This is a genomic window from Amycolatopsis palatopharyngis, assembly GCF_003385185.1.
Classification (GTDB): domain Bacteria; phylum Actinomycetota; class Actinomycetes; order Mycobacteriales; family Pseudonocardiaceae; genus Amycolatopsis; species Amycolatopsis palatopharyngis.
The window spans coordinates 1-45,192 of sequence record NZ_PQHZ01000049.1 but is presented as its reverse complement, the minus strand read 5'-3'; the positions used below and the strand labels follow the sequence as shown (position 1 = coordinate 45,192).

The following is a 45,192-nucleotide window of genomic DNA, read 5'->3' as shown; positions in this document are numbered from 1 at the left end:
CGCTCCCACGACAACCGCCCAGCCTGCTCCGCCCAAAACCCCTCACGATCCACCCCAGCCCGCTCATACCACTCCCCAGACACATTCGCCCCCGCAACGAACTCAGCAGAGGGCGCAAAAGAACGGGTTTCGGTCGACAGGTTGTCCAGAGCCGGGGACTGCTCGGTCATGGTGCTTGGCCTCCTGAAGTCGTGGGTCCACGGATGATGCCCGGGGCACGATAGCGACGTTAGTACGCCACGAAGGAGGTTGCAGCCGCGTTGCGCGCGGGATTTCCGACTTCAGTGATGCCGGTTCAGCCTCGATGTGAGCCGGTCACGTACATCCGGCCATTCGGTGATCGTCACGGCGTAGACCACCGTATCGCGGAGGCTGCCGTCCTTGCGGACGCGATGTGCTCGCAGCACACCCTCGCGGACGGCGCCGAGCCGCTCGATGGCTCGCTGTGATCTCCCGTTCTCGATGTCGGTCTCCCATCCGACGCGGACCGCACCCAACTCGTCGAAGGCGTGGCACAGCAACAGCAGCTTCGCCTCGGTGTTCAGGCCGGTGCGCTGCCACTCGGCGCCGATCCAGGTGGAGCCGATCAGCAGGTTCCGGTCCCGGGGGTTCAGCTGGTAGTAGGAGGTCGTTCCCGCCACCTTGCCGGTCACGGTGTCGATCTGCGCCCACGCCTTGCGGCCCGGTTGCGCGAGAATCGACTCGACCTGTCTGCGCGTCCCGGGAACATCCACCGGTTGATGCTGGCTCAACCAGGTCCATACCCGCGGATCGCGTCCGGCGGCGTGCAGTCCCTCGGTGTGGCGGTCGTTCAGCGGTTCGAGGCGCACGTGGTTTCCGGAGAGGACGGGGTGACGGTCCCAGGGTGTGCTCACGAGGACCCACGGTAGAAGCGAAGAGTGGACCTGCCAAAGGTCCACTGATGGACTGACCTGACAGGCCACTCGCGGTGAAGGCCGCGGCTCATATGCTCATACGCCAGCGGTACCCCGGCTCGCGGCGATCGTGGGGCGGAATGGAAAGGTGCGGTCGATGACGGCGGAGCGCGAAGAACTGACCTGGGAGCTGTTCGGCACGGCGAGCAGGGAACTGGCACAGCAGGTCGCCGACGACGGGTTCGAGCCCGATCTGGTGCTGTCCATCGCCAGGGGCGGGCTGTTCGTGGCCGGAGCGCTCGGTTACGCGCTGGATGTGAAGAACCTGCATGTCATGAACGTGGAGTTCTACACCGGGGTGGACCAGCGGCTGGACCTTCCGGTCATGCTGCCGCCGGTGCCCAACGCGGTGGACCTGACCGGATCGACCGTGCTGGTGGCCGACGACGTTGCGGACACCGGGGCCACGCTCAAGCTGGTGCGCGATTTCTGCGCTGACCACGTCGCCGACGTGCGTTGCGCGGTGGTCTACGAGAAGCCGACCTCGGCGGTGTCGTGTGAGTACGTGTGGCGCCGGACCGACAGGTGGATCAACTTCCCGTGGTCCACCCAACCGCCTGTTGTCGCCCGGGAAGGGCAGGTACTGGACGCATGAGCGCGAACGAGAACGGCAGTCACGGCGCGGGTGACCCATTACAGCCGCTGCTGGCACTGGAGGGCGTCGCGGAGGCGGCGAAGGCTGCGCAGGACGCGGTGTTCGCCGTGCACTGGATGGGCGCCAACCTGCGTGGCGGCTCGGCGACGGCCGCGGAGGCATCCGTGCGCGCGGCGCGGGCCTCGGCGGGTATCGACGGCGCCGACCCGGAGATCCCGGCTGAGGGCGCGGTGAGCGATCCCGTCCTCGCGGGGGCGCTGCGGGTCGCCGAGGCGACGGAGTCGATGCTGCCCACCTGGCGCAGGGCCCCGCTGCAGGCACTTGCCAAGATCCACGTACTGGCCGCGGCGGACCTGGTCGCCGATCCCGACCAGCTGGGCAGGCCACGCTCCGAGCCAGGGGTCGCCCACCGGCTCGAGCTGCTCGCTCAGCTGACCACGGGTAAGACGGCAGTGCCCGGTCCAATTCTGACCGCCGTCGTCCACGGTGAACTGCTGACCCTGCGCGCATTCGGTTCCGCGGACGGCGTGCTCGCCAGGGCCGCGGCCCGGCTGACGATGATCGCGACCGGGCTGGACCCGAAGGCGCTCACCGTGCCGGAGGTCGCCTGCTTCCGCAGGGACCGCAAGTACCGCGCGGCCGCGGAGGCGTTCGCGACCGGCGAGCCCGACGGTGTCCGTGAGTGGTTGCTCTTCTGCTGTGAAAGCTTCGAAGCGGGTGCGCGCGAAGCCAAGAGCATCTCGGACGCCGCGGGCTGAGGACGGGTGACGCGGTCAGCCCGCGTGGACGCGGACCGAGTCCAGCGCCGCGCGCACGTGGCCGTCGTTGGCCTCCAGCGCCCGTGCAGCCACAGCGGTGTCTACATCGGACAGTAACTGCACGAGGGCGGTCTTGAGGTCGCCCTCGGCCTCGCTGAGCGCGTCGGCGCAGACCTGAGCGCTCATGCCGGTCGCCTCGCGCAGGATGCGCAGGGTGCGTCCCCGCAGCTTGGCGTTGGTGGCACGCATGCTGACCATCAGATTGGAGTAGGTCCGGCCGAGCTTGATCATGGTCGCGGTGGAGAAGGCCGTCAGGATGATCTTCTGCGCCGTGCCTGCCTTCATCCTGGTCGAACCCGCAATGGCCTCGGGGCCGGTGTCGACGGCGATCAGCACATCCAGTTCGGCGGGGCGTATGGCGTTCGGGTTGCCGGACACCAGCCCGGTTCCTGCGCCCTTACGCTTGGCGGCCTGCAGCGCACCGAGCACGAACGGAGTCCTGCCCGAGGCGGTGAGACCGAGTACGAAGTCCCCGGGCGCCACCGAGGTCGCGACCTCGGCCGCGCCCGCCTTGGCGTCGTCCTCTGCGTTCTCCACCGCCTGCCGCAGCGCGCGCTCGCCACCGGCGTGATGGGCGACGAACCAGTCCGGGGGCACATTGAACGTGGGAACGAGTTCGGCCGCGTCCAGTGTGGCCAGCCGGCCAGAGGTACCCGCGCCCACGTAGTGCACCCGGTGCCCGCCGCGCAGTGCCTCGGTGGCCAGGTCGACGGCTTCGGCGATCTGCGGCAGTACGGCCTGCACCGCTTCGGGAACGCGGCGGTCCTCGGCGTTTATCGCCGCGAGAATCCCGGACGTCGTCATCTTGTCGATGTCGGTCGTCCTGGGATTGCGCTGTTCCGTGGGGGAGTCGACGTGCACCACCTGGCGCGGCACGGTCATGATGCGCCTCACAGTTCTCATCGGCGTCGAGACGGCATGCGATGTCCCGGCGCGTGCATCACCCCCGGCGGCGTGGTTGCCGTCGAGGTCCAGCGGTCTCCGCCGCGAGCTATCGGTCACTTCCCGGTTTCCCGTGGGCGTCGCCTGCCGTCGGGACGGACGCCCAGCCGGTGCGCCCCCACAGCGTCCCGGGTCGCGTCCAGGGCGTTGACAGCCGCATCCATGTGCTGCTGCGCGACCCCGATGAACAGGCAGTCGATGACGGTCAGCTGGGCGATCCTGCTCGCCGTCGCACCGGAGCGGAACGTGGTCTCCCTGGCCGCCGTGGTGATCACATGGTCGGCGACCTCGGTGATGGGCGAGCGGGGGAAGTTCGTCAGTGCGACGGTGACCGCACCGTGCTCCCTGGCTACTCGCAGGGCCTCCACCGTGTCGGTGGTGGCGCCGGTGTGTGAAATTCCCACGGCGACATCGCCGGGGCTGAGGACCGCGGCCGAGGTCAGCATGATGTGCGTGTCTGACCAGGCGAAGCTGATCCGGCCGATCCGGTGCAGTTTCTGCTGCAGGTCGGCCGCGACGAAGGCACTCGCACCGACGCCGTAGACGTCCACCCGGCCCGCGCCCGCCAGCGCCTCGATCACCTGCTGCAGCGACGGGATGTCGAGCTGGTCGGCGGTCTCCTCGACGGCTCGCGCATCGGCGTAGCTGACCTTGCTCACGACCGAGGCCAGGTCGTCGTCGGTGGCGATCTCTCCACCGAAGCTGCGGGAGGATCGCGCTTCCGAGCGGGCAGTGTCGGCGGCGAGCGAGATCCGCAGCTGCGGATACCCGCCGACCCCGATCGCCTTGCAGAACCGGGTGACCGTGGTCTCGCTGGTGTTCGCGGCCAGCGCGACCTCAGTGATGCTGCGCCGCGCGACCGAGGAGGGATCCTCGAGTACGACCTTGGCCACTCGCTGCTCCGCCCGGGCGAGGCCGGGGAGCAGGGAGCGGATCCGGACCAGCGGCGAGGAGTCGGCCTCACGAGCGGACGCCTCGGCGGCTTCGGTGCCCTCGTCCGGGCTCACCGAAGTCGTCTCGTCCGCTGCTTCCGCGTCCATCGCCGGAAATTTACTAACTGTAGGCATTTGCGACAAGGTTACCCACGCCTTTCGGGTAGATCGCAACCCGACCGTGTTCCCACGTCGTAGTAGCGGCTTGCTGGTTGTTCAGAAAGTCGCTAACCAGGTTGCTGCCGTTAACCACTCGCCGCTAACGACTCTGCAACTTATCGACCCTCCCGCAAGGGATGCCGGTAGCGCTGTTCACGAAGTCAGTGACCAACCGTGCGCGACGAGTGAGCTGGGGTCGCGTTCGCCGTCGACGAGCGTGCCGTGGCGGTCGGCCACACTCACAGCATCCACGTATACGCCACGCCCCGTGTATCTCGTGTCAGTCCTGTAATGCCAGCGGAGCGAGAATTGCTCCATTTGGGGGAGTTGGGCCCTGACTGTCCACCACTGTCTGTGCCCAGTCCCGGACAGCCTGTCGACCTCACCATTCGGCGCACCGGGACCGGTCGCGCGCAGCGGGACAGACTCCCACGCGCCGTCGTTCGCGCTGATCTCCAGCGTGAGCGGATCCGTCGTCTCGGAGTCCACAAAGGCGTTGAAGCTGATCCGCACAGGACTACGAGAGGCGAGCGTCCCGGTGCTCAGCGTCGCCGAGCCGGCATCGCCGATGGCGGAGAACCACGCCTGCTCGCCTCGGGCTGGCCGGACCCGCATCGCCCTGGCGAGGGCGGTGGCCCATGCCTGGCGCGCAGGGTTCACCGATCCCCAGTTCCGGGATGGATGCACACGGTTGGTGAGCAGTACGGCAACCGACCGGGAGCCGGGATCGATGACCAGGCTGGTACCGGTGTATCCCGTATGGCCCGCCGTACGGGGTGAGGTCAGCGCGCCCATGTACCAGATCTGGTCGAGTTCGAACCCGAGTCCGTGTGCGTCGCCGGGGAACTCCCCGTTGTAGTCGGTCAGCATCGAGCGCACGGTGTGCGGTCGCAGGATCCGCTGCCCGGCGTAACTGCCACCATTGAGGATTGTCTGCCCGAGTACGGCGAGATCGTCTGCCGTGGAGAACACACCTGCGTGCCCCGCGACTCCGCCGAGGGACCAGGCGTTCTCGTCGTGCACCTGGCCGCGCACCATTCCGCGGTCCGGGTTGCCCTGGAATTCTGTCGCCGCGATCCGGTCGAGTTTGGCCGGAGGCGGGTTGTACCCGGTGTCGGTCATGCCGAGCGGTTCGGTGATCCGCTCGGCCACCACCGTGTCCAGCGTGTCCCCGGTGAGGCGTTCGACCAGCACGCCGAGGGTGATCAGGTTGAGGTCGGAGTACCGGTAGGTGCTGCCCGGCTCGGCCACCGGGGCGACGTCCATCACCGCCGCGATCCGGGCAGCCTTGTCCGGCCAGTCCCGCCACAGCGGCAGGAAGGGTTCGAGACCAGAGGTGTGGGTGAGCAACTGCTCCACGGTGATCCCGGCCTTGCCGTTCACCCCGAACTCCGGCAGGTACCGCGCCACCGGCGCGTCCACGTCCACCTCCGCCCGCTCGACCAGTTGCATTACCGCGATCGAGGTGAAGAGTTTGGAGATGGAGGCGAGGTCGAAGATGGTGTCCTCGCGCATCGGTACCTGCTCGGCGGGCGGGAGTTCGGTTCCGGCCCCGTCGGAGTACCGCACGGCCGAGCCGGTACTGAACTGCTCGACCACCTTTCCGTCGTGGACCTGCAGCCCCACCGCCCCGGCGAACAGGGGATGCCCGCTCGCGGGATCCGGCAGGGTCCATTCGGTGAGTCGCTGTTCGGCGGCGCGGATGGGGGCGGGGTCGAGGCCCGCGTCCTCCGGTGAGGCCGGACGCAGCACGGTGTTCGCCGGGGCGAAGCCGTGCTGTGGCCGGTCGAACCGGCCGCCCGCGTCGCTGTCGTGATCGGTGGTGGCCAACGCGTCCGCACCCGCTCCCGCCATGGTCAGCGCCGCGATCGAGAACAGCGCCAGAATCCTTGCCCGCATACCGCCCCCTGAGTCTTACCGGTAGAGCAGGTGCTTGCGGCGCCTGCTGGTGAACTCGGCGAGCTCGTCCCGCCACGAACCGACGATCTCGTCCACACCCGCACCGGCGTCGACCATCGTCCGCAACCGGGTCGATCCGCTGAGCTTGTCGATGAAGTTGTCCGGGCGCCAGGCGAACACGTCCGGGTGCAACCGGCGCGCGGTGACGATCATCGCCACGGCAGTGTGGATGGCGTCGAAGGCCGCGGGGTCGGTAACCGTGAGCTGGACGCCGCCGCAGGTCTTTCCGGCGAACTTTCCGAAGGTGGGCACGTAGTAGTTCTCGCGGAAGTCCACTCCGGACAGTCCGAGGCCGGTCAGTTCCTCCCGCCAGCGCCAGTCGATCCCCGGCGCGCCGATGGTCTCGAACGGGCGAGTCGTGCCCCTGCCCTCCGAGAGCACCGTGCCCTCGAACAAGCAGGTGCCCGGGTAGACCAGCGCGGTGTCCGGGGTCGGCATGTTCGGGCTCGGCGGAACCCAGTACAGCCCGGTGTCTGCGAAGACGGTGTCCCTTCGCCAGTGCCGGAGCCGCACGATCTCGAGCTGATCGCCGAGACTTCCGCCGTCGGCGGGGAGGAACTCGGCATCGAAGTACCGAGCCAGCTCCCCAACGGTCATGCCGTGCTGCTGCACGATCGGCTTTCGGCCAACACCCGAAGCGAACGCGGGATCCAGCATCGGGCCCGCCGCCGCGCCGCCCACCGGGTTCGGCCGGTCCAGCACCACGAACGAAGCCCCGGTACGGGAAGCGGCGACCATTCCCGTGTACATCGACCAGATGTAGGTATAGAACCGCGCACCGACGTCGGCGATGTCGAACACCAGGGTGTCCACCCCGGCCTTGGTCAGCATGCCGGCGAGTTTGTCGGCGCTGATGCCGTAGGCGTCGTACACCGGGATTCCCGTGCGCGGGTCCGTGTAGTCACCCTCCGATCCACCTGCCTGTGCACTGCCCCGGAAGCCGTGCTCCGGCCCGAAGGCGGCCACGGGGCGGACGCCCGCGGCGACCAGCGAGTCGACGATGTGCTCGCCGCCGTGCAGCACCCCGGTCGGGTTGGACAGGACGCCGACGGAACGGCCGGCCAGCGCGCGCCAGCCTCGCGCGGCGAGCAGGTCGGCGCCGGTTGCGACGCGTCGCCCGCCGTGTTCGTCAGCTGTCGCGGAGACCTGTGAGCCCGCGGCCAGCGCGGGTGTCGCCAGTGCGCCTGCCGCGAGGAAATGCCTTCTGTTCAGTGCCATCCGTGCCCCGTCCCTACGCTCGAAGTATGCGTGGCCTGCAGCGGTCTCACCAGGTCAGGCCGTGGCCGAAGGGATAGAGGACAGTGCCGGGCCCCGTGCCGGACGGAATGTCCACCGGCAGCTTTCCCTGCGGCGCGATCTCGCCGAGGAGCACCTTCGCCAGTGCCGACATGGTGACCGCGCGCCAGTCATAGGTGGCGATCCAGGTGGGGGCATCGACGTAGCCGGGGTCGTACGGCTCCTGCACGGCGACCGCGACGACCGGTTTCCCGGTGGCCAGCAGTTCGTTCAGCAGGTCCCGCTGCGCGCCGCTCGACCGCAGGTTGTTCGTCAGCACCACGACCAGATCCGACTCACCTGCCCGCTGCACGGCGTTCTCGATGGCAGCGGCGTCCGGACTGCCTCCTGTGGACAGTGCGGTGGCCGATGGCCCGATGGCCGCCGCGAGTGCCTCGACCGGTTCGGCGGGGTAGCCAGGATAGGTGGGCCGGTTCCAGCCGGTCACCAGCACGTTGCCGGGGTTCTCGCGCACCGGCAGTACCGCGTCGTCGTTGCGCAGGACCGTGGTGGTCCGGTCGGTGATCCGCTGAATCGTGGCGAGATTCTCCTGCGTTCCGACCTGCCGGTCCACGTTCCGCTCGTTGACCATCGGCTTGGCCAGGATGCCGCGCTTCCACTTGAGTTCGAGGATCCGCCGCACGCTCTCGTCGATCCGCTGTTCGGACAGCCTCCCGGAGCGCACGGCCTGCAGCACGCCGTCGATCGCGACGCCGAGGTCCGGTGGCATCAGCATCTGGTCCACGCCTGCTTCGAGTGCCCGCACCGGGATCTCGGCGTCGGAGTACATCTCCCGAACGCCTGCCATCTGCAGCGAGTCGGTCACCACCACGCCTTCGTAACCGAGTTCCTCGCGCAACAGCCCGGTGATGATCGGCTTGGACAGCGTCGCCGGATCGCCGGAGGGATCGAGGCTGGGCACGGTGATGTGCGCGGTCATGATCGAGTCCGCCCCCGCCTCGATGGCCGCCTGGAACGGCGGCAGGTCGGTCGCGCGCCACTCCTGCTCGCTGCGATCGATCACCGGCAGGCCCGTGTGGCTGTCGGTGGCCGCGTCGCCGTGGCCCGGGAAGTGCTTGGCCGCGGTGGAGACGGTCCTCGTGCGTGCGCCGGCGTTCTCGTAGCCGTCGACCTGTGCGGCGACCAGCCTGCCCGCCAGCTCCGGATCGGCGGAGAAGGACCGGGAGCCGATGATCGGGTTGAGTGGGTTGGAGTTGACGTCGGCGTCGGGGGCGAAGTTCTGCGCGATCCCCATCGCGCGCAACTCGCCGCCGCTGATCGCGGCGGCCGTACGGGCATCCTCCGCGCTGCGGCCCGCGCCGAGCGCCATCGCACTCGGGTACTCCGTCGCCTGGTCGGCGATCCTGGTGACCCGGCCACCTTCCTGGTCCACCGAAACGATCAGTGGCAGGTGCGCACCACTGCGCAGTGCGGCCAGCTGGAGCCCGTTGGACAGGCGGGCGACCTGCCTCGGTGTGTCGATGTTGTCCGTGCCGGAGTGGTTGAAGTAGATGACCCCGCCGACCTGGTACTTCGCGACGACCTCTGCGGGGGTGTCCACGCCGTACTTGGTCTGGTTGCCCTGGTGGGTCTCGTCGGCGGACTGCCCCCATACGTCCGCGACGAACAGCTGGCCGACCTTCTGTTCCAGCGTGAGTTCGCGCAGGACGTGCCCTGCCCACTGTTGTGCCTTCGCTTCCACATTCGCCGCGCCGGGCTGCCGCTCGCTCATGGCTGCGGCCGGACCGTTGCCTGCGACGGCACCGAGGGCGAGCACACCCGCGAGTGAGACGGCGAGTGCATGGGGCCTCCGGCGCGGGGATCGGATCGGGGCATGGCGGGTCGTCACGACGGCCTCCCTGTCTGGCCGCGGCCGTGAGGCATGCGGCGATGATCGAGACGACTCGAAATATTCTCACGTGAATCGTCTGTTATCGGGAAGCTACTGACGTACCTGTGTCCGGTCAACGGCTCACTGTGCCGTTCGGGCTAATCAGGCTGGATAACGGATTCGTCTCGCCCGTCCGGATCGCAGCTGTCCGGATTGGAGCGGTCCTGATCGGAGTGGTCCTGATCGGAGGAACCCCCACATAACGCTGGCGGCGCCCGTCGACATTGCTGTCGACGGGCGCCGCCTGCTCGCGCGGACCGCTCGGGTTACCAAGCGTGCAACGTAAGTCGTACCTACCTGGACTCGGCGTCCGGCGTCCCGGTACGCAGTCCCTTGACGACAAGCCTCCCGCGGCGTGCTGCGCGTGGGTGCCCGGTGTCCGCGCACGGAGATTTGTCGGGGTGGACCAGACTTCTCCTCTGTCTGCTCCCTGGCCGATCAAACGTCCGCACCTACTTTCTACCCAGTGATGGCCGTCACTTCAAGAGGGTGGACGGGTGCACCGGTACAGACGCTCGTTGTGGGTGACCGATGAACGCCATGGGTCACCGGTTTCGCGCTCGTCGCAACGAAAAGCGCCCGTTCCTACCGCCGTGTGGGTGGCGCGCTCCGCCGGTGCTCACACCCAGGGCGAGCAGGTCCTGTTCGTGGTGCGGCGAACTCACTCCGGACGGCCGCGCTTCGCCCGCCGGGAGAGCCCGAACCAGGTCGCCCCGGCGGCCGCGACGGCGCCGACACCGAAGCCGACGGCCATCGCGGTCGCGGAAGGAGTCGGAATCCGGCTGCGTAGTGACACGGGGTTGGAGAACGTGAGCACGGGCCAGTCGCGTTCGGTTGCCAGCCTGCGCAGCGTCCGGTCCGGATTGACGGCGTGCGGCCTGCCCACCGCCTCGAGTAGTGGGATGTCGGTGCTCGAATCGGTGTAGGCGTGGCAGGCCGAGAGGTCGTAGCCGTGCTTCGCGGCGAGGTCTCGCGCCGCTTCCGCCTTCTGTTCGCCGTAGCAGTAGAAGTCGACTTCGCCGGAGTACCGGCCGTCCACGATGTGCATTCGGGTGGCCACACTGCGGGTCGCGCCGAGCATCTCCGAGATCGGCGTGACCACCTCCTCGCCCGTCGCCGACAGCACGATCACGTCGTGGCCTTCGGCCTTGTGCTGGGTGATGAGTTCCGCGGCCTCGGCGTAGACGAGCGGGTCGACCACGTCGTGCAACGTCTCGTTGACCACCGAGCGCACCTGCGCGACGTCCCAGCCGGCGCACAGGGCGGAGATCTGCGCCCGCATCCGTTCGGTCTTGTCCGCGTCGGCACCGGCCAGCGAGAACACGAGTTGCGCGTAGGCGCTCTTCAGCGCGGCCCTCCGGTTGATCAGGCCCTGCCGGAGCAGTGGCTTGCTGAAGGCCAGCGCGCTCGACGACGCGATGATCGTCTTGTCGAGATCGAAGAACGCCGCGACTCGGGGGCTGATCACTCCTTCAGACGGTTTCGGGTCCTGGCCTGCGTTCGTCGGTGCGCTGCTCGGTTCTGCCACCTCTCCACAATAGGAGCGGCGGGAGGTGACAGATTTCCGCCCGCGTTCCGGTGGGAGGCTGGCCGTCACTCGCGACCTTGCCCTGGCCAGGTAATCACCCTGTGTCGTCACCGGGGGAAAATTCAGTACAACGAGCGACAGCCGGTCGGTTTAGCCGTTACCGAATTGTGGGTATCGGTCCAACGCCCATCGCCGCGTGCATCGAGTTACAGTTGAGGGGTCCGATGTCAATCGGACTGGTTCAGTCCGACCCCCCGGGGCTGAACCCCGGCGACCCCCGCTCCTCCCCCCTGGCGGGGGTCGCCCCTTTTCTTCTCCCCACTGACCGGCCCTGGCCTGGATTTCCCCAGGTTTGTCCACAGGTGCCGAGTTATCCACAGGCCGACCAACTGTGTCTTGTTCAGGTCTGCGCCTTGCCGCAACGGTGGAAGCACGGCCGGACGAACGGCCCGTCGATTTCAGGGCCGAGGTCACGGCCGAGGCCAGAGCGCGGGGCAAGGGGGAGACACGTGATGGACGACCGACCACTCGTACTGGTCAACGACGAAGTTCTGCTGGACGAGGTCCTCCGGCTCGCGGCCGCTGTCGGCTGTGATGTCGAACGAGTCCCGGACGCGGTGGCCGCTGAAGCAAGGTGGGCCGAGGCGCCCCTGGTGATCGTGGACGAGGACGTACTCGCCGCGTGCGAGCCGCCGCCGCGCCGGGAGAGCGTCGTGCTGGTGTGCAAATCGGCGTTGCCGGCGGAGTCCTGGCGGATCGCCTTCGAGGCCGGCGTCAGCAAGGTGATCGCGCTGCCCGACTCCGAGAGTGTGCTCATCTCCGTACTCGCCGACGTGGCCGAGGGGCCGCGGGGAGGTGCGGGCCGGGTGCTTGCGGTGCTCGGTGGCTGTGGAGGGGCGGGAGCGTCGGTGTTCGCCGCCGCCACGGGCCTCGCCGTATGTCGTGCAGGCACGGACGCGTTGCTGGTGGATTGCGATCCACTTGGCGGGGGTGCGGATCTGGTGCTCGGGGTGGAACGTGCCGACGGGCTGCGCTGGCCTGGTCTGCGGGTGACCTCCGGCCGGGTCGCCATGGCCGATCTCGTTGCCGCCCTGCCCGCGCGCAGGCAGGGCGGCGGCAGGTTGTCCGTGCTGTCGTGTGACCGGCAGAGTGAAGGGCCGGCAGCGGAGGCGGTCACCGCGGTTCTCGACGCGGCCCGGCGGGCCGGCGGCACGGTGATCTGCGACGTCCCGCGACATCTTGGCGCTGGAGCGGCCGCCGCGGTGGCCCAGGCGGACCTCGTTGCCGTGGTCCTGCCCGCCGAGGTGCGGGCCTGCGCCGCGGCAGCGGGGGTCATCCGGCTGCTCGGACGGCATGCCGGTCGGGCATGCGTCGTCGTGCGGGGCCCCGGGCCTGACGGTCTCGGCGGTCCGGACATGGCCAGAACGCTCGGTGTGCCGCTGGCAGCGGAATTTCGTTCGGAGCGGGGGCTGCCGCGCACCGTCGAGCGGGGCGCGTTCTCCGGAGGAGCACGCGGTTCGCTGGCGGAGGCGGCGCGGGACGTGTTGCAGGCGCTGTCCGCTGCTTGTGCCGAATCGGCCGGTTCGCGATGACTGCCGAACTGCTCGAGCGGGTTCGGCGGCGGCTCGCGGGCACGACAGGCCCGCACGATCCCGCCGCCGTGGCGAAGGCGATCAGGGCCGAGGCAGGCGGGGTCGCCGGGCACGCCGAAGTGCTGGAGACACTGCGCCTCGTTCGTCACGAGATCGCGGGAGTGGGCCCGCTCGAGCCGCTACTCGCCGATCCGGAGGTCACCGACGTCCTGGTGACCGCGCCAGACCAGGTCTGGATCGACGGAAGGGACGGTCTTCGGCGCACCGATCTCGATTTCCCGGACGAGGAGTCGGTCCGGCGACTCGCCCAGCGCCTCGCGCTCGCCGCTGGGCGCCGGCTCGACGACGCCCAGCCCTTCGTCGACGGATGGCTCCCGGACGCGGGACCGCACGGTCCGGTCCGGTTGCACGCGGTGCTGCCGCCGATCGCCACCGCCGGGACGTGTATCGCCCTGCGCGTGCTGCGGCCCGCCGCGCACGACCTGCCAGCCCTCGCTGAACTGCAAACCTTCGACGGCACCGGCCTCGCCGCCGTCGAGTCGATCGTGGCGGCGCGCCTCGCGTTCGTGGTCACGGGCGCGACCGGTTCCGGAAAGAGCACGCTGCTGGCGGCCATGCTCGGCAGGGTCGATCCGGGCGAACGAATCGTCTGCGTGGAGGACGCGGGTGAGTTGCGGCCCCGGCACCCGCAGTTCGTCCGCCTCGTCGCTCGTCCGCCGAACGTGGAGGGGGTGGGCGAGGTGACCCTTCGCGAGCTCGTGCGACAGGCCCTCCGGATGCGTCCGGATCGGTTGGTGCTCGGCGAGGTGCGCGGGCGTGAGGTCTGTGAGTTGCTGACCGCGCTCAACACCGGCCACGACGGGGGCGCTGGCACGCTGCACGCCAATTCGGCGGAAGAAGTTCCCGCCAGACTCGAGGCGCTCGCCGCCCTGGGTGGTCTGTCCCGGTCCGCGCTGCACAGCCAGCTGGCCTCGGCGATCCAGATCGTGCTGCATATGCGCAGGGAACCCGGGCACCGCAGAAAGCTCGCCGGTATCGGTGTACTGCGCAGGCAGCAGACGCGGGGGGTGGAGGTCTGCGATGTGTGGCGATCCGGTCGATGGACCGAGCACAAGGGGTTGTTCGCGGAGCTGCTGGAACGACGTTCGACGCCGTCACCATGTTGAGCTGGATGGCGCTCGCCGGTGGCCTCGCCCTGTTGTGCTGGCCGGCAAGGAGTCGCCCCGTCGACCGCCTGCTGCCGCTACTACCGGAAACGCCCGCACCAGCCGCGCCGTCCTGGCCGCGTTCCCGGTCGCTGATGCCACTGGGTCTGTGCGCGCTGGCTCTGGTCATGATGCCCGTAGCCGGGCCGGGGCCGGTCGTCGCGGCCGCGTTACTGACACTTGCCGTACGGCTGCACCGCAGGGCACGTAAGCGGGGGCAGCTACAGCTGCGCGCGGTCGCCGCACTCGCCGAGGCCGTCCGGGCCCTTGTGGCCGGGCTGCGGGCGGGTGCCGGTCCTGCCGAGGTCGCCGAGTCCGTGGCCGAGTCCGTGGCCGAGAACGCGGACCCGGATGCCCGGCGGGTACTCAGGGAACTCGCCGCGACCGAACGGCTCGGCGTCTCACCTGAGTTCGTTCCATTGCCCGGCGCCCCGGACCCGGTGCGAGGGCAGGCGGTACGCAGGCTTCGTCGTGCCTGGTCGCTGGCGCAGCGGCACGGCCTTCCGCTTGCCGAGGTGCTCGACTCCGTCCGCCGCGACCTCGACGCCACCGCCCGGTTCGCCGGGCAGACGAACGCACGAATGGCCGGTGCGCGGGCCAGTGCGCTGGTTCTCGCGGTGCTGCCGCTGTTCGGCCTACTGCTTGGAGAGGCGATGGGCGCGCAGCCGACGCGCTTCCTTCTCGGTACGGCGGCGGGCCAGGTTCTGTCGGTGGTTGGTGCCGCGCTGATCCTGTCCGGCGTGGCCTGGACAGCGCGACTGACCCGGCAGGTAGTGGTCTCGTGAACATCACCCCGGCTGTACTCGGTCTGCTGTCCTGTGCGGTGCTCACGGCGCCTGCCCCTGCACTTGCCGGAGCCAGGTTGCGCGGGTTGTTGCCGCCGGCGTCCGGTGACGCTGCCGCGCCACCGGTCGCGCAGCGGTTTCGTCGTCGCCTCGCCGGGTTTTCGTTTCCGGGAAGGGAGAAAGCGGAACCCCTGCGGCTGGCCGCTGCCTGGGACCTGATGGCCGCCTGCCTACGCACTGGGTTACCGGTCCCGATGGCGATTCGCACCGTTGCCGATGACCTTCCCGAAGCAGCTTCGGCTTCCCTCGGTGCCACCGCCAATCTGCTCGCACTCGGTGCTGAACCGGCAGCGGCCTGGGCTCCCTCGCTGGCCTGTCCACAGACGGCGGAGCTGGCGAGGGCCGCGTACCGCACCGCTCGTTCGGGTGCGGCGCTCGCCGAAACGGCGACTGCTGTCGCCGATCGGATCCGTGCCGGAAGCGGTGACCGAGCCGAGGCGAAGGCGCAGCGTGCGGCCGTGCTCGTCACCGGCCCGCTCGGGCTCTGCTTCCTGCCCGCCTTTCTCTGCCTCGGGGTGATTCCGGTGGTGGCCGGCCTGGCCGGTCAGCTCACCGTTCTGCCCTGAGACAGCACATCGACAACGTCAGCAATCCGATAACCAGAAGGGACTCGACATGATCTCCAACCACCCGCACTTCGCCAACGACCCGTTGTACGGACCCGCGGCCGCGACGCGGTGGCCCGCGCTGCCTGCCGGTGACGAGGGCATGAGTACTGCTGAATACGCCATCGGCACGATCGCGGCAGCCGCGTTCGCCGCCCTGCTCTACGCCGTCGTCACCGGAGATTCCGTGCTGGCCGGACTCACGGCGCTGGTAGAACGCGCACTCTCGGTGTCGTTGTGAAGGCCGGTCCCGCTGAGCGGGTGTGGCGAGAACGGCGGAGCAGGGCGTCGCCCAACGACAGTGGTGCGGTGACCGTGGAGGCGGCCATTTCGATCTGCGCACTGGTCACCGTGCTCGGCTTGGTGCTCGCCGGGTTCTCGATGGTCATCGACCAGTTGCGGTGTGCCGATGCGGCGAGAGCGGCGGCCCGCCAGCTTGCCAGGGGTGACAACTCGCTCGCGGAAGAAGCGGTGCGCATGCTCGCTCCTCGAAAGGCGCGAATGGTGGTCCGGCACGAGCCTGGCGGCGTCACTGTCACGGTGATCGCGGATGCCGTAGCTGGACTGCTGCCCATGGTCGAGTTGCGCGCCGAGGCCTACGCCGCGATGGAGCCGGGGCGGGAAGAAGCAGCCGCGACGAAGGAACGAGCGCGTGCGCCGGCATGAGGTTTGGGGTCGAAGGCGAATTGGTTCCGATTCCGGATTCGCCACGGTGTGGACGGCTTGCGCGGTGGCCGCACTGCTGGTGGTCACCGGCGTCATCCTTTGGCTGGGCGGTGCGGTCGCCGCCAGGCAGCGGGCGGCGGCTGCTGCCGACCTCGCCGCACTCGCCGCAGCCGGACAAGCCGTACTGGGCTCGGATCGGGCCTGCGCCGCGGCCGAGAGGGTGGTTCAGCGGATGCGGGTGCGAATCGCCAACTGCGAGTTCGCAGGCTGGGACGCGCTGGTGGAGGTCGAGACGACGCTGCCGGGAGCGCTTGGCGCCAATCCAACGGTCAGGGCGCGAGCAAGGGCAGGTCCAGTGCTGCCGTTCGGCGTCCGCGACGAACGGAACCAACGGTGACCGACCGACCGGTCGGACATGAGATGACAACAGCGGGCAGCGGTCGCTGACACGCGGTGAGCGGTAGGACACCGGTCCGTGATGCCGATGAACAACGGCTCTTGGCCGTGGAGTCGCCGTAAGCGCCGTTTCCGCATCTCGTTATCTGTCCGAAATCGCCGCCGAACGGCCGGCTGGAGCACTGCTGGGCGACGCTCACCGGCAGGGGGGTGTTCGGCGCGACGGTTGGCCGTGAGTTCGCTCACCGTCTCCGAACGCCCGGTTGTCGAGGGGGAGGTTCCCCCGATCTGCAAGTTGCCGTTTAGTCATTCGTGTCGCCACCGCATGACGCAGGACGGCGACCGAGTACCACAGAGTACGAGGAGGCAGAGAAAGACATGTTGGACACTGACTGGTCGAGCGGCTGGCGCGGCGCTTTCAAGATCGAGCTGCGCGCCGAAGCCATCGGCCTCGCCTGGCGCGGCTGGCCCGTGTTACCGGGTACGTACCCGGACACGGCCGCTTCGGCGGACGACACCACGGGCTGGACCGTGCCGGTGCCCGAGCACGAGGACTGGCAGGACCGCCTGGGTGCACACCCCCAGCAGGTCGCCGAGTGGTTCACCGGGAACCCGCACAGCCTCCTGGTGGCCACCGGGCGGGTGCTCGACGCGGTGGAGGTCGACGACGACCTCGGTCGCCGCGCGGCACGCCTGCTGCGGGCCACGGGCCAGCCCGCCCCCATCGTCGCGATGCCGAACGGGCGGTGGCTGTTCCTCACCACCGTCGCCGATCGGCTGCCCGCCGAACTCATCGAGCGCGCCAACGTGCGCTGCCACGGTGAAGGGAGCTGGGTGCCGCTGCCCCCGACGCCGTTCCAGCACGGGGTCGTGCACTGGCGAGTCAAGCCCGAGGTCTGGGGCTGGCAACTGCCCGAGGCGGACACCGTGCACGCCGTGCTGGTGGACGCGCTTACCGGACCTGAGCCGGAGGAGGCCGTCGCCGCCCCGGTTAGCACCAAGGCCCGGCTGCTGACCGTGCACCGGTCCGCAGCCTGAACTACCCCGTGGTCGTGCCGGGCCCCGTGAGACGCACAGCCCCCAGCACGGTGTCCAATACGACCACCGCCCCTGCCTTGTCCAGCGGTTCGTTGCCGTTCCCGCATTTCGGCGACTGAACGCAGGACGGGCATCCCGCCGGGCACTCGCAGGAGACGATCGCCTCCCGCGTAGCGGCCAGCCATGGGACCAACGCGGCAAAACCGCGATCGGCAAATCCCGCACCGCCGGGATGGCCATCGTGCACGAACACCGTCGCCTCCCCGGTGTCTTCGTGCAGCGCGGTAGAGACCCCGCCGATATCCCATCGGTCGCACGTAGCGAACAGCGGTAGCAGGCCGATCGCCGCGTGCTCGGCGGCGTGCAGGGCACCGGGGACGCGCGCCGGACTCAATCCGGCGCCCCCCGGTGCCCTCGCACCTTCCTCGTCACTGTCAGCGCTGGATTCACCCCGGAGCAGATCGCCGCCGATCGTGTACCAGACGGCGCGTGTTCGCAGAACCTGCTCGGGCAGGTCCAGCGGAACGTGGTCGATGACCTCACCGGACGGTCTGCGGCGGAGGTAGCCCACGACCTGTGAGGTCACGGCGACCTCGCCGAGACAGACGGTCACGCCGTCGTAGGTCTGTTTGTGTTCGGTGTTCAGAACGCTGATGTCCACGATCTCGCGCGCCGAGGTGTTCCAGTCAGGGTCCTCGGTGTGGACGAGTGCGAGCCCCTGTTCGAGATCGAGGTCGTCCACCACGTAGGACGCTCCCTGGTGGAGGTAGACCGCACCAGGGTGCACCGTGCCGCAGGCCGAGCCCGGGTCCACAGTGCCCAGCATGCGCGCCGTTTCGGCCTCCACCACGGCGATCTGCTCACCGCCGGAACCACGAATGTCCACCTCGTGGTGCGGTCGCTCCCGGGAGGTCCAGTACCAGCCACTCGGCCTGCGCCGTAGTACTCGGTCCGCCACCAGCGATTCGAGTACCTCGCGGGCGGCCTGGCCACCGAAGTCGTCCAGTTCACCCGCGGTGATCGGCAGTTCCGCGGCAGCGCAGGCGAGTTGTGGCGCGAGTACGTACGGATTTCCCGGATCGAGGACGGCGGTTTCCACCGGCCGTTCCAGGATCGCGGCGGGATGGTGCACCAGGTAGGTGTCCAGTGGATCGTCACGCGCGACGAACAGGACGAGTGCGTCGTCGCCCGCTCGGCCCGCGCGGCCCGCCTGCTGCCAGAACGAAGCCAGCGTCCCGGGGTAGCCCGCGAGCACCACGGCATCCAGTCCGGCGATGTCGACGCCGAGTTCGAGTGCGTTGGTGGTCGCGACACCGAGCAGTTCGCCGGAGAGCAGGGCGGCTTCGAGCGCACGCCGTTCTTCGGGAAGGAAACCGGCGCGGTAGGCCGCGACCTTCTCCACCAACTCCGGGTCCACCTCGCCGAGGATGCGGCGGGCGCTCAGTGCCGTCAGCTCGGCACCTCGGCGGGAGCGGATGAAGGCCAGCGAGCGGGCACCTTCGATGACCAGTTCGGCGAGAATGCGCGCCGTCTCCGCGCCCGCGGACCGCCTTACGGGAGCGCCGTTCTCTCCGGCGAACTCCTCGAGCAGCGGCGGTTCCCACAGTGCGACGGTGCGGGCTCCCCGGGGTGAGGCGTCCTCGACGACCGGAACACAGTCCATTCCGGACAGTCGGCCGGCGAACTCGGCAGGCTCCGCGGTCGTGGCCGAGGCGAGCACGAAAACCGGATCCGCGCCATAGTGCCTCGCGACCCGGCGCAGCCTGCGTAGCAACAGGGCGACGTGGGAACCGAAGACGCCGCGGTAGCCATGGCACTCGTCCACCACGACATAGGAGAGCTTACGAAAGAAGCGTGCCCATCGGGCGTGCCCGGAGAGCATCCCCCTGTGCAGCATGTCGGGATTGGTGAAGATCCATCTGGCGTGCGCCTTGACCCAGTCCCGCTCGTTCATCGGCGTGTCGCCGTCGTACGAGGCGGCCCTGATCCCTCCGAGGTCCACATCGGACACCGAGCGCAGCTGGTCGGCCCCGAGGGCCTTCGTGGGGGACAGGTACAACGCCGTCGCCCTGTCGTCCGTGTTCAGCGTCGCCAACACAGGAAGCTGGTATGCCAGCGATTTGCCGGACGAGGTTCCCGTCGCGATCACCACATGCCGGCCGGACCAAGCGTGTGCGGCGGCCTCGACCTGATGTGTCCACGGGCGGGCAACGCCTGCGGCCATGATGGCGTCCACAACGGGACGCGGCGCCCAGTCCGGCCATTCGGCGAAACCTGGCGCACGCTCGGGCAGTTCGGCGACATGGGTGATCGGGTTGCGGTCGGCCGGGATCCCGGCCGTGACCCTGCCCAGCAGGCGCCGCGCACGCTCCTCGTTTCCCACGGCACTCACGAACTCCAGCTTCGCACATGCGTTCGCATGCTCTTCCTCCGCGTTTGTGGCGGGTTACGCCAGTGGGCGTGAGCGAATTCACGCCGTTACGTTCCGTGCTTGATCGGGGACGCCTTGCCGGGGCGGATACCTGTACCAATACACTCCGGCCAACCACACCTTCTGTGGTGTAGATCCCATGCCAGCGTCGGCGCAGTCGTTCCTACGGCCGCCCCGTCGCTGACGACAGGCGACGTTTCCAGGAGGACGAATGTCCCGGCACTTCCTCGCGGCGGGCTCAGCCGAGCTCTCCGGAGGTGATTACGGCATCGTGGCCGTGATCGCCGTGGTCGCCCTTGCCGCACTGGTCATCGGCTACGTACTGCTCAAGGAGGTCCTGGCCGCGGGCCAGGGCACTCCGAAGATGCAGGAGATCGCCAAGGCCGTGCAGGAGGGCGCTACCGCCTATCTCAACCGACAGCGGAAAACACTGCTCATCTTCGGTGCGGTCGTGTTCGTCCTGCTGTTCGCCCTTCCAGCGGAGGACTGGAACGAGAAAATCGGCCGCTCGCTGTTCTTCCTCGTCGGCGCGGTGTTCTCGTTCGCGATCGGCTACGTGGGCATGTGGCTGGCAACCAGGGCGAACCTGCGGGTCGCCGCGGCGGCGCGGGAGGACTCGGGTGGCCGCGAGAAGGCCATGCGTATCGCGTTCCGCACCGGCGGGGCGGTCGGCATGTTCACCGTCGGGCTCGGCCTGTTCGGTGCCGCGGTCGTGGTGCTGGTCTACGCGGGCCAGGCGCCCAAGGTGCTCGAGGGCTTCGGCTTCGGTGCCGCACTGATCGCGATGTTCATGCGTGTCGGTGGCGGAATCTTCACCAAGGCCGCGGACGTCGGCGCCGACCTCGTCGGCAAGGTCGAGCAGAACATCCCCGAGGACGACCCGCGTAACGCGGCGACCATCGCCGACAACGTGGGCGACAACGTCGGTGACTGTGCCGGTATGGCGGCGGACCTGTTCGAGTCCTACGCGGTGACCCTGGTCGCGGCCCTGATCCTGGGCAGCGCGGCGTTCGGCGCCACCGGTCACGGTCTCGTCTTCCCGCTGATCATTCCGGCCATCGGGGTGATCACCGCGGTGATCGGTGTGTACATCACCAAGGCGCGTCCCGGAGAGAGTGGCCTGACCACCATCAACCGGTCGTTCTACATCTCCGCGGTCATCTCGGCCGTGCTGTCCGCCATCGCGGCGTTCGTCTTCCTGCCGGACTCCTTCGACGGCAACGACGGCAATCCGGCCGTCGTCGCGACCGTTTCGGTGATCATCGGTATCGCACTGGCAGCCGTGATCCTCAAGCTGACCGGCTACTACACCGGTACCGAGCACAAGCCGGTGAAGGATGTCGGCAAGACCTCGGAGACCGGTGCCGCGACGGTCATCCTCTCCGGTATCTCGGTCGGGTTCGAGTCCGCGGTGTACACGGCACTGGTGATCGGCAGTGCGGTGTTCGGCGCCTACCTGCTGGGCGGCGGTGTCGCCCTGTTCGCGGTGGCGCTCGCCGGTACCGGTCTGCTGACCACGGTCGGCGTGATCGTGGCCATGGACACCTTCGGTCCGGTCGCGGACAACGCACAGGGCATCGCCGAGATGTCCGGTGACCTGAAGGAGGGTGAGGGTGTACAGACCCTCACCGAGCTGGACGCGGTGGGCAACACGACCAAGGCCATCACCAAGGGCATCGCGATCTCCACCGCCGTGCTCGCGGCGACCGCGTTGTTCGGCTCCTACTCGGACGCCATCAAGGACGCACTGGCCTCGGTCGGTTCCTCCCTCGGAGATGCGCCTGACTCGTTCCTGAACGCCATCATCAGCCCCAACACACTGGTTGGTGTGCTGGTCGGCGCGGCCGTGGTCTTCATGTTCTCCGGCCTCGCGGTCAACGCGGTCTCCCGTGCGGCAGGCGCTGTCGTGTACGAGGTGCGTCGCCAGTTCCGCGACATTCCGGGAATCATGGAGGGCACCACCCGCCCCGAGTACGGCAGGGTCGTGGACATCGTCACCCGTGACTCGCTGCGGGAGCTGGCCACGCCGGGTCTGCTCGCGGTGTTCGCACCGATCGCCGTCGGCTTCGGTCTCGGTACCGGTGCGCTCGCTGGCTACCTCGCAGGTGCGATCGCGACCGGCACCCTGATGGCGGTGTTCCTCGCCAACTCCGGTGGCGCATGGGACAACGCGAAGAAGCTGGTCGAGGACGGCCACCACGGCGGTAAGGGCTCCGACGCCCACTCGGCCACGGTGATCGGTGACACCGTCGGTGACCCGTTCAAGGACACCGCCGGCCCCGCGATCAACCCGTTGATCAAGGTGATGAACCTGGTGTCGCTGCTGATCGCTCCCGCGGTCGTGCAGTTCACCGTCGGCCCGGACGCATCGCTGGCCGTGCGGCTCACCATCGCGCTGGTGTCGGTGGCCATCATCGTCGCGGCGATCGTCATCTCCAAGCGGCGCGGCACCGCCATCGCGGACACGCCCGCCGAAGCGGTCAACAAGGCGTAGATCGCCTGCCGTGCGCCACGAATTGGTAGTGGCGCACGGTGAACGGTCGCGGGCCCGGGGCGGGCGGTTCCGTCCCGGGCCCGTGGCATGTCCGAAGTCCACCGTTCACCGCACGCCGGTTGGTGGCGACTTGCAAAGGCACTGACGGTCGGTACCGTCGAAGCGGCTGGACCACCTGCCGCCTCCGGTCGGCGGGCCCAGGAGACGTCCAGGCCGTACTCGGTAGGTCGCCGGTGCCGGTTGCGCCGAGTGTTGTCAGGAGGTGTGGGCGTGCGGCCGCGTAAGACCCTTCTCGCCGCAGTAGCTGTCGGTGTCTGTGTCGCCGTGGTGGGCTGCGGTGAGCGGCAACCGCAGAACGCTCAACCGCTGGAGCGGCCAGACGGGCCCGGACTGACCTCGGCCGAGGTGCAGCGCGAGGACGCGACCACCCGCTGGGCCGACGGGTACTGCCTCGCGGTGGGTGAGCTCGTGCGATCGATGTCGACCATTCCGATGATCGATCCGAGCACCACTCAGCGGGCCACCCGTACTTCCAGCGAACTGCTGGCCACGATGATCAGCGGCCTGGACCGCACGGTGGGCAAACTGCGTGAACTCGGCGCCGCCCCGGTTCAGGTGGGCGAGCAGGTTCGCGCGGAGGCCATCGCGGACTACACGGCCATCCGGGATCGGGCGGCGGAGGTCAAGAAGACGCTGGACGCCGCCGCACAGGATCCGGCGGCGAGCCGTCAGGCGATCAGTGCGGCAGGTGGCCCGCTCGACGAGATCGGCAAGATCAATCTACTGGCCGGGTTCGAGTCGGCGCCCGAACTCGCCACCGCGCGCGACCGTGCTCAGGCCTGCCGGGATCTGACCGAGCAGGGTCCCGAGCCGCGGCTCGGATACTGACCGAGCGTTTCCGGTGCGCTACCTGACGTAGAGCGGACCCTGGTCAGAATCGAACGCCTGTTCTACCCTTTGTTGTCGTGGACCAGATGTCGTTCTACTCGGCCGAGGCGCGCGGGCCCACCCTGCTGGACCTCGCCGGGGTGCTGTGCGCCCACGGGAAGCTTGCCCGTTTCGCCCGTACGGCGGCACGGTTGTCGGTGCCCCTGGAGGAGGACTGGCGCGCACGAGCACTGGTCGGGGAGTGCGCCGTGCGCGGCGCGGCCGCCCAGGTGGTGCGCTCGGAGCGGGACGAGCCGCTCGTGCGCACGGCATTCCGGACCGATCTCCTGCCGCTGGCGGACACCTGGAACCAGGCGGGAGATGGAGAGAAAACCGTGCCGGGCGGGTTCGTCCTGGACGGGCCCGCGCTGCGCCTGTGGGCGCTGGTGGCGGGGCGGCCGGTCGAGGGCGGGTACGAGTTCGCCCTCGATCCGAACGCCCCGCGCACCCACGAGCCGCTGGTCGGTGAACTGTCCGCGCTCGGCCTTCCGTGCAGGCGGTTCGGCGCCGGTTCGGACTGTCCCGTTCTCCGGCTGCGGGGCAGCCGGAGGCTGGCCAGCCTCCGGGAGCTGGTCGGCCCGAGCCCGCAGGGCGCGGAACCGGCCTGGCCAGGCGGTCCCCTACGCGCTGCCGGCTAGGGCGCCTGCTGCCGCGGGCTTCGGAAGCTCGCAGTCGAGCAGACCTAGGTCGAGCTCGCTGCCCTGTACAAGGCACTCGTCGATGTGGTGCGTCTGCTGGCCGTAGTTGATGCCCATGCGCACCGTCACCTCGCCGTTCTCGTCCACCTCACACGGGTTGTTCATGGTGCACTCCTCGCCGGAGGTGTTGCCCGTGTTGTTCACTCCGACGACATCCCCGGTAGCCCTGTCGATGATCGGTGAGCCGGAGGTGCCGCCGATGGTCTTGCAGTCCTCCGTATAGCGGATGGAGTCACGCCAGACCCAGTCGGCCTCACGTAGTTCGTGCACGAAGCCGTCGACGGAGCACGAGTACGAGCGCTTCCAGTATCCGGACAGGATGTCGATCTCGCTCCCGGCGCTCGTCCGATCGTCGGCCAGGGTGCGGGCGCTGACCCCGTAGGCCTCCTTGACCTGCGCGTAGCTTCGGTCCAGCTGGTAGAGGGAGACGTCCGTCCCGGTCATCGTCGCGTAGACGAGCTTGGTCGCCGACACCGTTCCGAGCTCCGACTCCCCGTCCGGGGAGAGCACGGTGAACGAGCGGGTCGACGGCTGGTTCACGATCACCTCGCCGGGGGCGGGGAAGCCGTCCTCGAGGCAGTGGCCGTTGGACAACACCAGCGCGGGATCCCCGCTGTCCGCGCCGGGCGTGGCTACGATCGAGCCCGAGCAATTGGACAACGCGACGATGCCCGAGAAGTCGAGCTGTGTGCGCTCGGCGGCCGCGGCGGTTGGGGTGACCGACGACACGGTCGCTACCGTGGCGAGCAGTGCGGCGGCGAGTGCGCCGGGCAGCCGTCGGAACATCGTGAGGTCCTTTCACTCGGCAGTTCGGGTCAGTAAATAGGTAACCGTGTGCGGTCGCCACCTGCAAACGGAGGGTATGCGGCCCGTTACTCTGCAACCCCGGCCGGGCACGAGGGCTGCATCACGTGCTAGGTGTGGAAAGGAAACGCGGCCGGTGTCAGATCCGATGCGTCTCACACACGGCTGACGGCGTGTTGCGTCACCTCGACGCACACGACCTGGCTTTGGAGTGCACACTGACTGGTTGAAAGGTCGCCGGTACGGGTGGCGGAAAGAGCGGAGAGCGGGACAGCGTGGCTGGAACGGCACGGACGAAGAAGACTGCGGCGGGCGGCGCCTCGAAGGCAGGCAAGGCCGACGCCGGGTCGAACGGTGCGCGGCGCCGGCGGCTGGTGATCGTCGAGTCGCCCACCAAGGCCCGCAAGATCGCCCCCTACCTGGGCAGCGACTACGTGGTCGAGTCCTCCCGTGGGCACATCCGTGATCTTCCCCGAGGTGCGGCCGACGTGCCCGCCAAGTACAAGGGGCAGCCCTGGGCCCGGCTCGGGGTGGACGTGGACAACGGGTTCGAGGCGCTCTATGTGGTCTCCCCGGACAAGAAGTCCACGGTCACCGAGCTGAAGAGCCTGCTCAAGGACGTCGACGAGCTCTACCTCGCGACTGACCCCGACCGCGAGGGCGAGGCGATCGCCTGGCACCTGCTCGAGGCGCTCAAGCCCAAGGTGCCGGTGCGCCGCATGGTCTTCCACGAGGTCACCGAGCAGGCCATCCAGGCGGCGGCGGACAGCACCCGTGAGCTCGACGGGGACCTGGTCGACGCCCAGGAGACCCGGCGCATCCTGGACCGTCTCTACGGTTACGAGGTCTCGCCCGTCCTGTGGAAGAAGGTCATGCCGAAGCTCTCGGCGGGCCGGGTGCAGTCGGTAGCGACCCGGATCGTGGTGCAGCGTGAGCGCGAGCGCATGAAGTTCACCTCGGCCTCCTACTGGGACATCGCGGCGACGATGCAGACCGGGGCGGCCACCGTCTCGGACGACCCCGCGACGCCGAAGAACTTCCCGGCCAGGCTGGTCGCCGTGGACGGCACCCGCCTCGCGACGGGCCGCGACTTCGGTTCGGACGGTCAGCTGAAGGAGGCCTCCTCCGCCAAGGACGTCCGCATCCTGGGCGAGGCCGACGCCACGCAGCTGGCGCAGGCGCTGCAGGACCGCGACTTCACGGTCAGCAGCGTCGAGGAGAAGCCGTACACCCGGAAGCCGTACGCCCCGTTCATGACGTCCACGCTGCAGCAGGAGGCTGGCCGCAAACTGCGGTTCACCTCCGAGCGCACGATGCGCATCGCGCAGCGGCTGTACGAGAACGGTTACATCACCTATATGCGTACCGACTCCACGACGCTGTCGGCGACGGCGATCACGGCGTCGCGCAACCAGGCGACGGAGTTGTACGGCTCCGAGTACGTCTCGGACAAGCCGCGCCAGTACACCCGCAAGGTGAAGAACGCGCAGGAGGCACACGAGGCGATTCGCCCCGCTGGTGAGGTCTTCCGGACCCCCGGCCAGGTGGCGGGTGAGCTGGAGACCGACGAGTTCCGCCTGTACGAACTGATCTGGCAGCGCACCATCGCCTCCCAGATGGCCGACGCCAAGGGCACGACGATGTCCGTGCGTATCACCGGAACGGCCACCAGCGGCGAGGAATGCACCTTCGCCGCGTCCGGTCGCACGATCACCTTCGCCGGGTTCCTCAAGGCCTACGTCGAGTCGGTGGACACCGAGGCTGGTGGCGAGGCGGACGACAAGCAGAGCAGGCTGCCAAGGCTGCAGCGCGACCAGGAGGTCGCGGCGACCGAGTTGGCCCCGGACGGCCACTCCACCTCGCCGCCCGCGCGCTACAGCGAGCCGAGCCTGGTCAGCAAGCTGGAGGAGCTCGGGATCGGCAGGCCGTCAACCTACTCCTCGATCATCAAGACGATCCAGGACCGCGGCTACGTGTGGAAGAAGGGCTCCGCGCTGGTGCCTTCCTGGGTTGCCTTCTCGGTGGTCGGGCTGCTGGAGCGGCATTTCGAGCGCCTGGTCGACTACGACTTCACCGCAGCCATGGAGGACGAGCTCGACCGGATCGCCGCGGGCGAGGAGCAGCGGACCCAATGGCTGACCAGGTTCTATTTCGGTGGCGATCTCGGCGCCGACGGATCGGTCGGCAGGCTCGGCGGGCTCAAGAAGCTGGTCGGCACCGGTGTCGAGGACATCGACGCCAGGGAGATCAACTCGATCCCGCTGTTCACCGACGCCGACGGTCATACGGTCGTCGTGCGGGTGGGGCGTTACGGCCCGTACCTGGAGCGGGAGGTCGACGGGAAGTCGCAGCGGGCGAACCTGTCGGACGAGTTGCCGCCGGACGAGCTCACGATCGAGATCGCGGAGAAGCTCTTCGCGACCCCGCAGGAGGGGCGCGTACTGGGCACGGACCCGGAGACCGGGCACGAGATCGTGGCGAAGGAGGGCCGGTTCGGGCCCTACGTCACCGAGGTGCTGCCCGAGCCCGCGGCCGACTCGGAGGAGGCCGAGGCCCCGGCCAAGAAGTCCAGCAAGGCGAAGAAGGTCAAGCCGAGAACCGGTTCGCTGTTCAAGTCGATGTCCATCGCCGACATCACCATCGACGACGCCCTCAAGCTGCTCTCCCTGCCGCGGGTCGTCGGTAAGGATCCCGAGTCCGGGGACGAGATCACCGCGCAGAACGGCAGGTACGGCCCGTACCTGAAGAAGGGCACCGACTCGCGGTCGCTGGCGACCGAGGACCAGATCTTCGACATCACGCTCGACGAGGCGCTGAAGATCTACGCCGAGCCGAAACGCCGCGGCAGGCAGGCGGCGGCCAAGCCGCCGCTGAAGGAACTCGGCAACGACCCGGTGTCGGGCAAGGCGATGATCGTCAAGGACGGCCGGTTCGGTCCGTACGTCACCGACGGCGAGTACAACGCCTCACTGCGCAAGTCCGACAGCGTGGAGGAGCTCGACGACGAGCGGGCCGCCGAGCTGCTCGCGGAGAAGCGGGCCAAGGGGCCCGCCCCGAAGAAGAAGGCTCCCGCACGCAAGAAGACGCCGGCCAAGTCCAAGTCCTGACCGTGCGGGTCGAGCAAGACGCGGTGTGCCACCCGGCCAGCTGAACAAAGCACGATCGGTGCTGCTCGAACGACTGTTCGAGCAAAACTGTCGGTGCCTCGTTGTTCACTGGGCGGGTGAGCAACTCAACGCAGACCGTTTTCGAACTCGTCGACGAGATCATCGCGCCGCTGAGTCAGGTCGTGCCGCGTCGGCCGTCGCCGATGGAGTACCTGGATCCGCATTTCTGCCTGCCCGCGGTCTTCGGTGAGCGGCCGCCACCTGATGGCGGTGACCTGGTGGCCGAGGCGGAGGCCTACACGCGGTTCGTGGCCGGTATGGCGGCACTCGGGCTGGTCGCCGAGGACGGCAGCGTGGCTCCGGAGGCGGTCGGGCTGTATCGCGCGTTCCGCGGGGGCTTCATCCGCGGGGTCGTCACCGGAGTCTTCGCCGATCGTGCGGACCCGCTGGAGGTCCGCTTCTTCGGCGACGAGGACAACGCGGCCGTACTGACCGTGTCCGGCGAGCAGGCCACGCTACGGGCGGGTGCGCTGCCCGGCCTCGCCGAGTGGGCACTCGACGACCTGCCGGATCCGCCGGGCGGGCCCGGTGAGGTCATCGAGATCCATGCGGACGAGCGCGGGGTCATTCCGGGGCGCCACGGCCCGCTGCTCGATTCGGTCAGGGAGGCGGCACACCGTCCCCGGCTCGGCACGGTGCTGGTGGATCTGACCGTGCGGGACACGATCGTCGCCGAGCACCCACACGGTTCGATGGGGCTACTGGACAACGACCTGGGCCGCTACCTGCTTGCGACGGCGATCGACCCCAGTGGCCACTGGGTGTTCTGGTTCGCGCCCGCTACTCGCGCCAGGGCCGAGCAGTGGATCATCCAGATGGTGCGGCATTACGGATCGAGAGGCACGGACGCGCGGTCGTAGCGCGAAACCGGCCCTGGTTCGTCCCTCGGACCGGCCGCACGACCCCGAGTTGCCCACTACCCTGGAGACAGCAGGTAGTGCCCGGGCAGGTGGTGACAGGGAGTGGTGACGGTGGCAACGCACGGCCGGATCGGTCCGGACGGTACGCAGGCACCACCGCCGCCGCCCACGTTTCCCGACCCGCTCGCCGGGCTGGTCACCGGAGTCAGCAGCGGTTCCGGTATCCGCGACTACACCCCGGACGATTTCGTCGAGGTGGAGATCGCCGAGCCGGTGGAACCGGATCCCGAGGTCGTACGGGGGATGGTCGACGCCGCTCTCAGCCAGGAACAGGATGTGCCCACCGGCGCCACAGGCGCACGTCCGGGTGCCGCGCAGCGCGCACCCGCGGCCCAGCCGCCGCTCGGCATGCTGCAACAACAGCAGCGGGGCGGAGCCGGACAACCCAACCGGATGCGTCAGGCACTGCTGCCAAGACAGGGCAGGCCGCCGGCTGAACGAGCCGCGTCGGCCGATCCGGTCGTGCGCAGGCCGTCGAGCGGGTCCGCCGGAGTGGCGCTGGCGATCATTCTGCTTGTGGTGTTCGGCATTTTGGTAATTCAGCTGATCTCCAGTTTGTTCAGCAGCGTTTCAGGAGTCTTCGATTAGTTCCTGACGGTCAGCAACGACGTATCTCCGCCTGGTAACTCCGAACTTGTGACGTGCACTGGAGGTTTGCCGAATTCGATACAACGGCCGAGCCCTGCGGCTGTTCGAGTGAAAGAGCGGGATACCCTGATCGCACCGACGGGTGAACCGACGGGTGCGGATTTTGTGGGGTGGGCGCATCAGCGAGGGAAGTCGAGCGGACGACGCCATGGGCGCGGTCGGGGCTGCTGGCGGTTCCGGCAGCGCGGGATCCGGGGCGCCGGGTGGATCGGAAACGTCCACGGTGCACAGGGTGCGGCGCGTCCTTGCGATCCGGCCGTTCCGCAGACTCTGGGGCGTCACGTACCTGTGCAGTGTCGCCGACTGGTTGTCGTTGCTGGCACTGACCGGACTGGTCACAAAGTTCACCGAGAACTACATGGCACAGAACTTCGCGTTCGCCGGTGTCGTGCTCACCAACCTGCTTCCCGGCCTGCTCTTCGCCCCACTCGGCGGACTGCTCGCCGACCGGCTGGACCGGCGCAAGGTGATGATCACAGCCGACCTGTTGCGCTGCGGGCTGCTGCTGTCCATCGCGTTCGTCGGCACTCCGTTGTGGTTGTTCATCGGCAACTTCCTGGTCGGTTCGGCCGCGATGATGTGGATCCCGTCGAAGGACGCCGCGGTGCCCAACCTGCTGCGGCGCCCGGATCAGGTGGAGACGGCGAACCAGCTCGGCATGGTGATGACCTACGGCCTCGCGGTGGTCACCGGCGCGGGGCTCTACTCGGTCCTCACCGGTATTCAGACCACCCTGAACCTGCCGCCGGATCTGCTCGGCGAATTCGGCATCGCGAAGATCGTCGTGGTCCTCAACGGCCTGCTCTACCTGGCCAGCGCACTGCTGATCTCGCGGATTCCCGAACTGTCGCTGCGTGGCGTGCACTCCGTGCCCGCCGCGGCACCTGAGCCGAAAAAGCCTGCCGAGGACGATGAGGACAAGTCGCCTGGGTTCGTGAGCATGATGCGCGACGGGGCACGCTTCATCCGGACGACCCCGTTGATCCGCGGTCTGCTGATCGGCATGGTTGGCGCGTTCGCCGCGGGGGGTGCGGTCATCGGCTCGGCCAAGCCGTACTCGTCGAGCCTGGGCGGTGGCGACGCCGCTTTCGGACTGTTGTTCGTGGCGGTGTTCCTCGGTGCCGCGGTGGGACTGGCCGGAGCGCCCAAGCTGGCCCGCAGGCTGCCGCACGACCGGTTGTTCGGTATCGGAATCGTGCTCGCCGGGCTGGCACTGATCATCGTCGCGCTCGCGCCGCATCTGGCCATCGCACTGATCGCGGTGTCGGTCGTCGGCGCCTGTGCGGGCGGCGCCTTCCTCACCGGGGTGACGATCATCGGGTCCCAGGTCGATGACTCGATCCGAGGGCGGATCAACGCGATCTACCAGTCGTTGATGAAGATCATCATCTTCGGGACGACCGCTACCGTGCCGTTGCTGATCGGGCTGGTGCGGCCGCGCCGGGTACCGGTGTGGGGCAACTCGATCATCATCGACGGAACCAGGCCGGTACTGCTCGTGGCCGGCCTGCTGGCCGCCCTGGTTGGCGTCATCGCCTATCGGCAGATGGACTCGAGGCGCACCGAGCCGATCATGGCCGATCTGCGCAATGCCCTGCGGAGGCGCCCGCGCAGGGTGAACGGCCTGCTGATCGCGGTCGAGGGAGCCACGACCACCGACACCGCGGAGCACGCAACGCGACTGGCCGACTGGCTCTCCAAGGGCTCGCGCCGGGTGGTGCTGGCGGCCGATCCCGCCCTGGACGACAAACGACTTGCCGCACTGGTCTCCGGTGCCTCGCTGTCCGGCGCACGGGCGCAGGCACTGGCCGCGGCCGCTGTGCGCGCGGATATTGTGGAACGCGATGTGCGCCCCGCGCTGGACGCCGGCTCCGTCGTCGTCATGGAACGTTTCGTGGACTCTCCGCTCGCACATCTGTCCGCCGTGGCTGGCCTGGACGCCGAGGAGCTCGAAGGGCTCGCGGACTGGGCGACGAACCGGTTGCGCCCGGACGTGACCGTGCTGCTCGACGCCGACTCGGGCAACGGTGTGCCGGATCAGCCGATACCCGGTGGCAACCAGTGGCAGGTGCAGCACGTGCTCGCCGAGATGGCGGCGGCCGACCCCGGCCGATATGTGGTCGTGGATGCTGAAGGCACTGTCGACGAGGTGTCGGAACGAGTCCGGACCGCGGTGCAGGCCGTACTCGTCGGCAGGATCACGGGACTGGCGCCGGCGTCCGAGGGCGGGTCGGCCCAGCAGGACGGGGAGACATCGACCGAGACGAAGTCGGAGGCGCGATGACGGCACCTGTGTGGTCGCAACTGGTCGGACAGGAGCCCGCGATCGAGGTCCTGTCGGCGGCGGCGGAATCGGCGGCGAGCCTGGTCGCGGGTGACACCGTCGAGGCAGGCGCGATGACCCATGCGTGGTTGCTCACCGGGCCGCCGGGATCGGGCCGCTCGGTCGCGGCCCGGACCTTCGCCGCGGCGCTGCAGTGCATGATCGGTACGGGCTGCGGGCAGTGTCCAGGGTGTCGTACCGCGTTGTCGGGAACGCATGCGGACGTACGCCTCGTGGTTCCGGAGGGGTTGTCGATCTCGGTCGCCGAGATGCGTTCGCTCGTACAGTCCGCCGCTCGCAGGCCGAGTACAGGCCGCTGGCAGGTCGTGATCATCGAAGATGCCGACCGGCTGACCGAGGGGGCCGCGAACGCGCTGCTCAAGGCGGTGGAGGAACCTCCGGCACGGACGGTCTTCCTGCTCTGTGCGCCGTCGGACCACCCTGAGGACGTCTCGGTGACGATCCGCTCGCGCTGCAGGCTGGTGACGCTACGGACTCCGCCGCCAGATGCGATCGCGCGGGTACTCGCCGAACGTGACGGCGTTCCGGCCGACCGCGCCGAATGGGCGGCGTCGGTATGTGGCGGGCATGTGGGGCGGGCGCGGCGACTGGCGACCGACGAGAACGCGCGCCTGCGCCGTGCCGCGGTACTACGGATTCCGCTCGGCCTGCGCAGGCCCTCGGACGTGTTCGCCAGTGCGGACGAGCTGATCAAGACGGCGGAGGTGGACGCTTCCGAGGAGAGCAAGGCCCGCGACGAGAACGAGCAGGAAGCGGTTCGCACGGCGATGGGTTCGGGCGGAACCGGCAAGGGCGTCGCGTCCGCGAAGCGGTCCGCGGATGCCGCCGTGCGACAGCTGGAGAAGAAGCAGAAGTCCAGGGCCACCCGGACCCAGCGCGACACTCTGGATCTCGCGCTGGTGGATCTGGCCGCCTTTTACCGGGATGTGCTGGTGACCAGCAGTCGCTCCGGTGCCAGGCTCATCCACCCCGATCACGCCGAGCAGAGCGCGAAGGCCGCTGCGGAATGGTCGGCGGAGTCCACCCTGCGCAGGCTGGAGGCGGTCCTGGAGTGCCGGGAGGCCATCGGCCTGAACGTCAAGCCCCGAATCGCGGTCGAAGCGATGGTGACCACCCTGCGTCAGGGCTGAGCGCGGCGCCTCACCACCGCACCGTGTGGCGGCACTTTCCCGGGAAAGTGCCGCCGTCACGGGTCAGTCGCGGGGGTGGGGTGAGGGCTTGGCCGGGGTCGCCTCGGCGACCGTGCCAGCCCTGCGGCGACCGGGAAGTGCGGCCACCAGCACGACACCGGCGAGCAGCATCGCGGTTCCGGTCCAGAACATCGGCACCGAGGAGTAGGCGGCGCTGGTCTGCGCGAGCTTGTCCGGAACCCCCGGCTGCTCGCCGCCTGCGGGCGGCGCAGGCGGAGCCGTGGTGCCGCATTCCACACCGCCCTCGGGGGCGTAGGCCCGGGCGACCTGCTCACCGAGGGAGAGCTGTGCGAGCGACGACGGCAGGTTCTCCGCGGCGTCGTCCGGCAGGGAGTCCTTGAGTAGCTTCGTCGGCAGGATCTGCAGGTCGAGCATCCGGGCGGAGGCGCCGAGCTGATAACCCTTGAAGGGGGTGGTCATGTCCATCCCCTTCTCGTCCAGCCCGGCGATGGACAGCCGCAGCACTCCGAGGTCCAGCACGAAACCCTTCGCGGCGTCGTTCAACGGCTTCATCCCGTCGGAGGCCGTTTTGACCAGGCCACCGATCACCGGGATCTTCTCGAAGTTCTCGTAGCCGGGAACCTTGCCCAGTTCGGGCAGCGGGATCCCGATCGGCACGTCCTTGGTCGGGTTCGCCGCGTCGAGGGTGAACAGTTCCTCACCGCCCCGCTCAACGGTCAGCACCGGGGCGCTGTACTCGACCGAGGAGGTGTCCTTGTCGCCGGTCGAGGTCACGGTCAGTGTCGGCTGGCTCGCCACCTTGATGTTGAGCCCGAGCGGTGTGCCCTTGAGGACGTTGATGTCGGCGGCCTGCATGGTGGAGACCGATTGCACGGCCTTGCGGTCGGTGCCCTCCATGTCGACCAGCCGGACCGTGGACCGTGAGGACATCGTGTTCGGCAGGCTCAGCACCGAACCTGTGCCGTCCGCGTCGGCTTCTTCTCCCGGGGGATCGAGCAGCCCGCCCAGGCTGGCCAGCGGTCCGGGTAGCTGCTCAAGGCCTTCCTTCAGTGGCGCTGCGGCGTCGGTCAACTGGGAGGCGTCGGGCATCGACGGGATGACGTTGAGCAGTGAAAGGCTCGCGAGCGAGGTGGTGGAGTCCGCGATGGTGCCGACGCACGGGCCAAGCGTCTCGCTCCAGCGCGCATGCGCGGTGCCGTTCAGCAGGCCGACGTTGAGCAGCGGGTTCTCCGGGCCGTGGAGCCCGCCCTTGACCGGCTCCGGGTTGTCCGGCAGTGCGGTCTGCACCAGGGAGCCGGGCGCCTGCGGCGCGTTGCCTGCCACCGAGACCCCGAACGGCGAGGACTGTGCGATCGAGCGTTCATAGGCCAGGTAGGCCTCGGAGTTGGCCTGCGCACTCGACAGCCCGAGCCCGCCCTCGAACGCCGACTGCTTCGGCAGTTCCTCCTCGAGGCCGGGCAGGATCGCGCTGGTCGGTACCGCGTTGGGGAGCAGCCGCAGTATGCCGAGCGCGGTGCCGGCATCGCCGACCGCTTTGCCCAGCGGCTGTCCCGCCGGCGGCGACGAGATCGGCGGCTGACCGGGGTTCGCCGGCTCGGGAGTGGGCGTTGTCGGGATGGTGCTGTCCTGCGCTAGTGCGGGCGCGGCGGACAGGACGAGCAGGGCGACCGTGACCGGCAGAGCCAGCGTGCGGGGTAGACGTCCACGCATTGGCAGGGTCCTCCAGGCGAGAGCGGGGCCGGTCACAGTGAGACCGGGGTCATAGCAGCCTAACGAGGGTGGGGGCGGAAGGTGACGTTGGACGCGCCCCGCTACACTGTTGTGTCAGAAGGACAGGGTGGCTGTGCCTACGGTCGGTCGCCCGCGCCCTTGCCGCCTTAGCTCAGTCGGCCAGAGCGGTTCACTCGTAATGAACAGGTCAGGGGTTCGATTCCCCTAGGCGGCTCACAGGTCAGGCCCCCTTTCCGGACTCCGGAGAGGGGGCCTGATTCGTGCTCGCGAGGATCAGCCGCCGATCTCGTACCTGCTGCCTTTGACGGCACTGACGGCACTCACGACACTCACGGCCGGAAGTTGGCCTCGTCGAGCTGGGTATCTGCCTGCGGCGCACCGAAAGCCACAGCATGCTCTCCGTAAAGCCGCCTGTGCTCGTCGGACAACCGCCACTCATGGTCAAGGTCGATGCCTCGGGCAAGCACGAGGTAGCTCACCCCCGACGCCGCAAGCCCGACGAAGAGGGCCAGATCCACGCCTCCCAACGCCTCGGCGATCGGCCCCGTGTACCAACTCGTCATGGCGAAGGGGATCATCGCGACGATTCCGATGAAGTAGGCGATGAGTCCCCGTGTCCCCCAGGTGCCATAGATGCCGTTGCGGTCGAAGATTTCGCGGATCGCGTAGGTACCGCGCCGCACGAAGTAGTAGTCAACGAGATTGACAGACGTCCACGGGACGAGGATGTAGAGCAGGATCACCAGGAACGCGCCGAAACTGTCGAGGAAGGATCCGGTGCTCAGCATGTTCCCGATGAATGCTGCTGCTCCGACCACCACGCAGGCCAGTATTCGGATGCCTCTTGTGGGAGTCACCGGGCGGATCGAGTCGGCTATGGTGATCAACTCCATCGCGGCGGCGTAGATGTTCACCGTGATCACGCTGATCAGTCCCGGAAGAGCGGCGATCAAGAGCCACGATCCGCTGCCCGGAACCACCTGATTCGCCAAGTCACGCACGCCTTCAAGAGGCGCCGTTCCGGTCAGCGCCGCCGCTATGAAGGCGCCAAGCAACATGAGCCAGGAGCCGCCCACGAAGACGCCCCCGTATGTGTAGGCCGTGGCTTTGGTCGCACTGGTCTGAGGCGGCAGGTAACGCGAATAATCGGAAACGTATGGGGCCCATCCCAGCCCATAGGCTGCTGCCGCTCCGAACTGGATCAGAAACGCGGGCCAACTGAAGTCGCCGAATCCGTACTGTGCGGAGTCAAGGGGAACCACGAAAAGTGCCATAACGCTGAATACGCCGAACGTAACCAGGAACAGCAGCATGAGCCACTTTTGCGTCGTATGGATCCAATGGTAGCCGAAAATCGCGAGCGTCACCGCGAGTACGCTCTGTAGCGCGTACCAAATCCAATCGTTCTCGACTCCGGTCGTCATCGCGAGCACGTCGGCCCCGAGCATCTGATTGAACATGTTGAAGCCCACGAGGCTGAAGACCACGATGGCACAAACGAGTATGACGCCTCGATAACCGAACTGCGCCCGCGATTGAATCATCTGCGGTAACCCGAGTTGCGGCCCCTGGGCGGAGTGAAAGGCGGTGAAAATCGTTCCGACCGCTACACCGGACAAGATCGCGAGGGCGGAGGTCAAGAACGTCGCGCCGACCGCCGCGCCCAGCATCCCGGTGGCCAACGTGGTGACATTCGCATTGGCCATGAACCACAACGAAGCCAGTGACCAAGGTTTGCCACTGCGCTCCGACAGCGGGACCCAGTCGATGGAACGTGACTCGATACGTTCCTGTTCCGGCACTGAAGCGGACGTGGAGTCGGTTGTCTCGTTCATTTCTTCCCTAGCCGTTCTGTGCCTAGTCACAGCGCCTGGTGAGATGCGCTCGACGACGTGGGGTCGCGCTGTATGGCCGGTCTGTCCATCGCGGACCATATGAGCGATGGCTGGCCGCCGAGGTCGGCGGGGCCGATGTGCTGAATCACATGACCTGACGCTAAGAGCCAGTTTGTCGCAGGACAAGGCCCCCTAATCCTGCGACTGACATAGGTTTACCTTGTGGACTTCGCGGTCGGCCTCCGTCCCGCGAGTCGCCCAGCGGTGTGCGCACGTGGGCAGTTCAGGAGGGGAGAGCCGAAGGCGGGCACCGGGACGTGACCGCGAGGTAACAGTGTGTTCCGTTTCTTCCGTGGACCACTCCGGTCTGGGCGGAAACGCGGAATCGGCCGGGCATGGGTCAGACCCCTCTCCGAAACCCGGAAAAAGGGGGTCTGATCCGTTGTTCGTTGCGAGTGGAACCAGAACGCCACCGCTCCCGCCGTGGGCTGAAGAATGTTGCCGGCTAAACCGAACTGGCTACTCGAGCTGCTTTGGCCGGTTTGCGCCAGAAGCCGAGTAGCCGGGCGGCGAGGAGGAGAATCAGGAACAGGGCGATGAATATCGCGCCCGTGAGCAATGGTCCTCGGGTGAAGGCCAGGATCGGCACCAGCGCCGTGATCAGCCCGCCCCCGATGAATGGGCTACGGAATGGCTTGCTCAGCGCATACGCCTTTCCGGTGATCGTGGACAGGTCGGGGTCGACCGTGCGCAGCAGCATCAGGCCGACTGAGGAGACTCCAGTGAGGCTGCCGAAGTTGACGATTGCCTGCTCGAACCAGTTCTGCTGGAACAGTCGTGGCCCTGCCAGGAAGAAGAAGCCGATCGCCAGCCCCGCTGCCAGCACCATGAGCACGGCGAGTGCTCCTGCGTTGTCGATGACCAGCGGCAGGTGGATCGAGGCGACGGCCGAGACGATCAGCAGGTCCAGCGCTACCGCCTGGATTGTGCGCAGGCTCGCCGCGTCCACGGTGCCACGAAGCGGCGTTCGGCCGATCACGGCTTGCACGATGCCGCCGCCGATCATGGCGAGCGGGAACAGCGGCATGCCAGGCACGACGAGTTCGATGAAGTACTGCAACACCCAGCCGATCAGCACGGCGACTGCTACCAACGTCACGTGGAAGGTGAGCGAGTCGACCAGGTCCTTGTTGAACGCGGTGCGCCCGATCGGTGTGCGCCGCGACTCCGGCAGGATGTCGCTGCTCCTGTCATCCGCTGTCTCCGAGGCGGGACCGAATGCGGTGACGTGGCCGCGGCTCACCCCCCAGTTCACCAGCGCCATGCCGACGGTGATGCCGAAGACCAGCCCGACCGTGGCCGAGGTGAGACCGAGGGAGACACCGGCGCTCCAGCCGTGCTCCTGGTACACCTCAGCCATCGCGCCTGCCGTGCCGTGACCGCCTGGCCAGCCGACATCCACCAGCGTGCCGAACATCCGGTCGACGTCCCACAGTGGCATGAGAACGAGCGCCGAGACGACAAGTGGCACCCCGATCATGAGGAAAGCGCCCATGTAGCCGAACAGCAACTGCGGGACGATCATCCGGTACGTCTCGCGCACCTTGGGAATCCGTACCCCCATCAGCATTGGCGCGAACACGATCGTCGCGAGTACGCCCGGCAGGCCGGACCAGGTCTCGATCAGCGACTCGGGGAACAGTCCGGCGCCATACGGGCCGAACGCCAGGCCGACCGCGCCGCCGATCAGAGCCGCAGGCAGGAACAGCCGCCGAATTGGCCGGGCGACGATCCTGATCAGCGTGCCGGCGAGCAGCAGGATGCCCAGTACGACGACCGCGAACAGCAGGGTTTCGACGTTGTCGACTGTCTCAGTGGGAAACATCGTGACTCCTCGACCGCACCGCAGGAGTGCGGAATCGGCTGTACCTGAACGGCAGGAGGGCATCCGGTCGAGGGTGACCGGTCAACCAGTCGGCGAGCAGCGTCGCGACGGCAGGGGCGATCGCGAAGCCGTGCCCCGACCAGCCGGTGCCGATGAGGACGTTGCCGGCGGTCGGCAGTAGGTCCACTATGGGCAGTGCGTCCACGCTGCATGTTTCGGCACTGCTGGTGTCGACCCGATCCACGATGGTGTCGGCAAGCGCGGGGAACACGGCCCGTGCCTCTGCGATGTTGCGGTCGACGTTGTCCTGAATCGGCTCGCCGCGTTGGGTGTCCGGGTTCCAGCGGCCGCGCCAGCCGCCGGAGATCATGACCGAGCCGTCCAGCGGTTTCATCGAGAGCACCCGGTGGTCGTGGCCGATGAGGTGCCGGCACACCGGCCCGGCCGCCTTCACGGTGAGTACCTGAGGAACCAGCCACCACAACGGCAGCGGCACGTCGAGTCCGGCGGCCAGGTCGGCGACGCCGGTGTTGTTCAGTAGTACGACGGCCTCGCCCACGTCGATCCGCTCGCCGTCGGCAAGCTCCACCGCGGATACCCGTCCGCCCTCCCTGACCAGCCGCGTCACTTCGGTGTGTTCTCTGATCACGGCGCCGGCCGCCATGGCAGCAGCGGCAAAAGCCCGGGTTGTCGCGGTGTGGTCGGCGGTACCGTCCAGCGGGCACCACAGCGCGGCGCGAACCGCGTCAGCCACGCCAGGTTCGTACTCGCGGACCTGTTCGTGGTCGAGTACCTCGGTGGGGATGCCGTGTTCACGCTGGTGCCAGGTACGGGCCCGCAGGCTCGCCAGACCGCCCGTGGTCCCAGTGACATCCTGTTCGACCAGGTTGAGCCCTCCGGTCCGCTCGTAGCCGATATCGGCGCCGAGGTCGTCAGCCAGCCTTTCCCAGAGCGGGTAGGCCAACCGCATCAGCGGCAACTCCGCTGCTGCCCTGCGGTTGGCCCGCACGCCGCGCTGCCCGATTCCGCCGGACGAACCGGAAGCGATCTCGGCTGCCTCAAGCACCACGACTTTTTCGCCCCGTCGTGCCAGGTGCCAGGCGAGCGCACAGCCGTACACTCCGCCTCCGACGACGACAAACCTGTACTTCATACAACCTCCACAGCTCTCGGATCGGACGTACTGTAGCCACAGCTCCATACTGATCACAATCATGAAGTGGAAATTTCATAGATGACTGAGGATTTCGCTGACCGGGTCGCGGGCGCCGCGCCACGACTCAAGCCGCAGGAACGCGCCGTGGCCGAGTACCTGCTGGAGCAACCCGAAAAGGCGGTGCTCGCGTCCACTTCCGAAATCGCCGCGGCCACCGGCACCAGCGATGCGACCGTGGTGCGCACCGCCAGATCGCTCGGCTACTCGGGGCTGCGCGAGTTGAAGAGGGTGTTGATGGCCGAGATCGCCGATCCACGGGATCCGGTGCGCGTCTTGGAGGGGCGGCTCGCTCGTTCCGAAACCGCGCTCGGCCGGGTGCTTGACCAGGTGCTCGCCGACGCGGCGACGTTGCTCGAGCGCGTTCCGGACGAACTGGACGAGCGGTCCTGGCAGCAGGCGGTGGATCTGCTCGACGGCGCGGAGAAAGTGTGGCTGTACGGGTTCGGCCCGGCCGGCCTGGTCGCCGAGTACCAGGCGCTCGCGCTGTCAAGACTCCAGCGACGTGCCCATGCCGTCACGCAGACCGGTTTCAGAATGGCGGATTCGCTGATGAGTATCGGCCGTGGCGACACGGTGCTCATATACGCGCCGCTGCGCCGTTTCCACGAAATCGACGTCCTCGTCGCACACGCACGCAAGGCCGGCGCCTCGGTGATCTTGGTGACGCAGGCACTGGGGGAGGAGTTGCGTGACGCGGTCGACGTTGTGCTCAACGCTCCGCAGGCGACCGCCACCATGGTCAGCGAAAACCTGGTCGACCTGCTGTTCGCGCACGCGCTCACGCTGGAGCTGGCGCGCCGCGACAAGGTCGGCGCGGTCGCGGCACGGCAGTTGCTCAACCAGTTGCGTGCCGAGATCGTCGCCGGTACCCCGGAAAACCGGACGGACTGAAGACAGGGTCGGCAAGCTGCCGGCGAGCCGGTTCAGGCAGGGGTGGTTTTTTCCTGCGCGCCGCGGCGATGGTGCGGCACGTCGGCAACCGCGTGGTAGGCGAAACCGAGCGCCTCCTCGACCAATGCTTCGAGGTGATCGCTGGTGATCCGATAGAGCATTCGCCGCCCGTCCCGGCGCGACTGGACGAGGCCGGCAAGGCGAAGGCGTCCCAGGTGCTGGGAGACCGAGGAGCGGGACGCGTTGCCACTCGCGGTCAATGTGCTCACGTCCTGCTCGCCCTCGGTGAGCATGTGCAGCAGGTGCAGCCGGGTCGGGTCGGCCAGGTGGCCGAGGACTTCGGCGGCCACCGCGAGTTGCTCCGCGAGTGGCGGGTCACTGCGCTCGTCCAGTGAAGTGTGCTTGTGCGCGCACATGGTTGCATATTCCTCTCGAGCAGGACATCCTGCAGGGACGATACGGTGCGACCAAAGGGCGAGAATAACGATGGCGCGGCAACCCGGGCAGGGCCACGATCACGAACACGAACATGGGCACGGTCATGCTCACGCACATGGGCATGGTCATGCACACAACGGCCGGTCGACGTGGCTGGATCGGCTCAAGCACCTGCTGACCCCGCACAGCCACGACAGCTCCGAGCGCGTGGACACCGCGCTGGAGGCCAGTAAGCGGGGAATGCGCACGCTGGTCCTGTCCTTCGTCGCGCTGCTCGTCACCGCGCTGGCGCAGCTCGTCGTGGTATCCCTCACCGGCTCCGTCGCGCTGCTGGGTGACACCATCCACAACTTCGCCGACGCGCTGACCGCCCTTCCACTGGGGATCGCGTTCCTGCTCGGCAGGCGGGCAGCGAGTCGGCGCTACACCTACGGACTCGGGCGCGCCGAGGACCTCGCCGGTGTCGTAGTGGTCCTGCTCATCGCCGCCTCGGCCGCGCTCGCGGGCTACGAGGCTGTGCAGCGGCTGATCGAACCGCGACCCGTGCAGCACCTCTGGATCGTCGCGGCGGCCGGGGTGATCGGATTCGCGGGCAATGAGCTGGTGGCGCGCTACCGCATCACCGTCGGCAGGCAGATCGGCTCGGCCGCGCTCGTCGCAGACGGGCTGCACGCCAGGACCGACGGTTTCACCTCCCTCGCCGTCGTACTCGGTGCGCTGGGCGTCGGGTTGGGCTTTCCGCAGGCAGACCCGATCATCGGGCTGCTCATCACCGTGGCGATCCTGTTCGTGCTCCGCGACGCCGCCAGGGAGGTGTTCCGCCGCCTGATGGACGCCGTCGACCCGGAAACGGTGGAGCGCGTGGAACATGCGGCGGCCGAGGTGCCGGGCGTGCTGCACGCGAACCAGGTACGGATGCGCTGGATCGGGCACAGCCTGCGCGCCGAACTCGCGGTCTCCGTGGACGCCGAGCTGACCGTCCTGCAGGCACACAGCCTCGCGCACGAGGTGGAGCACCGGCTCCTGCACGCTGTGCCGAGGCTGACCGCCGCCGTCGTCCACGTCGAGCCCGCCCGTGGTGCCGAAGCCGCGCACGAGGTGCTCGCGCACCATCGTTAGCCCGACCGGAGGCAGGCAAGCCTTAAGGTGTCGCCATGCCGCTGTTTTCCTTCGAGGGCGTCAGCCCCACCGTGCACCCGGACGCCTGGATCGCCCCCACCGCGACACTGATCGGCGACGTGACCGTCGAGGAGGGCGCCTCGGTCTGGTACGGCGCCGTGATCCGCGCCGACTTCGGCCGGATCGTCATCCGCGCCGGTGCGAACATCCAGGACAACTCGGTGGTGCACGTCAACGACGGCGTATGCGAGATCGGCCGCAACGTCACCGTCGGGCACCAGTGCCTGGTGCACGACTGCACGGTCGGTGAGCAGGCGCTGATCGGCAACGGCTCCACCGTGCTCGACAAGGCGGACATCGGCGCCCGCGCCCTGGTGGCCGCCGGAGCCACGGTGACCCCGAACTCGGTGGTGCCGCCGGAGATGATCGCTATGGGCAGCCCGGCCAAGAAGCACGTTCCGCTGACCGACTCCGCACGTGTGTGGGTCGAGCACAACGCCGCGATCTACCAGGAGCTCGCGCGCAGGCATGCGCGTGGCATCGAACCCGTCGAGGACACGGCGGACTGATCCGGCCAGGCTGAGTCGACGCCCTGCTCGCCGCGGCCGGCCGCATGATGAGACGCGCGGATGGTGTGACGCGAATCGTCCGCATGGCCGGTAGAACGCAGTAAGCTCGGCCCCGCAGTAGCGACTGGCGCCATCGAGGTGGAGCACCACCGGGGAGCGACGACATGGCCGGCACCGCGCGCCTGGGTGTCTTACGGCAGTGCCGTGGTCACGTCTGTCCAGGAGCAGCAGCATGACTCACCAGCCAGCCATTTCCGCCCTCTCCAACGCCGATCCGGAGATCGCCGGACTCGTCGAGGACGAGGCCCGGCGCCAGCACGACAAGATCCGGCTGATCGCCTCCGAGAACTACGTCTCCCAGGCGGTGCTCGAGGCCACCGGCACGGTGCTGACGAACAAGTACTCGGAGGGCTACGCAGGCAAGCGCTACTACGAGGGCCAGCAGTTCGTCGACCAGGTGGAGAACCTGGCCATCGAGCGGGCGAAGTCCCTGTTCGGGGTCGAGCACGCCAACGTGCAGCCCTACTCGGGCTCGCCAGCCAACCTCGCGGCCTATCTTGCCTTCGCCAAGCCCGGCGACCCGATTCTCGGCATGGCGCTGCCCGACGGCGGGCACCTGACGCACGGCTGGAGCGTGTCCGCGACCGGCAAGTGGTTCACGCCGGTGCGCTACGGCGTGCGCAAGGACACCGGCAGGCTCGACCTGGAACAGGTGCGGGAGCTCGCACTGCGGCACCGGCCGAAACTGATCTTCGCGGGTGGTACCGCCATTCCACGCACGATCGACTTCCCCGCCTTCGCCGAGATCGCCAGCGAGGTCGGTGCGGTGCTGGTGGCCGACATCGCCCACATCGCCGGGCTGGTCGCCGGTGGCGCGCACCCTTCACCGGCCGGGTACGCCCCAGTGATCACCACCACCACGCACAAGACCCTGCGCGGACCGCGCGGCGCGATGATCCTTTCCGATGCCGACCATGCGAAGGCCGTGGACAAGGCGGTCTTCCCCGGACTGCAGGGTGGTCCCCACAACCACACGACCGCGGCGATCGCGGTGGCGCTCGCCGAGGCGGCGAAGCCGGAGTTCCGCGAGTACGCCCACGGCATCGTCGCCAACGCCAAGGCGCTGGCCGAGGCGATGATCGAGCGGGGTTTCGACCTGGTCTCCGGCGGTACCGACAACCACCTGCTGCTGGTGGATCTGACCGGGAAGGGGATCGGCGGCAAGCCCGCGGCCCAGGCGCTGGACCGGGCCGGGATCGAGCTGAACTACAACACCGTGCCGTTCGACCCGCGCAAGCCGTTCGACCCCTCGGGTATCCGGCTCGGCACGTCCGCGATCACCACTCGTGGGTTGCGGCCGGAACACCAGCCGCAGCTCGCGGAGTGGATCGATCGCACGATCACCGCGGCAGCCGCCGAGGACGAGCAGGCCGTTGCGCGGATCGCGGCCGAGATCCGCGAACTGCTGGCAGGCTTTCCCATGCCCGGCTACGCCGCCTGATTCTTCCCTGAAACGCGTCCGGCCACCCCGTTCACGCTGATCGTGGACGGGGTGGCCGGACGGAACCTGGTCAGTGCTCGGTGACGTCGCCTGTTTCGGCGGCGGCCTTCGCCAGACGCTCGGTCTCACGCTCGTAGGAGCGCTTGATCTCGGATTCCGCTTCCCCGCGACCGACCCAGTTGGAACCCTCGACGCTCTTCGCGGGTTCGAGGTCCTTGTACACCTGGAAGAAGTGCTCGATCTCCAGCTTGTGGAACTCGTTCAGGTGGTGGATGTCGCGCAGGTGCTCGAGCCGCGGGTCGTCCGACGGGACCGCGAGGACCTTGTCGTCCGGGCCCTTCTCGTCGGTCATCCGGAACATGCCGATGGCCCTGCAGCGGATCAGGCAGCCGGGGAACGTCGGCTCCTGCACCAGGACGAGCACGTCCAGCGGGTCGCCGTCCTGGCCGAGGGTGTCATCGATGAACCCGTAATCGGCGGGATACTGCGTGGCCGTGAACAGGGTGCGGTCGAGTTTGATCCGCCCCGTCTTGTGGTCCACCTCGTACTTGTTGCGTTCCCCTTTGGGGATTTCGATCGTGACGTCGAACTCCACGCCGTCCTCGCTGATCTTCTTGTTATCGCCGCGGCCGGGCGGCTGGCGGTTTCGCTTACTTGACCCTCACTAGTGTGGACTACACCGCCGCCGCGGTTCGCCATGACCATGTGTGAGCTTGGCCCCGTCGGTGGAGTGCGGGGACGGTCTGCGAGGAGGGGTGTGTGTCGGAGAAGGACGGTAGAACCGAGGCCGAACGGGCTGCGGGACCTGCCTGGCCCTCGGCTGACAGCGATGCTCCCGGCGGCCAGGACGGCGGGCGTCAGGGCGACTCCGGCGCCACTCATGAGCTGCCTGTGCCAAAGGTCACTCACGACGAGCCCGCCACGGTCTGGGTGCGCCAGCCGCAACCCCAGCCGGGCACACCCTCGGCGGAGTCCGGGGCCACCACCCGTCCGCACCGCAGGCCTCAGCCGCAGCAGCCGCCTCGGCCGCCCCAGACCCCGC

The 45,192-nt window shown here is 68.3% G+C and carries 36 protein-coding genes, 1 tRNA gene, 2 pseudogenes and 1 riboswitch; of the genes and pseudogenes, 24 read left to right on the top strand and 15 right to left on the bottom strand.

What is annotated here, in order from left to right:
* Window positions 1-281: 281 nt before the first annotated feature.
* Window positions 282-875: a GNAT family N-acetyltransferase gene (locus D0C15_RS27465; RefSeq protein WP_116051017.1), complete on the bottom strand. Its 594-nt coding sequence runs from the start codon at window positions 873-875 to the stop codon at window positions 282-284.
* A 157-nt stretch (window positions 876-1,032) separates the two neighbouring features.
* On the opposite strand from D0C15_RS27465, the gene D0C15_RS27460 reads away from it, so the two are divergent.
* Window positions 1,033-1,530, top strand: a complete 498-nt coding sequence (locus D0C15_RS27460) for a phosphoribosyltransferase (protein ID WP_116051016.1) — start codon at window positions 1,033-1,035, stop codon at window positions 1,528-1,530.
* Window positions 1,527-2,288 carry a Fic family protein gene (locus D0C15_RS27455; RefSeq protein WP_116051015.1) on the top strand — a complete coding sequence of 254 codons (762 nt, stop codon included), beginning with the start codon at window positions 1,527-1,529 and terminating at the stop codon, window positions 2,286-2,288. The genes D0C15_RS27460 and D0C15_RS27455 overlap by 4 nt, the downstream gene beginning before the upstream one ends.
* A 15-nt stretch (window positions 2,289-2,303) precedes the next feature.
* Here D0C15_RS27455 and D0C15_RS27450 read toward each other — a convergent pair whose 3' ends face one another.
* The 6 genes from D0C15_RS27450 to D0C15_RS27425 form a co-directional block, all read right to left on the bottom strand.
* Window positions 2,304-3,233, bottom strand: coding sequence for an N-acetylmuramic acid 6-phosphate etherase (locus D0C15_RS27450; RefSeq protein ID WP_116051022.1), 930 nt, complete (start codon window positions 3,231-3,233; stop codon window positions 2,304-2,306).
* A gap of 113 nt (window positions 3,234-3,346) precedes the next feature.
* Window positions 3,347-4,357 carry a MurR/RpiR family transcriptional regulator gene (locus D0C15_RS27445; RefSeq protein ID WP_162830274.1) on the bottom strand — a complete coding sequence of 337 codons (1,011 nt, stop codon included), beginning with the start codon at window positions 4,355-4,357 and terminating at the stop codon, window positions 3,347-3,349.
* Window positions 4,358-4,534: 177 nt separating this feature from the next.
* Window positions 4,535-6,280, bottom strand: coding sequence for a serine hydrolase (locus D0C15_RS27440; protein ID WP_116051014.1), 1,746 nt, complete (start codon window positions 6,278-6,280; stop codon window positions 4,535-4,537).
* 15 nt (window positions 6,281-6,295) lie between these two features.
* Complete coding sequence (locus tag D0C15_RS27435) at window positions 6,296-7,558, bottom strand: exo-beta-N-acetylmuramidase NamZ family protein (protein ID WP_116051013.1); 1,263 nt, start codon at window positions 7,556-7,558, stop codon at window positions 6,296-6,298.
* Window positions 7,559-7,604: 46 nt separating this feature from the next.
* Complete coding sequence (locus tag D0C15_RS27430; protein ID WP_245976304.1) at window positions 7,605-9,464, bottom strand: glycoside hydrolase family 3 protein; 1,860 nt, start codon at window positions 9,462-9,464, stop codon at window positions 7,605-7,607.
* Window positions 9,465-10,167: 703 nt separating this feature from the next.
* Entirely contained in the window at window positions 10,168-11,034 is an 867-nt protein-coding gene (locus tag D0C15_RS27425; RefSeq protein WP_116051012.1) for an HAD family hydrolase, read from the bottom strand.
* A gap of 512 nt (window positions 11,035-11,546) precedes the next feature.
* On the opposite strand from D0C15_RS27425, the gene ssd reads away from it, so the two are divergent.
* The 8 genes from ssd to D0C15_RS27385 all read left to right on the top strand — a co-directional run bounded on the left by ssd (window position 11,547) and on the right by D0C15_RS27385 (window position 17,381).
* Window positions 11,547-12,626 carry a septum site-determining protein Ssd gene (gene ssd, locus D0C15_RS27420; protein ID WP_342768608.1) on the top strand — a complete coding sequence of 360 codons (1,080 nt, stop codon included), beginning with the start codon at window positions 11,547-11,549 and terminating at the stop codon, window positions 12,624-12,626.
* Window positions 12,623-13,792: a TadA family conjugal transfer-associated ATPase gene (locus D0C15_RS27415; protein WP_116051010.1), complete on the top strand. Its 1,170-nt coding sequence runs from the start codon at window positions 12,623-12,625 to the stop codon at window positions 13,790-13,792. The genes ssd and D0C15_RS27415 overlap by 4 nt, the downstream gene beginning before the upstream one ends.
* Window positions 13,786-14,616, top strand: coding sequence for a type II secretion system F family protein (locus tag D0C15_RS27410; protein WP_162830273.1), 831 nt, complete (start codon window positions 13,786-13,788; stop codon window positions 14,614-14,616). The genes D0C15_RS27415 and D0C15_RS27410 overlap by 7 nt, the downstream gene beginning before the upstream one ends.
* Window positions 14,613-15,242 (top strand): type II secretion system F family protein, encoded by a 630-nt coding sequence (locus tag D0C15_RS35230; RefSeq protein WP_245976302.1) that lies wholly within the window; start codon window positions 14,613-14,615, stop codon window positions 15,240-15,242. Before D0C15_RS27410 ends, D0C15_RS35230 begins: the two co-directional genes overlap by 4 nt.
* A 49-nt stretch (window positions 15,243-15,291) precedes the next feature.
* A complete protein-coding gene (locus tag D0C15_RS35540) occupies window positions 15,292-15,522 on the top strand; it encodes a DUF4244 domain-containing protein (RefSeq protein WP_116051008.1) in 231 nt (76 codons plus the stop codon).
* A 68-nt stretch (window positions 15,523-15,590) separates the two neighbouring features.
* Window positions 15,591-15,947, top strand: a complete 357-nt coding sequence (locus D0C15_RS27395) for a TadE family type IV pilus minor pilin (protein ID WP_342768607.1) — start codon at window positions 15,591-15,593, stop codon at window positions 15,945-15,947.
* Complete coding sequence (locus tag D0C15_RS27390) at window positions 15,934-16,344, top strand: Rv3654c family TadE-like protein (RefSeq protein ID WP_116051007.1); 411 nt, start codon at window positions 15,934-15,936, stop codon at window positions 16,342-16,344. Before D0C15_RS27395 ends, D0C15_RS27390 begins: the two co-directional genes overlap by 14 nt.
* A 377-nt stretch (window positions 16,345-16,721) precedes the next feature.
* Complete coding sequence (locus tag D0C15_RS27385) at window positions 16,722-17,381, top strand: bifunctional DNA primase/polymerase (RefSeq protein WP_116051006.1); 660 nt, start codon at window positions 16,722-16,724, stop codon at window positions 17,379-17,381.
* Here D0C15_RS27385 and D0C15_RS27380 read toward each other — a convergent pair.
* Window positions 17,369-19,773, bottom strand: a pseudogene (locus tag D0C15_RS27380) (DEAD/DEAH box helicase); the annotation flags it as partial. The gene D0C15_RS27385 and the pseudogene D0C15_RS27380 sit on opposite strands and share 13 nt — an antisense overlap.
* A gap of 250 nt (window positions 19,774-20,023) precedes the next feature.
* Between D0C15_RS27380 and D0C15_RS27375 the strand changes: the two are divergent.
* The 3 genes from D0C15_RS27375 (at window position 20,024) to D0C15_RS27365 (ending at window position 23,871) form a co-directional block, all read left to right on the top strand.
* Window positions 20,024-22,306, top strand: coding sequence for a sodium-translocating pyrophosphatase (locus D0C15_RS27375; protein WP_116051004.1), 2,283 nt, complete (start codon window positions 20,024-20,026; stop codon window positions 22,304-22,306).
* 270 nt (window positions 22,307-22,576) lie between these two features.
* A complete protein-coding gene (locus tag D0C15_RS27370) occupies window positions 22,577-23,194 on the top strand; it encodes a hypothetical protein (protein ID WP_162830272.1) in 618 nt (205 codons plus the stop codon).
* 86 nt (window positions 23,195-23,280) lie between these two features.
* Window positions 23,281-23,871, top strand: a complete 591-nt coding sequence (locus D0C15_RS27365; protein ID WP_342768609.1) for a hypothetical protein — start codon at window positions 23,281-23,283, stop codon at window positions 23,869-23,871.
* Here D0C15_RS27365 and D0C15_RS27360 read toward each other — a convergent pair.
* Window positions 23,854-24,717: a S1 family peptidase gene (locus tag D0C15_RS27360; RefSeq protein ID WP_116051001.1), complete on the bottom strand. Its 864-nt coding sequence runs from the start codon at window positions 24,715-24,717 to the stop codon at window positions 23,854-23,856. The two genes, D0C15_RS27365 and D0C15_RS27360, sit on opposite strands and share 18 nt — an antisense overlap.
* A 293-nt stretch (window positions 24,718-25,010) precedes the next feature.
* On the opposite strand from D0C15_RS27360, the gene topA reads away from it, so the two are divergent.
* The 5 genes from topA (at window position 25,011) to D0C15_RS27335 (ending at window position 32,944) form a co-directional block, all read left to right on the top strand.
* Window positions 25,011-27,842 (top strand): type I DNA topoisomerase, encoded by a 2,832-nt coding sequence (gene topA / locus D0C15_RS27355; protein ID WP_116051000.1) that lies wholly within the window; start codon window positions 25,011-25,013, stop codon window positions 27,840-27,842.
* A gap of 116 nt (window positions 27,843-27,958) precedes the next feature.
* Window positions 27,959-28,762: an ESX secretion-associated protein EspG gene (locus D0C15_RS27350; RefSeq protein WP_116050999.1), complete on the top strand. Its 804-nt coding sequence runs from the start codon at window positions 27,959-27,961 to the stop codon at window positions 28,760-28,762.
* Between the two features lie 111 nt (window positions 28,763-28,873).
* A complete protein-coding gene (locus D0C15_RS27345; protein ID WP_162830271.1) occupies window positions 28,874-29,410 on the top strand; it encodes a hypothetical protein in 537 nt (178 codons plus the stop codon).
* Between the two features lie 208 nt (window positions 29,411-29,618).
* Window positions 29,619-31,754, top strand: a complete 2,136-nt coding sequence (locus D0C15_RS27340) for a bifunctional MFS transporter/dTMP kinase (RefSeq protein ID WP_116050997.1) — start codon at window positions 29,619-29,621, stop codon at window positions 31,752-31,754.
* Window positions 31,751-32,944 (top strand): DNA polymerase III subunit delta', encoded by a 1,194-nt coding sequence (locus tag D0C15_RS27335; RefSeq protein ID WP_116050996.1) that lies wholly within the window; start codon window positions 31,751-31,753, stop codon window positions 32,942-32,944. Before D0C15_RS27340 ends, D0C15_RS27335 begins: the two co-directional genes overlap by 4 nt.
* A 63-nt stretch (window positions 32,945-33,007) precedes the next feature.
* Here the strand turns inward: D0C15_RS27335 and D0C15_RS27330 are convergent, their stop codons facing one another.
* Window positions 33,008-34,675, bottom strand: coding sequence for a hypothetical protein (locus D0C15_RS27330; protein WP_116050995.1), 1,668 nt, complete (start codon window positions 34,673-34,675; stop codon window positions 33,008-33,010).
* A 161-nt stretch (window positions 34,676-34,836) separates the two neighbouring features.
* Here D0C15_RS27330 and D0C15_RS27325 point away from each other — a divergent pair.
* Window positions 34,837-34,910, top strand: a tRNA-Thr gene (locus tag D0C15_RS27325).
* Window positions 34,911-35,025: 115 nt separating this feature from the next.
* On the opposite strand, the gene D0C15_RS27320 is transcribed toward D0C15_RS27325, so the two are convergent.
* From D0C15_RS27320 to D0C15_RS27310, 3 genes are all read right to left on the bottom strand, one after another.
* Window positions 35,026-36,531, bottom strand: coding sequence for a purine-cytosine permease family protein (locus D0C15_RS27320; RefSeq protein WP_116050994.1), 1,506 nt, complete (start codon window positions 36,529-36,531; stop codon window positions 35,026-35,028).
* A 505-nt stretch (window positions 36,532-37,036) separates the two neighbouring features.
* The gene (locus tag D0C15_RS27315) at window positions 37,037-38,416 is read right to left on the bottom strand and encodes a sodium/glutamate symporter (RefSeq protein ID WP_116050993.1); all 1,380 of its coding nucleotides are present in this window, start codon (window positions 38,414-38,416) and stop codon (window positions 37,037-37,039) included.
* On the bottom strand, window positions 38,403-39,569 hold the full coding sequence (locus D0C15_RS27310; protein WP_116050992.1) for an NAD(P)/FAD-dependent oxidoreductase: 1,167 nt from the start codon (window positions 39,567-39,569) through the stop codon (window positions 38,403-38,405). Before D0C15_RS27310 ends, D0C15_RS27315 begins: the two co-directional genes overlap by 14 nt.
* A gap of 81 nt (window positions 39,570-39,650) precedes the next feature.
* Here D0C15_RS27310 and D0C15_RS27305 point away from each other — a divergent pair, with 81 nt between their 5' ends.
* Complete coding sequence (locus D0C15_RS27305; RefSeq protein WP_116050991.1) at window positions 39,651-40,523, top strand: MurR/RpiR family transcriptional regulator; 873 nt, start codon at window positions 39,651-39,653, stop codon at window positions 40,521-40,523.
* 32 nt (window positions 40,524-40,555) lie between these two features.
* Here the strand turns inward: D0C15_RS27305 and D0C15_RS27300 are convergent, their stop codons facing one another.
* Window positions 40,556-40,939, bottom strand: coding sequence for an ArsR/SmtB family transcription factor (locus D0C15_RS27300; RefSeq protein WP_116050990.1), 384 nt, complete (start codon window positions 40,937-40,939; stop codon window positions 40,556-40,558).
* Window positions 40,940-41,009: 70 nt separating this feature from the next.
* Between D0C15_RS27300 and D0C15_RS27295 the strand changes: the two genes are divergently transcribed.
* From D0C15_RS27295 to D0C15_RS27285, 3 genes are all read left to right on the top strand, one after another.
* The gene (locus D0C15_RS27295) at window positions 41,010-42,080 is read left to right on the top strand and encodes a cation diffusion facilitator family transporter (protein ID WP_116050989.1); all 1,071 of its coding nucleotides are present in this window, start codon (window positions 41,010-41,012) and stop codon (window positions 42,078-42,080) included.
* A 35-nt stretch (window positions 42,081-42,115) separates the two neighbouring features.
* Entirely contained in the window at window positions 42,116-42,649 is a 534-nt protein-coding gene (locus tag D0C15_RS27290; RefSeq protein ID WP_116050988.1) for a gamma carbonic anhydrase family protein, read from the top strand.
* A 110-nt stretch (window positions 42,650-42,759) separates the two neighbouring features.
* Window positions 42,760-42,844: riboswitch (ZMP/ZTP riboswitch) on the top strand.
* Window positions 42,845-42,881: 37 nt separating this feature from the next.
* Window positions 42,882-44,150 carry a serine hydroxymethyltransferase gene (locus tag D0C15_RS27285; RefSeq protein WP_116050987.1) on the top strand — a complete coding sequence of 423 codons (1,269 nt, stop codon included), beginning with the start codon at window positions 42,882-42,884 and terminating at the stop codon, window positions 44,148-44,150.
* A 70-nt stretch (window positions 44,151-44,220) separates the two neighbouring features.
* Here the strand turns inward: D0C15_RS27285 and D0C15_RS27280 are convergent, their stop codons facing one another.
* A complete protein-coding gene (locus D0C15_RS27280) occupies window positions 44,221-44,745 on the bottom strand; it encodes an inorganic diphosphatase (RefSeq protein ID WP_116050986.1) in 525 nt (174 codons plus the stop codon).
* A 164-nt stretch (window positions 44,746-44,909) separates the two neighbouring features.
* Between D0C15_RS27280 and D0C15_RS34305 the strand changes: the two are divergent.
* Window positions 44,910-45,192, top strand: a pseudogene (locus tag D0C15_RS34305) (hypothetical protein); the annotation flags it as partial.

Bases quoted from the DNA above. Each gene is read 5' to 3' on its own strand.
- D0C15_RS27460 (WP_116051016.1), top strand. From the start codon at position 1,033: ATGACGGCGGAGCGCGAAGAACTGACCTGGGAGCTGTTCGGCACGGCG.
- D0C15_RS27455 (WP_116051015.1), top strand. From the start codon at position 1,527: ATGAGCGCGAACGAGAACGGCAGTCACGGCGCGGGTGACCCATTACAG.
- D0C15_RS27445 (WP_162830274.1), bottom strand. From the start codon at position 4,357: ATGCCTACAGTTAGTAAATTTCCGGCGATGGACGCGGAAGCAGCGGAC.
- D0C15_RS27440 (WP_116051014.1), bottom strand. From the start codon at position 6,280: ATGCGGGCAAGGATTCTGGCGCTGTTCTCGATCGCGGCGCTGACCATG.
- D0C15_RS27435 (WP_116051013.1), bottom strand. From the start codon at position 7,558: ATGGCACTGAACAGAAGGCATTTCCTCGCGGCAGGCGCACTGGCGACA.
- ssd (WP_342768608.1), top strand. From the start codon at position 11,547: ATGGACGACCGACCACTCGTACTGGTCAACGACGAAGTTCTGCTGGAC.
- D0C15_RS27415 (WP_116051010.1), top strand. From the start codon at position 12,623: ATGACTGCCGAACTGCTCGAGCGGGTTCGGCGGCGGCTCGCGGGCACG.
- D0C15_RS27410 (WP_162830273.1), top strand. From the start codon at position 13,786: ATGTTGAGCTGGATGGCGCTCGCCGGTGGCCTCGCCCTGTTGTGCTGG.
- D0C15_RS35540 (WP_116051008.1), top strand. From the start codon at position 15,292: ATGATCTCCAACCACCCGCACTTCGCCAACGACCCGTTGTACGGACCC.
- D0C15_RS27385 (WP_116051006.1), top strand. From the start codon at position 16,722: ATGTTGGACACTGACTGGTCGAGCGGCTGGCGCGGCGCTTTCAAGATC.
- D0C15_RS27375 (WP_116051004.1), top strand. From the start codon at position 20,024: ATGTCCCGGCACTTCCTCGCGGCGGGCTCAGCCGAGCTCTCCGGAGGT.
- D0C15_RS27365 (WP_342768609.1), top strand. From the start codon at position 23,281: ATGTCGTTCTACTCGGCCGAGGCGCGCGGGCCCACCCTGCTGGACCTC.
- D0C15_RS27360 (WP_116051001.1), bottom strand. From the start codon at position 24,717: ATGTTCCGACGGCTGCCCGGCGCACTCGCCGCCGCACTGCTCGCCACG.
- D0C15_RS27340 (WP_116050997.1), top strand. From the start codon at position 29,619: ATGGGCGCGGTCGGGGCTGCTGGCGGTTCCGGCAGCGCGGGATCCGGG.
- D0C15_RS27335 (WP_116050996.1), top strand. From the start codon at position 31,751: ATGACGGCACCTGTGTGGTCGCAACTGGTCGGACAGGAGCCCGCGATC.
- D0C15_RS27330 (WP_116050995.1), bottom strand. From the start codon at position 34,675: ATGCGTGGACGTCTACCCCGCACGCTGGCTCTGCCGGTCACGGTCGCC.
- D0C15_RS27320 (WP_116050994.1), bottom strand. From the start codon at position 36,531: ATGAACGAGACAACCGACTCCACGTCCGCTTCAGTGCCGGAACAGGAA.
- D0C15_RS27315 (WP_116050993.1), bottom strand. From the start codon at position 38,416: ATGTTTCCCACTGAGACAGTCGACAACGTCGAAACCCTGCTGTTCGCG.
- D0C15_RS27310 (WP_116050992.1), bottom strand. From the start codon at position 39,569: ATGAAGTACAGGTTTGTCGTCGTCGGAGGCGGAGTGTACGGCTGTGCG.
- D0C15_RS27305 (WP_116050991.1), top strand. From the start codon at position 39,651: ATGACTGAGGATTTCGCTGACCGGGTCGCGGGCGCCGCGCCACGACTC.
- D0C15_RS27300 (WP_116050990.1), bottom strand. From the start codon at position 40,939: ATGTGCGCGCACAAGCACACTTCACTGGACGAGCGCAGTGACCCGCCA.
- D0C15_RS27295 (WP_116050989.1), top strand. From the start codon at position 41,010: ATGGCGCGGCAACCCGGGCAGGGCCACGATCACGAACACGAACATGGG.
- D0C15_RS27290 (WP_116050988.1), top strand. From the start codon at position 42,116: ATGCCGCTGTTTTCCTTCGAGGGCGTCAGCCCCACCGTGCACCCGGAC.
- D0C15_RS27285 (WP_116050987.1), top strand. From the start codon at position 42,882: ATGACTCACCAGCCAGCCATTTCCGCCCTCTCCAACGCCGATCCGGAG.